Raw genomic sequence first — 41,977 nt, forward strand, 5'->3', positions numbered from 1 at the left:
ACAGCTCTGGCCGCACGGCGCCGGGCCCCGGGCGCATCCTGCGGACGTTCGAGCCGATGTCCGTCCGAGGTGCGCCGTCATGTCTTCGACTCTCTCTCCCATGCCCCTGGTGGCGCCGTCCGCGCCGCCACCCCTGCCGTCCACGCCCTGGCTGCCCCAGGCGCGCGCGCCACGCCGCACGCTGGTGGCCGCCCTGGCGCTGGGGGTGCTGGCGGAGGTGCTGTTGGACCGGCCCCACTGGGGCGTGTCCTTTCCATTGATGGCGCTGTCGCTGGTGGCGGTGCTCGTGGGCCTGGGCGGACGCGAGGGCTGGCAGCGCGCGCGGCCCAACGCGTGGTTGCTGGCGCCGCTGCTCGCCGTGGCGGGCTTCGTGGCGGTGCGTGACAGCCCGTGGCTCGTGGTGCTGAACGTGCTGACGGCGGGGACGCTGCTCTTGCTGCTGATGCACTTCTGGGGCGCGGGCCGGGTGCAGCGGCTGGGGCTGGGAGGCTATCCCGGGGTGGTGCTGGGCACCGCGCTGCGCGGCCTGCTCCATCCGCCCGCGCTGGTGCGCGACTCGGTGGACCTGGGCGCCGCGAAGCGGCAGGCGCCGCGCCTCATGCCCTTCGCGAGGGGCGTGTTGCTCGCCGTGCCGGTGCTGGCGGTGTTCGCCATGCTGCTGTCGTCCGCGGACGCGATGTTCGCCTCGGCCGTGCAGCGGGTGTGGAGCGTGGACGTGGGCGCGCTGCTGGGCGCATCGCTCATCAGGGGGATGGGCGTGTTCCTCTGCGCGGGCCTGGCCGCGAGCGCGCTGGGGCACGCGCTGCGGCGGCGCACGGGGAGCGAGGCGGGAGAGGCGGAGGTGGCGCCCGCGTCGCCACGGTTGGGGCTCACGGAGGCGCTGACGCTCATCCTCGCGGTGGACGCGTTGTTCTTCGCCTTCGCGGGCTTCCAGGTGGCGTACCTCTTCATCGGCGACGCGTCGTCTCCGGCGCCCGGGTACTCGTATGCGGAGTACGCGCGCCGGGGCTTCTTCGAGCTGATGGTCGTGTCCATGCTGACGCTGGGCCTGGTCATGGCGCTGGCGCGGTGGACCCGCCGCGAGTCACCGCTGGCCAGGACGGTCTTCCAGGCGGGGGCCTCCGTCATGGTGGCGTTGACGCTGGTCATCGTCGCCTCGGCGGTGCAGCGCATGACGCTGTATGAGGACGCGTTCGGCTACACGCGCCTGCGCCTGTTCACCCATGTCTTCATGTTCGCGCTGGGGGTGGTGCTGGCGTGGCGCGGCGTGACGCTCTGGTGGCGACCGGAGCGCTTCGCCGTGGGCGCCTTCGTCACGGCGCTGGGCGCGGTGCTGGCCGTGAATGTCATCAACCCCGACGCGCTCATCGTCCGGCTCAACCTCACGCGGGGGGAGCCGGGGGCCTCGGTGGATAGCGAGTATCTGCACTCGCTCTCCGGGGATGCCGTGCCGGAGCTGGTGCGTGGGCTCTCCTCGGGGAAGCTCGAGGGGGTGGCGCATCTGAAACAGCACTACGTGGACGTGTGCGAGGACGTGTCCTGGCCGGAGTGGAGCCTGGCGCGCTGGCGGGCGTGCCGGGCGCTGGAGTCGGCGGAGGAGCGCGTCAGCGCAGGTGGTAGTTGAAGGGCAGCTCCACCGTGACGCGAGGGCCGAGCGCGGCGGGCGGAGGCGGGAAGGGGGCCGCGTCACGCACCGCCGCCTGGGCCGCGTCGCACAGGACGAAGTGGGGGCAGTGGCCCACGACGGACAGCTCGAGCAACTGGCCCCGGGCTCCGACGGTGATGCGCAGCGAGAAGCGGCCTTCGATTCCGGCCATCGCGGCCTGGTGCGGGTAGCGCACGTTCTCGAAGCGGTCGCGGAACATCACCTCGAAGTACTCCTCCTCCCAGGCGTTGCGCTCCTCGCGGGAGGGGGGCGGCTGCGCGACGGGGAGCAGCCCCGCGCTGCTCGCGGCGAGGACGCTGTTCACCACGCCGCCGATGACCCCGCCCGCCACGCCGCCGGAGACGCCGCCGGGCATGGCCGTGGCGCGGGCCTCGTTCGCGGACTTCGCGTCGGCTGTCTCATGCGGGGGTGGCGCCTCGGGAGTCGGGAGCGGTCGAGGCTCCGAGGGACGGGTGAAGGCCTTCGACGGGTGGGGCTTCGACAAGGGGCGTGCGCGTCGCGCGGAGGCCTGACGCGGCGTGGACGGCGTGCTGGCGGCGGGAGCGGGGGGCGGCGGCGGAGGCGCGGCGAGCAGGCGCAGGACGAGCATGTCCTCGTCTTTCGTGACGAGCCGGGGCGCGAATGTGGAGCCGTGCCAGAGAGTGTCCAGGCCCACGAGCGCGAGCACGTGGAAGGCCACCGCGAGCGGCACCACCCAGAAGGTGCGTGAGTTGTCCGCGGCCCGGCGTGAGCGCGCGTGGGCGACGGAGGCGAAAAGCGGCGCCTCGGCGTGGCCGTCCTTCGGACTTTCGTCCGGCATGTCCCAACCCCCTTTCCTCCCGCTTGGAACGACAGTCTAGCGGGAGGCCCCATCCACCTGACACGTGGGTAGTGCCGGTCCTCGTCGCGGTGAAGGGGACCTGCCCCAGGGCGCCAGGCGACAGTGCTGAATTCCTGCCCGATTCATGCGCGTTCCATGAGGAACGTGTCCACCAGACCTCACTTCAGGACCCGTGAGGGTGGCCGCAGCTCCGGCACTGCCTCGCATCACCGGAGGCGGCGACGAACTGACGGCAGTCACAGTTCAGGACGAAGCAACTGTGCTGGTTGTCATAGCGCCCGCCAAAGGGATGCGGGACGAGCGTCTGCACGGAGACCTTGGGGATGCTGAAGGTCGACCCGGAGGTGTTGTTGGAGAAGCCCACGAAGAGAGGCGTGGGGATGGTCGGGGTGCTCCAGCGCCGTCTGGAACTTCACGGTGCTGGCCTTCACCTCGAAGAAGGCCCACCGGGGGCTCGTCGGCGTGCAGGAGAGCCTGGCGGCGAGGTCCACGCCATTGCCCGTGTTGTTCTGCACCGCGCCCCGGACGTCGAAGCCGAGGTGCTTGAGGAAGTCGTGGGCGATGCGCTCCCCGGTGTCACCAATCCAGGCGCTGTCCATGTAGGTGATGCTGTCGCAGCGCTGGAGGATGACGACAGGCTGCCCGCCGCGTCCGCCGGTTTCGCCCCAGGGGTAGCACGTGGCGGTGATGGGGTTGCCCTGCTGGTACTCCAAGGTGCCGTTGCGGGGCATGGACACCCGGATGAGATGGAGCTCGAAGTCCGCGCCCCCTCCCATCGCCTGCTCGATGGTCTGCGCGCCTTGCTGGGCGGGGATGCCGTACTGGCCGTTGAGCGCGTTCTTGAGGCGGTCCTCGACGAACTCCTGGGCATTGCGCTGGGCTTTCGAGCACTGCGCGTCATTCACCTTCACTTCCATGTAGTGGATGACGGTGTCGCGCCTGGTGACGACCTGGGTCCGCGAAGCAAGGCATGTACGAGGGGGCCGAGAGGACGGGTGTCCCCGCCAGGATGCAGGGCCCGCGTTCGCGGAAGACGCTCGTGCGTCACGCCAAGACGCTCGGGCTTCAGTCCTCGGCCACGGCGGGAGGTGCCCACGCCCCGACGTGGCTCTGTCCCGAGTCGTCCCGCGTGACGGTGTGCAGCGTGCGGACCGGCTTGCCGGTGGCCGCGTCCAGTACGTGGTGGACGATGAGCGGCGTGACGGGCACCTCGGGCAGGGCTTCGTGGAGCTTCGCGAGGACGGCCTCGGGGCTCTGTGCTTCGAGGACGAAGGCGGTGGCGTGGCCGGTGAGCGCGGAGTTGATGAGCACCTGGAGGTCCTGCGGGCCGCGAGGCTCGTCCGCCAGAATCACGTCCGGGTCCTGCCGGAGGAACGCGCGGACCACCTGCGCGAGTGGCGCGGTGTCACCCACCTTCACCATCCCGAGCCGCGCATCCACGGCGCGCGGTTGCTCCAGCGCGACGAGGACGTTGGTGAAGTCAGGCAGTGCTTCCATCGCCGCGTGGAGGGACGTGCTTCGCCCGGTGCCGCGCGCGCCGGAGAACACCACCGGCTGTCCCTGGAACAGCGTATCGAGCCGCAGGAAGCGCTCCGTGAGGAACGCGGCCTCCGAGGGCTTCATGCCCAGCGCGGTGAACGGAGGCTGCGCGGCGCGGAGCTGACGGTCCCGGGCGTAGACGGTGACGCTGGGGGCGACAGGGCCCTCCTGGAACGTCACCCAGAAGAGGACGTCCGGGTCCTCGGCGCTGGGCGGATACGCCACGGTGCCACGCGCGGGGCGCGCCTCGTCCTGGCCTCGTTGGGACAGGGTGTGGAGGGCCTCGCTCAGCGACGCATGCAGCGCGGGAGCGAAGGGCTGACGCACGGGCAGCCGGTCTTGTCCGAGCATGCCCTGATGCCCGGGCGCATCGGCGCGGACGGTGAAGAACGAGGCGCCCGCCGTGAGGTCGTCCCCGTCGGCGTCGGCCCACACGGAGAAGACGGGGGTGCGCGTCCGCGCGGCGATGGAGAACAGGGCCGCCGCGGCCTCCTCGGGTGAAGCGGGGAGGGGCGGCGGACTGGGGACGGGGATGCCCTCGGCGGCGAACTGTTCGAGCAGACCGGAAATCAGCGCGGAGAGGGTCGTGGCGAGTGTGCTCAGGCGTGGGCTCCCGTGGGGTGCCGATGATGGCATGCGTCACGAGTCTTTGTGGTGACGATGACGAGGCTCGGGGCTACGAAGAGGGCATGAGCCAGGACTGGAATGCGACGAACGCGCCCACGGCGGACTTCGACCCGGGCGCGGAGCACCGGGTGTTGACCGGAATGGTGGGCGCCTGGGAGGGCCTGACGCGCACGTGGTTCGACCCGTCCGGTGCGCCCGAGGAGTCGCGCACCCACGCGAGCATCGAGCCGTTGCTCGGCGGGCGCTTCGTGCGCATCGACTACCACTCCACGGCGATGGGCAAGCCGCACGCGGGCCAGTTCATCCTCGGCTTCGACCGCACGGAGGAGCACTACACCGCGGCCTGGGTGGACAGCTTCCACATGAGCGCGAACATGATGGTCTCCACCGGCGCGCCTCGGGACGACGGACGCGTGTCGATGCTCGGAAGCTACACGGCGAGCATGTGCGACGAGCAGGGCGTCACGCAGAAGCAGCGCTGGGGCTGGCGCACGGTGATTCACCAGCCGGACGCGGACACCGTGGTTCTGGAGTCCTTCAACATCTGGCCCGAGGGCCGCGAGGACCGCGCGGTGGAGACGCGGCTGACGCGCCGCCGTCAGGGATAGTCACCGCGCTTCAGCGCACGCGGCGGAGCGAGGCCTTCGCGCCGGGCTCCACCGCCACCCGCATGTGCTCGGCCTCCTTGCGTGAGGGGAAGGTGTGCTCGAAGCCGCCCTCGACCGAGAGGAGGAGTCCCCTCGCCCGCGCGGCCAGCTCCACGCCTCGCACGGCGATGGAGCGCACTCTCCGCCGGTCCACTGCCACCCCGCCCTGGACGAGTTCGTCAGCCCGCACGGCAGGGTGTTCCAGGGCTCGGGCAGCGTCGCCGCTTCCTTCACCGCGCCCTGGGGCGTGAGCTGGACGCGTGTCCCGCGCGCCCCGGGAAAAATCCTGGGACGTGGACTCCTCGGCGCGGGCGGAGGTGAGGGCGATGGACAATAGCAGGAAGAGGAGCGCCCGCCGGGCGTTGCGCATGGGATAACCCTGGCGGACGGACGGCGTGCGCGACCGGAGGGACGCGCGGGCAGGGCCCAGGGCCCGGTGAGAGGACGTGCATGAAGCTGGATGACCTGGTGCTGGCGTTGACTGTCTCGTTGCTTCGCGTGGAGCGCGAGCAGTGGCTGGACGTCCTGACGCGGTTGGAGACGAACCTGGGGTCGGGGTGGACGCTGCGGCTCTTGGAGGTGCCAGGGACGTATTCGGTGGGCGCGCGCACGCGAGAGGGTCGGGAGCTGTCGCTGGAGGCGTGGCGCGAGGTGCTGGATGGCGAGGAGCTGGTGAGCGTCCGCGCCATGGACCTGGGGGGCCTGGGACCCGGTGAGCTTCCGGACCACGTGGCCGCGGCCTTCGTCAACTCGGAGGCCCTGGTGCTGGACGTGCGCACGAAGCAGGGCAACACCCTCTACCAGCTGGAGGTTGTCTTCAGCAGCTCCTCGCTCATCACTCCCCGGCAGTTCGTGGACTTCGCCCGGGCCCAGCCGAACGCGGAGCGCGTGCTGGAGGCACTCTCACTTGTCATCACCGACTCCAATACGATGAACCAGCGTCCCGCCGTGTCGGCGTCACAGGTGGCGGACTACCTGTGCTCGCGCGAGGGGGCGGCGCTGTTCGATTTGATTGGCGGGGATCTGCTCAAGGAACTCCAGTCCACGGTGCTCCGCCACGGCGGCGCGATGGTGCTCTCCGAGGACTTCCGCCCCTTCTTCCAGACACTGGACCCGGACGACTTCGAGCGGAGCCTCTTGCCGCCGGAGCGACTGGCGGAGTTCGTCCCGTCGGACGAGCGGGTGTACCTGTCGGGCGATGACTTCGGGCGGGACTTCGTGACGCTGGTGGAGGCGCAGCCCTTCGCGGAGGAGGTCTGGGCGCGCGCGGCGGAGAACCTCAACCGGTTCACCGCGCCGGATGCGACGCCATACACCTCCCAGTCTCTGAAGGAGTTGCTGGCCACGGCGGAGCCAGCGGCGGTGCATGGGATTCCCTCCGGCAATCTCATGGAGGAGCTCCAGATGACCTGCAAGGCGCGCGGCGCGGAGCTCATCATCCCGGAGCCATTGCGCGAGCGTGTGCGGGCGCAGGGGTACACGAAGGAGCAGCAGGCGAAGGACCCTGGGTTGATTCCGGAGCGGGAGCGACTGCGACTGGTGCCCAATGACTCGCGCTACCAGATGTACCTGTTCAACGCGCTGAAGGTGGCGCGCTCGCCGCTCCTGTCACCGCGCGCGACGACGAACACGCGGGCGGAGCTGCTGTCGAGCCTGAAGGACGCGGAGGAGTTCGCCACGCGCAAGGGCTCGCCCTTCGCCGAGGCCTTCGGACTGGCGCGCTTCATCCTGGAGAACACCGGCTTCCAGTTGCGTGACGCCGCGCCGGAGCGGCTGGCCGCGGTGCGCGAGGCGCTGCGGAGCGTGGGGCTGGGAGAGCGGGCGTGCGACGCGTTCGAGCGGCGCTTCTCGCTCGTGACGCTGTTCCAGGTGTTCCCCTCGTCCGAGGAACGGCTGAGGGGCCTGCTGGCGTGCTCGGTGGCGGATGTCTTTGGCGGGATGGGCTCGTGGAACGACGAGTTCTTCGAGTCCGACGAGGACCAGGCCTGGTACGAGCGGGTGACGCAGCGGCTGTTCCGCGCGCTGCGCGAGTTCTTCGTGACGATGGTGAACGCGCGCTGAAGGCGCGTCAGGCGTCGCGGTGGACGGTGCCCGGGGAAAAGGCGGGCAGGCAGATGGCGACGTACTCGGCGCCCTCGGGCTCGGGGGTGCTGTAGCGGACCCACTCGCCCGGCTCGCAGATGACGGCCTGTCCGCCGCGCACGTCGAGGAACCCGCCCTTGTGTTCGACGCGCAGGACGCCGGCGAGGACGAGGGTGATTTCCTTGAACTCGGGCTTCTGGCCCGGCTCCTCCCAGCCGCCCGGGCTGTTCATGTGGGCGACGCTGACGTCGGAGGTCTTGGTGGTGGCCCGGCCGACGAACTCATGGATGAGCTTCGGTTTGTTGCCCACGGCTGTCACGCGCATGGGGGCGGGAATCAGGGTTGGCATCGAGGGCTCGGTGAGACGGCGGGGTGATGTGTCCGGGTGGGGCACGTTACAGCACGCGGCGGCGGACACCCACCCCTTCCGAGTGAACCGAGGCACCCGCCACTGTTCGACGCGACAGGAACAGTCCGTCGCTACCGGATGTCACGCGGGCTACTTCGCGGCGGGCTTCGGCTCGGCCGGGACGGAGAAGCCGCCACCCAGGGCGAGGTGGAGGTTGATGCGCTGAATCAACTGCTCGCTGCGCACGCGCAGCAGGGCGACTCGTGCCGCGTCCGCGAGGAGGGTCTGCTGGAGCAGCGCGAGCAGGTCGACCTTCCCGACGCGGTAGTCGACATTCAGGAGCTCCAACGCGCGCGCGTGCTCGGCGACGGCCCGCTCCAGGATGACGCGACGCTCGTCGAGCACGCGCGCGCTCGTCAGCGCGTTCTCCACCTCGTTCGTGGCGCGCAGGGCCGCGGACGCGTACGCGCCGAGCGCCGCCTCCTGCTCCGCCGTCCGCGCGCGCACCTGCGCCGCCAGGGCCCCGCCGTGGAAGAGGGGCGCGAGCAATCCCGCCGCCACGCCGCCCGTGGGATTGGTGAGCGTCTCCTTCAGCACCACCACGTCGCTGTCGACCAGGCCCACGGCGCCCGTGAGGCGCAGCGAGGGAAGCCGCGCGGCCTTGGCCTCCTGCACGTGGTTGAACGCGGCGGCCACGCGGCGCTCGGCGGCCATCAGGTCGGGCCTCCGCTCGAGCACCGAGGCGGGAATGCCCGCGGGCACCGGGCCGGGCAGCTCGACCAGGGTGCCCCTGGGCTCCAGGGTCCCCGAGGGATAGCGCCCCGCGAGCAGCTCCACCGCGCGCACCGCCTGCACCCGCGTCAGCTCCAGCTGCTTCACGGTGTCGCGGTACGAGTCCAGGTTCGCCTGCGCCAGCACCAGCTCGTGCTCACTGATGACGCCGACCTGCAGCCGCGTGGTGGTGAGCTGGACCAGCTCCTCTCCCATCCTGACCCGCTCGACGGCGATGCATTGCAGGAGGTGGGCTTCGGTGGCCAGCAGCCAGCCCTTGGCCAGGGTCGCCGCGAGGGACTGCCGGGCGAACTCGAATTCGGCCTCTGCCGCGGCCAGCGTCTCCCGGGCCGCGTTGCGGCGATAGCGGAGCTTGCCCCACAGGTCGACCTCCCAGCCGGCGGAGATTTCGATGCCGCGCAGCACACCATCCAGCCCCTGGCCAAACCCGATGGATTCCTTCCCCTCCAGGTCGACTGTGGGAATCAGCCCCGCGCGGGCGACGCCGAGCATCGCCGACGCCTGGTCCACCCGCGCCGAGGCGGAGCGGAGGTCCGGGTTGTGTCCGAGCGCCTCGGCGACCAGCGCCTGGAGCTGTTCGTCCTGGAACGTCGCCAGCCACCCGTCCTGGATGCCGCCCTCCGGTGCGCCCGCCGACGACCACGCGGTGGCGAGCGAGGTGTGAGGGAGTGCCTGTTTGACGACCTCGGGTCCTCGCGGCGGAGCGCGTGTGGGGCAGCCGCAGACGCCCCCGCCCACGACGAGCACCGCCCAGGCCCGGAGCCATCCCCACCGCCGGCGCTCGACCATGCTCCACCCTTCCTCAGTGCAGCTTGAGAATCAGCCAGTCCAGCTTGGTGCCCACCCGGAGAATCACCTTGCGCAGCACGTGCACCGGGTGGAACGACTGGGTGTAGATGGCGGCGTGGCCGCGCGCTCCCGCCGGGAGGACCTCGTCCGCCTCCGACTTCTCGACCTTGAGCGTGACGGCGTAGCGTCCGGGAGGCAGGGCTTCCCCGCCCGTCTCGGGCAACACCCCCGAGGTGGGGAGCTGCCCCTGTCCGGTCGCCCAGACCACGGATTTGACGTGGCACTTGATGACGCGGTTCGGGAACGCCTGGAGCGTGACTTCCGCCTCGTCGCCCGGCTGGACCTGGTGCAGCTCGTTCTGATGGAAGTAGGCGACCACGTTCTGCTCGTCCTCCACGAAGCTCATGACAGGCGAGATGGGCAGCGCCGCCGCGTAGGAGCCCGCGCGAAGCTGGAGGTTCACCACCGTTCCATCCGCGGGCGCGTACGTCACGGTCTCCCGGAGGCGCCACTCCGCATCCGCCAGCGAGGCGAGCGCCTGCTGCTGTCCGGCTTCGGCCTGGGCGAGCTCCACGAGCGTGCCGTCCACCGTCCGCGCCTCGAGCCTCTGGGTGACCTGCCCCACGGCGGCGTTCGCCGCGGCCAGCTCACCCTCCAGGTTGCGGACCTCTGTCTCCACCTGCTGCAAGTCGAACTGAGTGCCGGAGCCATTGGAGGCGAGGACCTTGTGTTGCCGCACGCGCCGCCGGGCCAGGTCCAGCCGGGCCGCGACGGAGGCCCTTCTGCCCTGGGCCGTCTTGCGCTCCAGTGACAGCTGCTTCTCGATGGCGCGAGCACCCGCGACCTTCGCGTCCAGCTCCCGCACCCTGGCCTTCAGCCCATTCACCTCCAATTGCGTGGACTCAGGGTCGATACGGAAGAGCACGTCCCCCTTCTTCACCGCGCTGTTGGGCTGGACGGGCACCTCGATGACGCGTCCGGAGATCCGCGGGACGACCTGCACGACGTAGTTCATCACCCGCGCGTCCGACGAGGACGGCGCGTACACGTTGGCCAGCAGGATGAGCACCGTGATGCCGATGATGGGCAGGGTGATGATGATGACCTGGGAGACGAAGTTCCACGGCAGCAGCTTGAGCTTGAAGAAGATCAGCCAGACGACGCCCGCGTAGACGAGGAGCAGCAGCAGTTCCATCAGTGCGGCTCCCCTCTCTCTTCGGGGGACGGTCCTTCGGAGGGTGTGCCTGGGGGGGCCGGAAGCGCGGCCTCGTCGGCCTCGGGGCCGTGCGGAGGAGGGACCCGGTCATGCCCGTAGGCCAGCTTGTACAGGGACGGCTTGGAGTAGGCCCAGAGCCATGCCAGCGGCCACAGGAGCCCGCCGAAGAACAGCGACAGCAGGCACAGGGTCTTGATGGCATCCAGCTGCGGGTGATGGCGCTTCTCCGCGATTTTTTCCGGGAGGATGTGGAGCAGCCAGAACCCGGAGATGAGAATCACCGGGCCGATGATGATGACAATCCAGCTGAACACCTCCGCCGCGGTGTCCATCGCGTCGCCGCTGAGAAGCGACGCGTGCGCTGGACGCGGAGCCCACGCCGCCAGCCCCCACCATCGCAGCGCGGTGGTGGCCCCCCTTGGCCATCTCATGATGTCCGCCCCCTTGCTCCGACGACAAGCTATGAGGGGTTTCCCTACCGTCAAGGGGACGTTCGAGCGCGCGGCACTCCCGTCTGGCATCACTGTTCAGCGACCGGAGGGCCCCGCGCTTCCCGCCGGATACTCGCGCAGGGGGACTTCCCCTCGCCGCCAGCCCGCGAGCACCGGCTCGACGATTCGCCACGCCTCCTCCACCTCGTCGTCCCGGAGGGTGAGCATGGGCTGTGCTCTCAACATGTCCAGCAGGAGGTTCGAGTACGCGAGCCGTCCGGTGGCATGCGACCGCAGCTCCAGGTCCTGGGTGACCAGCGTCAGCTCCGGCCCGTTGATGTTCACCGCGAGGCGGACGTAGGGCTCCGACAGGCCGATGCGCAGCACGTTCTGGCCACCAGTCTGGCCTCGGTAGGCGTGGTCCGGCTCGAAGCGGAAGTACACCGCCACCTCGGCGTGTGACTGGGCCAGCGCCTTGCCCGTGCGCAGGACGAAGGGCACGCCCGCCCAGCGCCAGCTCGCCAGTTCGAGCGTGAGCTCCGCGAAGGTCTCCGTCTCGCGCGAGGCCTCGACTCCCCGCTCCCGGGAGTAGGCGGGCACCTTGTGTCCATCGATGCCGCCGTCCACGTACCGGGCGCGGACGCTGCGCTGGCGCACCTGCTCCGCGGTCATGGTCGGAATCGTCCGGAGCACGGCGGCGCGGGCGTCCCGGATGGAGCGCTCGTCGGAGCGCGCGGGCTGCTCCATCGCGACCAGCGCCAGCACCTCCAGGAGGTGGTTCTGAATCATGTCGCGGAGCGCGCCTGCGCGGTCGTAGTACGACGCGCGGCCCTCGACGGTGAGCATCTCGTCCCAGGTGATGGTCACCCGCTCGATGTGCTGCTGGCTCCAGATGGACTCGAGCACACGGTTGCCGAACCGCAGGGCGAAGACGCGCTGGACCAGTTCGTCCGACAGGAAGTGGTCGATGCGGAAGACCAGGGTGTCGGGGAAGCGCAGCCGCAGCAGTTCATTGAGGCGTTGGGCCGAGGTGAGGTCGACGCCGAAGGGCTTCTCGACCGCCACCACGCTGCCTTTCGGGAGGCTCGCCTCGGAGAGGGCCGCGAGCACCGGCTCGAACAGATGTGCTGGCAGGGCGAGGTAGGCGAGGACCGACGGGTGGATGCCGCCAAGCGCGCGCCGGAGGTCCTCGCCGCGCGTGGCATCCGCTCGCCGGTAACGCAGGCGGCGGAGGACCTCCGTGCGAGTCCGCGCGGAGGCGCGCGTCGCATGCGCGTCCAGGGCCTCGCGCATGCGCTCGCGGAATTGCTCCTCGGTCCAGTCCATCCGATCGACCCCGGTGAGGGTCAGCCCCTCGGGAGTCTTCTGCTGCTCGACGAGCTCCGCCACGGCGGGGAGGAGCAGCCGCGCCGTCAGGTCTCCCGAGGCGCCGATGATGACGAACGGGTCGATCATTCCCTCACCCTCCGGTCTACGAGTCCAGCGGGGGTTTGTATCCTTCAGCCAGGAGGTAGGCGCAGTTCACGAGCGTCAGGTGGCTGAACGCCTGGGGGAAGTTGCCGAACAGCCTGCGCTCCTTGGGCAGGTACTCCTCGGCGAGCAGGCCCACGTCGTTGCTGAGCGCCAAGAGCTTCTCGAAGAACCGCTGGGCGTCCTCTTGGCGCCCCATGAGGTGGTAGGTGTCCGCGAGCCAGAAGGAGCAGGCGAGGAACGCGCCCTCCTCACCTTCGAGCCCGTCCACGCTGTCCTCCGTCCGGTAGCGCAGCACCAGCCCGTCCGGCATCAGCTCCTGCTCGATGGCGAGCACCGTTCCCGCGACGCGAGGGTCGTCCGCCGGGAGGAACCCGCTGAGCGGGATGAAGAGCAGGCTCGCGTCCACTCCCTTCGAGCCGTAGTACTGGGTGAAGGTGTTGCGTTTGGCGTCGTAGCCCTTGCTGCACACCTCGTCGAAGATGGTCTGCCGCAGCTTCACCCACGGCGCCTTGTCCTCGCTCAAGCCGTACTCCTCAATCACTCGCACCCAGCGGTCCACGGCGGTCCATGCCGACACCTTGGAGGCGGTGAAGTCGTGCTTCGGACCGCGCATCTCCCAGATGCCATGGTCCGGATTTCTCCAGACCTCGGACACGCGCGTCGCGACGCTCTTGAGTGCCTTCCGGGCGCGCTCCGGCAACGTGCCCTTCAGCTTCGCGTGGAGGTAGAGCACCCCGGCGAACTCGCCGAGGATGTCGAGCTGGAACTGCGAGTAGGCCCCGTTGCCGATGCGCACGGGGCGGGCCCCCTCGTAGCCGTTCAGCCAGTCCAGCGAGACTTCGGTGAGGCGTCGCTCGCCCCGGATGCCGTACATGATTTGCAGCTGGGTCGGGGCGCCTCCAATGGCATTCACCATCCAGTTGCCGAAGGCCTCCGCCTCGTCGGTGAGGTTGCCGCGCATGAGCGCGTGCAGCGTCAGGACCGCGTCGCGAATCCAGCAGAAGCGATAGTCCCAGTTGCGCTCTCCGCCTGGAGTCTCCGGGAGTCCGAAGGTGGGCGCGGCGACGAGCGCACCCGTGGGTCGGAAGCTGCATGCCTTGAGGGTGATGAGGGAGCGGACGACCTCGTCCTGGTACTTCGCGGGCAGGCGGATCTTCGAGGCCCAGTCCTCCCAGAAGGCCTGCGTCTCCCGCAGGGCGGCCTCCGCGTCCAGCACGTCGGGGATGTCGCTGTAGGGGCGGCCCCAGGACAGCACGAAGGAAATCCGCTGGCCGGCGCGAACCGTGAACTCCGATTCGAACGGCGGGGGCGCCTCACCGGCTCCGCCTCGCAGGTAGAGGGCATCCGGGCCGGCGACGGCCGCGGAGGCACCGTCTCGCTTGCTGACCAGGGGCACGGTGTAGCCGTTGCCGAAACGGGGACGCAGATCGGAGCGCATCTTCACGGTGCCTCGGACTCCCTCCACCTGGCGCACCAGGTGCGGGCTGCCCTTCCGGATGGGCATGAAGTCCACGAGTCGCACCGCGCCTTCGTCCGTCACGAGCTCCGTTTCGACGATGAGCGTCTTGCCGCGGTAGCGGCGTTTCACCTCGCGCACGGGTGACGTCGGAGCCACCTTCCACCGCCCGTTGTCGGCGGTTCCCAGGAGCGAGGTGAAGCACGCGTCCGAGTCGAAGTCCGGGAGGCAGAGAAAGTCGATGGAGCCGTCCTTGGCCACGAGCGCGGCGGTGTACAGGTCGCCCAGGAGCGCATGGTCCTCGATGAGCAGGCCTGGTTCCGCCTGGGTCTCGCTGCCCCACCCGGTCCTCGGGGCCTCCCTCGTCTGCACGGTCTCTGTCGAAGCCATTTCATCCCCCCTGGGTATGTCTGTGCGTTGTGCGAGAAAGGTAGGCGCCGACACTTCGGATGCAATTCGAGCCCAGGGCTCGTCGTCGCGAAGCCCCAGCACGCGGGCGGCGGAGCGCTAGGGAGTTCGGGTCAGGCGTGCTGCGTGCAGCCCCGGAGCCTCGAAGAAGGACAGTGGCGACGAACGATGCGCGAGGTCTCAGCGCGAGGTCTCAGCGCGAGGTCTCAGCGCGAAGTCTCAGCGCGAAGTCTCAGCGCGAAGTCTCAGCGCGAAGTTCCCGCGTCGAGGACGCCGCCATCCAGCCATCGTGCCGGTGTCGTGTCGGAAGGCGCGCCCCAGGTCGAGCCGACAGGCGCGTCAACCGTCAAAGGTCCCGCGTCTTCGCGTGTGCCCGCGTCCAAGGACTCGAGGTCCATGCCGGAGCCGGGCTCTCCATCGAAGACGCGACGAAGGATGCGACCATCCACATGGACGGCATAGGCGGCGCCCGAGTCCAATGGAAGGACCTTGCCGTCACAGGCCGAGGGGTCCACGTCCATCCGGATGAAGATGATGTCGCCCTCCCGGATGAAGCGAAAGTGGCGAGCATCCTGTCGCTCCCAACAGTGTTTCCCCTGGTTCCCCGAGGGCAGGAAGTCGTTCGCCGCGAGCATCAGGGCCTTGAGCACCACGCCATCCAATTCGAGGGCGCTGCCGGAATCTTCCATCCCTCGCGCTGGCTGGGCGAAGAACTCCGGAAAGCGAAGAGCTGGGTCCACATCGATGGGGCGAGGGGGCATGGCTCGCGGACAACCCGCGACGAGCAGGAGCCATGGAACGAGCAATCGTCTCATCGGGCTTTCTCGAAGCAGGGGCTTCTCGTGGCGCGGAGCGTGAAGTCAGTGGCGTCTTCGTTCCAGGAGACGTGCGCGGTCTGTTCGCAGCTCCAGCGATTTCTTTCTCGAGTCCACTTCATGATGTGACCCGTCACGGGGACGTATTGGTGGAACCCGTCACAGGCGGGCTTCGAGAGGTCGTTCGCGAAGAACGCGACGATGGAGAGCCGAACGACGCCGTCCTTGGTCCGCGCCTCGAAGCCATGGGCGGAGCCTTGCTCCACGATGAAGCGGATGTCACCCCTGGACAGCGAGCTTCCGAACGGATGGTTGTGGAGCGCATAGATGTACTTGATGCTGTTTGGAGGGTAGCGCGAATCCTCGACGGTAGAGGGAAGCAGGCACGTCTTGAGTCGATGGAGTGGGTCCACCGCGGACTGGTTCGTGAGCTTGCTCACCATGTACTGGTCATCCGGCGTGTAATACACCCAGGCGCAGTACTCGCTCGACACGCGCCAGAACGTGCTGGCCTCCTGGTTGTCCGCGCGTCCCGCGCTCGCATGCGGTTTCGTGAGAATCCTTCCGCATGCCGCGAGCAGCGCATCTGAGTAGGACTCGAACGGTCCCAGCATGGGGCCAGGGAGCTTCTCGAGGATGGGTTGTCCTGGAGAGGGGCGGACGATGTCGGGGTCACTCGGACGCGCGGGTGCGCACGCGAGCGCGAGCACAGCCCCGGACTGGAGGGCGACGCGCGCCCTCACGAAGGCAATCCCCACACATCCATCGCGATGTCCGGCGGAGGCCGGTAGTCCTCGAGCCGAGGCATGGGCACGGGCTCGCCCGGTCCACCGGCGATGTCCTCGTACGTCAGCCAGCGTCCATCCGGCGCGGTGACGCGCGAGATGTAGTCCCACTCGCACGAGTCGTTGAAGATGACGAAGCACCACCCGTTGGAGCAGAGAATCGGCGTGTCGCCACCTCCGGAGTCCTCCACGAGCTGGAGCTGCCGCGTCGATATCGTGACCTCACCCCGCTCCAGCGCGTACAGCACCGCGAGCACCTCGTCCTCCGTCAGCTTGTGCTCGCTCGGCTGCTCCTGGAACTCCAGCCGGTTCCCGAACGGGTCCTCACCGTGGAACCGCCGCACCCCCGGCACCGCGAAATCCCACGTCACCGGACGCTTCGCCTCGTACATGCGCGAGGCCAGCGCATCCAGCGTCGCCACGCGGAAGGCCGGGTGCGCCTTCTTCGCCGGAAGAAACGGCTCCTCCACGCCGAGATGAAGCCCCCGCCCGTCCGGCAGCTCGAACCAGAGCCCGCCCCGCTTCGCGAGTTCTGGGGGTTTGGGAATCTCTCGCAGCCCGAGCAGGTCGCCGTAGAAAACACGGCCTCTTGCCTCCTCGCCTCGGGGCATCGCGAGCTGGATGTGATCGAGCCCTTGAATCATGTTCGCCGCTCCCCCTGTCGTGGCGCGTGAGTCTGCCGGGACTCCTGGTGCGGCAGAAGGGCCTCGTGCTGGCCCCAGCCACGTGTCCCCAGGCCCGCGCCTGGTGACACGCGTGGCCGTGATTCCACGGGGTTCCGCCCCTATTGACGATTGGCAGGCGACTTGAAATGGAAGGTGAAGCGGGCGCAGTGTGCCCATCACCGACGCCTTTGTCGGACCCCTTTCCCTTTCAAGGACGCGCGATGCTTCCCGTCATCCTCGCCCTGCTCCTGTCGCAGACTCCGCCCGCAGCCAACCCGCGCCAACAGGGCGTGCCCATCGGCAAGGGCAAGATACTGCCCACCGTGCGCCTCAGCGCGCCTTCCGGCGGTTGGACGGTGGACCGGATGCTGCTCATCGAGGGCACTGTCAGCGACCCCTCCATCGACCCCATCGTCGTGTCCCTCAACGGCGACCGCTACCTCATGCGCACCTTCAACGGGCGCTTCAGCCGCAAGTTCCCCGCGGCCAGCGGGAAGAACGTCGTCACGGTGATGGCCACGAATCAGGCCGGCACCGCGCGCACCCAGGCCACCAGCTACGCGCAGGTGCCGCCCGTCCCGTTCAAGGTCATCCTCACCAGCGACACCGACGGCGTGTACACGGACCTGCACGTCTACGAGCCCACCGACACCAGCGAGAAGGACGGCCAGCTCGCGGTCTCCTCCATGGCCCACGTGTACTGGGCGGACACCTCCAGCCCGTCCGGCGGAACCTTCTTCCTCAACTCGCAGGGCGGTGACTTCGACCAGCCCGCGTATGGCCCGTACCTCTACATCCACCGCGCGCCGCCCAAGGGCGTGTACCTGGTGGCGACCAACTACTGGCCCAGCGGCGACAAGGCCCACACCCTGGCCACGCTCAACCTCGCGCTCTTCGAGGGCACGCCGAACGAGGTCCGCCGCATGGTGCGCATCCCCCTGGCCACGCCCGGCACCACGCGCGTGCTCGCCTGGGTGAATGTCCTCGGCGACGGCCAGGCGGAGGTCTACGTCCCCTCGCAGGACCCGAAGCCCACGCGCAAGGGCTGGCCCACGAACCTGGACGCGGCCCTCAAGGAACTCCAGACGAATGGCGACGGCGGCGGCGAGGGCGACTACTGACGCGCGCTGTCTGACGCGCCCACGTCCACCGCCATGCTCGCCCTGTCCCTGCTCCTGCTGTTGGAGGCCGCCGCGCCCGCGCCCGAGTCGCGCGACGTGCTGCTGCGCCGGCAGGTGGCCCAGGTCGCGCTCGCGCAACTGAAGCAGCAGGACGCCTTGTGGCACCCGGACCAGCGCGACTGCGCGGGCCTCATCCGCTTCGCCTTCCGCACCGCCTACAAGCGCATCGCCCCGGAGCGCCTCGCCACGCCGCTGTGGACGGACGCGCGGGGCAAGCCCTCCGACTTCGCGGACGCGGAGACGTTGCTGCACCACAGCCTGGTGTTCCTGGGCCGGGACGAGGCCACGCGCGACGCGGTGCGCACCGGTGATGTGCTCGCGTTCCGCCAGGAGCAGGACTCAGGTCCCAACTTCCATCTCATGCTGGTGGTGCGCCCGGAGGACCGGGCCCATGCACCCGCGCGAGTCGTCTACCATCCGGGGGAGAAGGGCGCCGCCGTGCGCACCGGGCTCCTCCACAACCTCGCCGACGAGGCGCCACGAGAGTGGCGTCCGGTGCCCACCAACGGCGCCTTCCTCGGCTTCTTTCGTTTCAAGGAGTGGATGCCATGACATCTCCGTCGAGCCCTTCCCCGGGCACGCCGCCTCCGGCGAGCCCACCGCCTGGTCGCGGCGGTCCTCCCAAGGGCCTGTTGATTGGTGTGGGCGTTGTCGTCGTGGGCGCGGCGGTGGCGGGGGCCTTTGTCCTCGGCCGTCGCTCCAGCTCGTCCTCCGGCGGTGACGAGGGCCCCAGCACTCCGCTCATGAGCGGCGCGAGCACGAACCCTGTCGCGGCCGCGCAGGTGGAGGGATTGCCGGAGCCGACCACCGCGGAGCTGGAGGTGCCCGGTACTGTTGCTCCCCAGGCCGTCTGGTTGGACGTGCACCATCCGCCCAAGGTGCGTGACGCGCTGGCGCGCAACGCGTGGCTGCGCTCGCAGCTGTCGCAGCCGCTGGGGCAGGGCTTCGTGGGCGGCTGGGCCGCGTTCTTCGGCTCCACGGGCGAGGACCTGAAGGGCGACTTCAAGGGCGCGGTGCTGGACCTGCTGGTGGGCCGCGTGGGCAACACGCCGTTCCGCGTGGCGTGGTTCGCTGGTGATGCGCGCGCGAGCACGCCCGCGTTCATCGTTCCCAAGGCGACGAAGTCCGCGACGGCGGCCTTCAACGCGCTGGACGCGGTGGCGAGCCGAGGCACCCTCACGGCGAAGACGTGCCCGGGTGGCACGCCCACCGCCGTCGCCGAGGGGCTGGAGCTGAAGCGCTGGCTGGTGGCGGAGCAGACGCTGTGGGCGGGCAAGACGCCGGACCGTCTGGTCATGGCGCGCCACCCCGTCGCGGTGCTCCAGGGCCTGTGCGCCGAGGTGCCGGAGCTGAGCGCCGAGGACAACGTCGACGTGGAGCTGGGTTTCCAGCCCGAGTCGTTCGGCCGCGACGCGCAGCTGTTCGCGCACGTGCTGGGGCTGTCGCCGGACACGCGCCTCCAGTTCGGCGTGGAGGGTGACCGGCTGGTGGGCCGGGGCATCGCCGGCGAGCTGATGGAGGGCACCGTGCGCCTGGACAAGGCGGCGCTGTCCGACGAACTGCTGAAGCTGGTGCCGGAGGAGACGCCGGTGCTGCTGGCCATGCAGCTGAAGCTGCCGGAGACGCTGTCGGCGGAGACGCTGAAGGCGTTCTGGAAGTCGGGCGGCGAGGGGGCGACGCGCACGCGGCAGGTGGCGGTGGTGTGGACGCCGCGCGGGGACTCGGCGCTGCCTCAGGAGGTGGCGGTGCTGTGGGGGCGGCCCGAGGATGGGACCGCGCTGGAGGGCTTCTTCTCCGGAGGGTCGAGCAGGCTGCAGCAGGCCACGCTGTGCAACCACGTGGTGCTGGCGTCGAGCGAGGCGGAGCTGAACGTGCTGCGCATGTCGTGCGCGGGCAGCAAGCCGAGCATGCTCGCCGCGCCGGGGCCGGTGCTGGCGGGGCTGCGTGAGCCGGGCTCGTTGGCCTTCGGGGTGAATCTGGGACGGCTGCTCAGCGGCCTCACCATGGACGGCTTCCTGTCCGAGTCCCGAGTGGGGCGCAACGCGCCGATTCCGAAGGCGGCGCCCCCTGAAATCGAAGCGGCGCGGCGCGACCTGGAGTCGCTGCCGTACCTGGGCCTGCGCGGCACCGTGCAGGGCGATTCGCTGGTTCCTGGAGGTTTCGGGTCATGAGGATGGTAGCTCGACTCGCGGTACTGACGGCGGTGGCGCTGTCCGGCGTGGCGATGGCCAAGCCGCTCTACATCACCGTGCCGCGCTCGTATGGCAGCGGCGAGCCGGTGGCGGTGGACGTGGCCTTCGAGGACAAGGGGCCGGTGGAGCTGCGCGTCCTCAAGCCCGACAACGTGGATGCGTTCATCCGCGCCCAGGGCGACCTGCGGCGCGCGTACCAGACGCCGCCGACGATGAACAACCCGGGCCGCGCGCTCAGCCGCGGCGTCAACGCGGTGGGCCTGCCGGGCCGGTGGTTGCTCGACGGGCTCAACCAGAACTTCCGCGAGGACATGCTGACCGTCCTGCCGCCCGCGCCCAACGTGCCCGGCTCCAACGAGCCGTTGGCCAAGGTGGCCGAGGGCGCCAAGAAGCTGGTGGGCGTGCCGCCGGGCTTCACCGTGACTCGCAGCCAGTGGCTCAACCTGGACCTGGGGGGCGCCGAGCGTGACTTCAACGTGCCCGGCTTCAACTCGAGCGGTGGCTACGGCTTCCAGGAGCGCCGCGTGCTGCTGGCGCCGCTGCCGGCCGGCACCTACGTCCTCCAACTGGTGCAGGGGCTCGTCGAGGGCCAGGTGGTGCTCGTCGTCAGCGACCTGACGGTGCAGTTGAAGCAGACGGATGGCGAGGTGCTGGTGCGCGTGGCCGGCAAGGACCAGAAGCCGGCAGTGGGCGCGCAGGTGCAGGTGTACCTGCCCAAGGGCAAGGGCCCCGCGGGGAAGACGGACGCCAAGGGCGAGGTGCGGCTGGACGTGACGGAGCCGCGCATCATCGCCACCGCGTCGGTGGGTGCCGACACGGCGATTGTCGACACGGACTTCTACTCCACGCTGGCGGTGGCGCCGGACGTGTTCATCTACAGCGACCGGCCCATCTACAAGCCGGGCCACGAGGTGAAGTTCCGCGGCGTGCTGCGCCAGCCGGACACCTTCCTGGCGCGCCTGTTCACGCCGAAGAAGAAGGACGTGACGGTGAAGCTCGTGTCCCAAGAGGGCCGCGCGCTCACCACGCGAGTGTCGGTGGATGAGTTCGGCGCCTTCCACGGCACGCTCAAGGTTCCTGACGATTTGGGCACGGGCGTATTGCGCGTGGAGGCGGAGCTGGACGGTCAGCCGCACCAGGGCGAGGCGCGCGTGCAGGACTACGTGAAGCCGACCTTCTACCTGGAGGCGGAGCCCGAGTCGGAGACGGTGGTGCCCGGCCAGTCGCTGCGCGTGAAGGTTCGCGCGCGTCGCTACGCGGGCGGCGTGCCCGCTGGCGCGAAGTATGAGGTGTTCCTGTACCGCAGCCTGCTGGACGCGCCCGCGTGGGTGGATGACGCCGGCAAGGGTGGCCAGGGCAGCGACGTGACGTACGGCTCGCAGTCCAGCAACGAGGGCAAGCTGAGCGTGCCGGAGCGGCTGTACTCCTCCGTGGCGGAGCGCGGAGTGACCGAGGACCCGTGGGCCAGCGCCACCGGCTTCGACGCGAGCGGCGAGGCGGCGATTGAGGTCGCGGTGCCGGAGCTGAAGGCGGGGGAGGAGCGGCTGCCGTATCGCTACTCGCTCACCGTGCGCGCGCGGGATGACCAGGAGACGTTCGCCAACTCGACGACGTCGTTCTTCCTGTCGAAGGTGGAGGTGCTGGGCACGGCGCGCTACTCGGACGCGGTGGTGGCCAAGGGCGGCGAGGCGCTGCTGTCGGTGCGCGCGACGACGCTGTCGGGCAAGGCCTACGGCGTCACGCAGGGCGAGGTGGAGTTCGTACTGAGGAAGGCGGACGGCGCGGAGAAGAGCCTGGGCAAGCGCTCGTTCACCACGGCGGCGGACGGGACGCACCGCGAGAAGGCGCCCACGTCGGACGTGGGCGCGGTGCTGGCGCGCGTGGTGGTGAAGGACAAGCGCGGCGAGACGTGGCAGGGCGAGGAGTCGCTGCTCGTCATCGGCTCGGCGGACGAGGCGGTGGCCCAGGTGCCCAACCTCACGCTGGCGTCGCTGTCGGGCACGTTGGAGCCGGGGGACTCGGCGCGGATGGTGGCGCTGATGCCGGATGGCTGGGGCGCGGGCGGCCGTGACGCGGGCCCGGTGTGGGTGACGCTGGCGGGCGCCAGCATTCATGACACGCAGGTGGTGGAGCTGACGGGCCGCACGCTGGTGCACAGCTTCAGCGTGGAGAAGCGGTTCGGCGGCGCGGTGTATGCGTCCGTGGCGTACCCCACGGCGACGGGCCGCTGGGAGGAGCGCACGGTGGCGTTCCGCGTGATTCCGCGCGAGCGCACGCTCACCGTGGAGCTGCAGCCGCGTCGCGCCGAGGCCACGCCGCTGACCGAGCAGACCATCGACGTGCGGGTGGTGGACCACCAGGGCAAGGGTGTCGTCGCGCAGCTGTCGCTGGGCGTGGTGGACAAGGCCGTCTACGCAATCCAGTCCGAGTTCCGTCCCAAGGTGCTCGACTTCTTCTACCCGCCGACGCGCAACAACGTGTCCAACTTCTACTCCTCGGAGTTCCAGGGGTACGGGTACGGCGAGGCGCTGGCGCGGAAGATGGCGGGGCTGCCGGACCATGCCTTCGCGTCCATCAAGCCTCCCAGCCGTCAGGCCAAGGACATGGAGAAGGACACGGCGCACTGGGACCCGACGGTGGTGACGGACCGCGATGGCCGCGCCACGGTGCGCTTCACGCTGCCGTCCAACCAGACGTTGTGGGTGGTGACGGCGGTGGCGGCGGACACGTCCGGTCGCTTCGGCGAGGGGACGTCCGAGTTCGCCACGCGCGGAGGGCTCAACCTCTACGCGTCGCTGCCGCAGTTCCTGCGCGAGGGTGACGAGGCGCTGGCCTCCATCCGCCTGTCGGCGGGTGAGAAGTCGCCGGCCAGCCAGTTGCTGGAGGTGAAGCTCGCGTCGCTGGGTGCGCTGAAGGCGGACCAGTCGCAGCACAAGGTGGAGCTGGCGAAGGGCGGCGAGCAGGTGGTGCCGCTGACGCTGCGTGCTTCCTCGACGGGTGACGCGCAGCTCGCGGTGGACGTGTCGGGAGGCAAGGACCCGCTGAAGGACCGCCAGCTGTTCCAGGTGGAGCCGGCGGCGGTGGAAGACGTCGTCAAGGTGAGCGCCTGGGGCGGTGGCGCGCTGGAGGTGCCGGCGGCGAAGGAGGCGACGCTGACGCGCGTGGAGCTGGTGCTCCAGCCGTCCATCGTCGACGCGGCGCTGTCCAACGTGCGCGAGCTCCTGACGTACCCGTACGGGTGCCTGGAGCAGCTCGTGTCGACGACGGTGCCCAACGTGGCGGTGTACCAGGTGCTCCAGCAGGCGGGCGCGCTGGCGAAGCTGGACACGGACACGCAGGCGCTGCTCGCGGAGGCGCGCAGCCGTTCGGTGCAGGGCACCGCGCGCATCCTCAACCTGTCGGTGAAGGGCGGTGGCTTCACGTGGTTCGGTGGCTACAACACGCCGAGCCTGCCGCTGACGCTCATCGCACTGGACGGTCTGGCGTACGCGGCGGAGGCGGGCCTGGTGGACCGCGCGGACCCGCGCCTCGTGGAGAGCGCGCGCTGGCTGGAGGCGCAGGAGGGCCTGCCGCCCGAGTACGAGGCCACGCGGGCCTACGTGCTGGCGCGGCTGGAGGGGCCGAAGCAGGCGGCGCGTGTGCGTGCGCTGGTGGAGGCTTCCGAGTCCGGTGAGCTGTACCCGCTGGCGCTGGCGGTGCTCGCGGCGGAGAAGGCGGGCGTCATCAAGGAGCCGGCGCTCCAGGCTCGCATCAACGCGCTGGTGAAGCGCAGCTCGGAGGGCTTCACCACGCTGGCCGCGTACAAGCCGGGCCAGGAGCTGGAGATGTCGGAGGCGTTCTTCCGCTTCCCGCTGCGGCGCGTGGGCATGACGGCGATTGCCGCGCACGCGGCGTCGTTCGGCACGCTGGATGTCACCCGCGCTCGCAAGCGCATCCTGGAGATGCTGTCGGAGCCGGACCTGTCGACGTTCGACCGGAGCACCGCGCTCCTGCACTCGCTGTGGCTGCTGGAGCGTGACGCGAAGGCGTTCAAGGGCATGACGCCTCCGGAAGTGAAGGGCATCCAGGGCGGGGTGAAGTTCTCGCCGCGCGGCATGGGGCTCGTCGCGACGCTGGCTCCGGGGACGCGCACGGTGGACGTGGGCGGCTTCGACGGCGTGGCGACGTTGCAGGCCACCGCGCTCACGCCGCTGTCCGCGGTGCGTGCGCGGGCGGAGGGCATGTCGATTTCGCGTGCGTACTACGCGCTGCGCGAGGGCGGGAAGGTGAAGCTCGGCGCGGGGGACACGGTGTCCCAGGGCGAAGAGGTCTACGTGGAGCTGACGATGGACGCGCGCGGGAGCAACAAGGTGCGTTCGGCGTACTACGTGGTGGAGGACGCGGTGCCCGCGGGCTTCGTGGCGCTCCAGGAGGACAAGGCGTTCCGCGGTCCTCCGCACTCGTTGCCGTTGGTTCCGGAGGCGCTCAAGCGCCGGGTGCTGAGCCCGGAGCGGGCGACGTTCTTCTTCGAGGAGCCGGCGTGGTGGAGCGACAGCCCGCGCACGGTGGGCTACGTGCTGCGCGCGCAGTTCCCCGGCACGTTCTCCGCGCCTCCCGCGAGCATCGAGGACATGTACGCCGCGAGCATCCACGGCCGCACGGCCGCGGACTCGCTGAAGGTGGTGCCGTCGAAGAAGGGCACGGGAGACCTGTAGTCGATGGGGTGGGCCTCCGTGGTGGCCGTGTTGCTGACGGCCACCCCCACCTTCGTCACGCGAGGTGACGTGACGCCCGAGTCGGACCTTCGTCGCGAGGCGGAGGCCGGCTGGGCGGCGCTGGAGTCGGTGTATGCGGCGGAGGCGGGCGGGGCGCCGGTGCGGGCCCCGGTCTCCATCGTCCTCCAGCGCGGCGTGGCCCTGTCACCCGAGCGCAACGCGCAGGGCCGGCCCGGCCTCGTGGAGCTGCGGCAGAACACGCCGGGCGTGCTGGATGAGCGGCTGCGCGTGGCGCTGCGGCACGAGCTGGCGCACCAGCTCCTGTGGTGGGCATGTCCCCAGTCGAGCGAGGACCGGCTCTTCCACGAAGCCTTCGCGGTGGCGCTGAGCGGCGAGCTGCCGGCGTGGCGCGAGGGGGCCTATCAATCCCTGTCACGCGCGGCGTCGGAGCTGGCGGCGGCGCCCGCGGTGGACTCGTCGAAGGCGCGGCGCGCGCTGGCGCGGCTCCTGAGTGAGACGGTGGGTTTTCCCAAGGCGCTGTCGCGTCGGCTGCGCCAGTGTCACGACGGGGCGCGGTGGGTGGTGCCGCTGTCCATCGACGAGCTGGCGGACGTGCAGGTGCGCGCGGCGGGGCCGGCCACGGTGGTGGTGAGTCGGCACTCGGGGGAGGTGTTGTTGTCGGAGGGCGAGGTGCGGCGCGCGCTGCCGTATGGTTCGGTGCTGAAGCCCTTCGTGTACGCGGCGGGCGCGGAGCATCCGGTGTTGGCGCCGCGCGTGGACGTGCAGGAGTGGGCGTGTGGCCCGGGGTTGCCGGCGAAGGTGGACGCGCGCACGGCGCTCCTGCGCTCATGCAACGGGTACTTCCTGGACTGGGAGACAGCGGGCTCGGCGCCCAAGGGGTTTGGCGCGTGGGAGCCGGTGCTGTCGGCGCTGGGGCTCACGGGGACGCCGGTGGACATGGCGGATGCGGTGGGCCTGCGCTCCACGCTGGCGCTGTCTCCGTGGGGGATGGCGCAGGCGTATCGGCTGCTGGCGGAGGCGCGGCCGGACGTGGTGGCGCTGCTGGCGGACAACGCGGCGCGAGGGACGCTGGCGGAGCTGCCCGCATCGAAGGCGCTGGTGGGCGTGGCGACGAAGACGGGCACGGTGCGGGACGCGGCGAGCCGTCCGCAGTACGGCTGGATTGCGGCGGTGGATGGGGACCTGGTGGTGGTGGCGGTGCGGCCGGGGAAGATGCCTCGCCAGTTCGCGGAGGAGATTCCCGCGGCCCTGGCGAAGGCGCGCAAGCAGGCGGGCGTGGAGGCGGCGCGGGTGCAGGTGTTGGGGCTGGTGCCGGCGCGCGAGGTGGAGGCGCGGTGCGCGGGCGTGGGCTTCACGGTGGACGCGGGGATGCCGAAGGCCGCTCCGGTGGAGTGGGCGCGGCTGGAGGGACTGACGACGCGCGGGGCGGCGGTGTGTCTGGGCGCGCCGTGGCGGGTGCGCTTTCCGAAGGGGCCGGAGGAGGGGAGGGATTACGCGGGAGTTTTTACGTGGTCGCCACCGCCGGCGTATCGGCCGCCCGTGGGAGTGCCCACGTCACCGAGCGCGCTGAAGGCGCGGCGGGGCTCGGACTTCGTGTTCCGCACGACGCGGTTGCAGTACACGTCGGGCGTGGTGGCGGCGGAGGACGTGACGCTGAAGGGCGAGGCGCGGCTGGCGTTGGCGCGCGTGGTGGCGCACAACGAGCGGCACAGTCGTCATCCGGGCCGGGCGGTCTGCGACACGACGCACTGTCAGGCCTTTCGAGGCACGGTGCGGGTGCAGCGAGACGACGCGAAGGCGCTGAGACTTCCGGCGCTCAAGTGGAGCGAGTGGCTGTTGTTCTCGCAGGGAGGACAGGAGCCCTGGACGCAGGAGCGGCCGCGTGTGGACGTGGAGCGGCTCCTGGGCAAGGGCCTGGTGTCGCTGCGTTTCGAGGCGGGCCGCGTTCAATACCTGCTCACGGAGAAGGAGGGCGCGTCGACCTTCGAGAGCGGGCGCTCACTGGCGTGTGAGCTGTTGCGCTCGGGCTTGAAGCTGCCGTCCTGTCCGCGCACGGCGTCGTTCAATGGGGACACGCTCGTGTTCGAGGGACGCGGGCGAGGACACGGTGAAGGCCTGGACGTCGAGGCGGCGAAGGCGAGCAGACTCCGCAGCGACGCGATTCTCGAAGGGGCCTACGGACGCTCTCGCCCCGAGCCCCGGGACGTGGACTAGGTCGTCGTGAGGGGAAGCACGAGCCGGGCGCGGATTCCTCCCTCGGTGACGCCCTGGAGGGACAGGGTTCCTCCGTGGGCCTCGACGATGCGGCGCACCAGCGTCAGCCCCAGGCCCGTGCCCCCTGTCTCCCGCGCGCGGCTGCGGTCGGTGCGGAAGAAGGGCGTGGTGAGCTTGGGCAGGTCCTCGTCGCTGATGCCGATGCCCCGGTCCTCCACGTCCAGGTGCACCGCCTGCGCGTCCACCTGTGCCCGCAGCGTCACCGGACTGCCGGGCTCCGAGTACTTGCGCGCGTTGTCGAGCAGGTTGTGCAGCGCGCGCCGCACCAGCACCGGGTCGGCCTCCAGCGTGGGCAGGTCCTCGGCCACGTCCAGTTGGAGGCGACACTCGGGGGCGCTCTTCTGGAAGCGCTCGGCGGCGTCCTTCAGGAACTCCGTCAGCCGCAGCGTCGCCCGCTGGAGGCGAGGCCCCGGCTGTCCCGCCTGGTTCGCCTCCAGGTCGAGCCGCGCCATCTGCAACACGCCATCCACCAGTTGCTGAAGCTCGCCAATGTCCCGCCGCAGCTCCGGCAATCGCGCCGCCAGCTCCTCCGGTTGTCCGTCCTCGACGAGGTCCAGCGTCACGCCCAGGCGCGCCAGGGGCGTGCGCAGCTCGTGGGACACGTTGGCCAGCAGCTCCTTCTGGCCTCGGATGAGTGACTCCGTTCGCTCGGCCATCGTGTCGAAGGTGTGCCCCAGCACCGCCACTTCGTTCCGGCCCTTCAGCCGCACGCGCGCGGACAGGCGCCCCTGACCGAACTCGCCCACCACCTTCGTCAGCCGCTCCAGCGGGGAAGCCAGCGCCCACGCCAGGGGCACCGAGAGTCCCGCCAGCACGACCAGGACCAGGGCCAGCACGCCGCCCAGCACCGTGTACGTCCGACGATTGTTGGCCTCATGCAGCAGATAGCCCACCACGGTGTTGCCTCGCCACGTGGGGGTGGCCCAATGGTTCTGCCCGTCACGTTTGAACCAGCTCTTGCCGGTGCGAAGCTCGCGCCACTCGGCGTCATCGAGCACCCTCAGGGGAGGTCGCGCTGATGAGGCCTTCACGGTGCCCTGAAGGTCATACAGCGTGGCCCGGAGCTTTCCTTGCGCGGCGAGGGACTCCATCAGGGGGGCGAGCTCGGGAGACTCCGCGGCGGCCAGCTCCACCAGTCGCTCGTATGTCTTTTCCGTGTCCTGTCCTACGATCTGTGACTCCACGAGGCTGGCGATGACCGCGAAGGACACGACGGCGCCCCCCAGCATCAACAGACCATACAGATAGATGCGCCAGAACATCCTTCGGGGACGGAGCCGCTCACCGAGCTTCATGACTCCTCACCTCGCTCCAGCACATACCCCACGCCTCGCACCGTCTTGAGCATCCGGGGGTTGCGCGCGTCGTCCCCCAGCTTCTGGCGCAGCCGGGACACATGCACGTCGATGGCGCGGTCCACCGGGCCGTCCGGGTCGTTGCCCTTCGCCAGCTCCAGCAACTGCTCGCGCGACAGCACCCGTCCCGCCCGCTCCGCGAGTCCGAGGAGCAAGGCGAACTCGTGCCGTGTCAGCGGCAACACCTGTCCATTCAGCGATGCCCGGAAGTCACTCCGGTTCAGCGTGAGCGCGCCCACGCGCACCACCTCGCGCGAGGGACCCAGCAAGCCCCGGCTGCGCCGCACCAGCGCCTGGATTCGCGCCAGCAGCTCCCGAGAGGAGTAGGGCTTGGGCAGGTAGTCGTCCGCGCCCAGCTCCAGTCCCATCACCCGGTCCGCCTCCTCGCCGCGCGCGGTGAGCATGAGGATGGGCACCGCCGAGCGCTCCCGCAGCTCGCGGCAGACGGTGAGCCCATCCTTCCGGGGCAGCATGATGTCGATGAGGATGGCATCGAAGGCGCGGCGCGAGGCCTCGACCAGGCCCTGCTCCCCGTCCCGAGCGAGACAGGTGCGCACGCCTTGTCGCTCCAGGTACTCGGCCGTGAGGCGGGCCAGGTGCGCGTCGTCCTCGATGAGGAGCACCTCGATGCCGGGTGACGGTGTGGCGGGTCCCATCATGTCCCCAGTCTAGTGCGGCGTGGCAGTGTAGGACTCGCAGCTCCCCACGAGCGTGGGCACCGCGAGCAGGCTCTTCCAGTCGCGCAGGGGCACACCCATCACGGAAGTGACGCCGTCATCCGGTGCCATGAGCTGCTTCACCCACTCCTGCGGCATCAGCCGGCGCGTCTGCCACACGCCACCGTCCACCAGGAGTTGTCCCAACTCCAGCAGGTCTCGCGGTCGGCTGGCGGACATGGCATCGAGGCTCGGCGTCATCGCGGCCCTCGACGCGAAGGCGAGCAGCAACAGGGCTTGGATGAGGAGTGGGGCGACTGCGCGGAAACGGCGAGTGGGGTGCGGAGACATCGAACCTCCCAGGGCCAGGACCTCGGGGTCCATTGGATGCTGCGCAGTTCAACGCCTCCATGTCGCGGGAGGATGTGCGGAATGTAAACGATTGTAACGGGCCGCTGATTCGGGCGAGTTCATTGGCACCTCTCCGAGAATCAGCGATGGTCCTGGTCAGAGGGGTTGGTCCATTTGCTTTGGGGAAGATGACATGCACGTCGCATCGCGCCGGTTCGCGCTTTCGTTGCTCTTGAGTGCCTCACTGTTCTCCGGTTGCTCCGAGGACTCGCAAACGCCGCATGAAGGGCCCGACACGGAGTCCAAGTGCCCCGCCGTCACCGGCGCGGTCATCGAGCATCAGGGCATCGTCTCCACCTCGGAGACCTGGGCCGCGGGCAGCCCCCATGTCATCACCAGCAACCTCACCATCCGGGGGCAGGTCACGGTGGAGGCCTGCGCGACGGTGCGTCTCGCGAAGGCCACCTCCATCCAGGTCGACAGCGGGGGCGTGCTTCGCGCGGAGGGGAAGCAGGACCAGGTGGTGCGTTTCGAGCCTCACGCTGACTGGCCGTGGGGGCAGTTGCTCATCGGGACGGGAGGTTCGGCGCGACTGGAGTGGACGGTGCTGTCGGGAGGTGGACTCTCGTCGACGATGGACTCCATCGTGCGTGTGAATGCCGGCGCGGAGCTCCCTGGCCCGAGGCCGCTGTTCGTCAGTCACGTCACCATCGAGGACTCACGGGGGCCTGGCATCATTCTCAATGGAACGGCGGGCTTCGCCGAGGGCTCCTCCGATTTGACCATTCGAGGGACGGGCGGCGAGTTTGGTCGGCAGCCCCTGGTCATCAATCCCAATGCGCTGGGGACGCTGCCGTCGGGCACGTACACGGGGAATCTCGAGGACGCCATTCACATAGGGCCGTCCATCGCAGCGGCCTCGGTGTTCTACCTGGGCTCCAGCGCCACCCTGAAGAACCTGGGCGTACCCTATCAAGTACAGGGGCTCCAGGTGGGGGGACCGGGGGCTTCGGCGACGCTCACCATCGAAGCGGGCACGGAGCTGCGCTTCGAGCCGGGGACGACGCTGCGCGTCTACGACGAGACGAGCGCGCTCATCGTGGCGGGGACGCCCTCCAGTCCCGTCATCTTCACGTCGAACCTGAGGAATCACCGGCCGGGTGACTGGGCGGGCATCCGCTTCGACGGGATGAACGCGGCCAACCGGCTGGAGTCGGCGGTGGTGAGGTACGCGGGTGGGCCGTGCCAGTGCTCCAGCTTTGGGTGCAACTACCTGCCGCCCGGGTTCGACGTCAGCTCGGCCATCCTCGTGTTCGACGAGCCGACGTCGCCGTTCATCGCGAACTCGCGCATCGAGGACAGCGCGGGGCACGGCATCCTGCGCGGGTGGAATGGCTCGGACCTCAGCCTCGCGACGAGCACCACCTTCGCGCGCATCGCCGAGTGTACGGAGACGGTGCCGAAGGACCGTGACGGACGCTGCCCCTCCGAGACGCCCGTCTGTCCGCGCAGTCCCTGAGTCACCGTGACGCCGTGGGACGCCGAGCACCTGGTCGGCGTCCATCACGGCCTGGGGCGCACGGGCATCGCTGAAAACAACGACGCCGGAGCCTCCTCGTGGGAGACCCCGGCGCCGAGCCGACAGTTCGTGCTGTCGAGAGACTTCCTAGCGGTAGGTCGCCGTCAGCTGGTCCGCGCGCTCCGACTGGCCCGCGCTGAACGTGTTCATGCAGTTGTCGTCGGTGTAGTCCATGAAGTTGGTGATGGGGTCCGCACCGCCACCCGCGCAGGTGTCGCGGCCGGAGGGGCAGCCGTACGCCGGAGAGGCCTCGGCCGAGGTGTCGCTGACCGAGTCACCCGCGCCGGTGCAGCCGCCCTGGAACGTGTGGTACAGGCCCAGCCAGTGGCCGACCTCGTGCGTGCCCGTGTCGCCCTCGTTGTAGGGCACCGCGGTGCCACCCGGCACGCTGCTGTAGAGGATGACCACGCCGTCCTGCTGCGGCTGCGCGGTGTAGCTGGAGGGGAACGTCGCCCAACCCAGCAGCCCGCCGCTCAGGTTGGCGGAGTAGATGTTGAGGCTCTCCTTGCCACCCTTGCGCAGGGCCTTCTTCATCGCCCGCTCGTTGGCACTGCCGCTCTTGAGCGCGAACCACTTCGAGTTCGTCGTACGGTCCGTGCCCTGGAGCACGAAGCGGAACGGCGTGTTGGCATAGGCCGCGTTCAGCACGTTCATCTGCGCGGTGATCTGCGAGTCCGGGATGTCGCCGTTCGCGAGGCCCGAGCCCTTGTTGATGACGTGGAAGTACGTGGGCACCGTCACCGAGCCCACCGCGCGCATCGCCGTCTTCTGCTCGGCCAGGAAGGCGTCGATGGCCGCGCGCTCCTCCACCGAGGGCTCCACCGTCGCGCAGCCGCGGTGCAACGACGTCTGCTCCACCGCCGGGTCCGCCGGCGACGGGGCCTCCGCGGCCTCCTCGCCCTTACAGGCGGCAAGGCTCATCAGGGCACCCGCAAGCACGGCCAGACGACCATTCCTCTTCGCGACGCTGCCAATCATTGTCATCTCCAGGGAAGATGGAGATTCAATGAATAGCTGAATGAAACAGCGAGAGTCAATGTCACCTTGAGACAATCCGTGGGCAATCCCCGGGGTGCGCCCGACGCCGCACTCCGGGGCGGATGAGACAGAAATGCTCCACTCGGGAGGGGCGATTGTAAAATGTCTTTCATTGTCTCGGCTCACCCCCGGAGTCGCCTGGGTATGTCTGGGCTTGCTCCAGACGCCGCCTTGTCGGGATGGGTGGGTTCCCAGGGCCCACCTCCGTGACGTGCCGCGTCACCAGATAGGTCCGGAAAAATCCCACCTTTCCTGAGCAACTCTTTCTCTCAGATGGCGAGAATCCATGACTGGATTCCGGAACAGCCCGGATTTCCTCTGCCGCTCTCCTCGGTCCGCCCCGCTTCTGAGAGGTCTCCGCATGTCTCCCCCCGTCAGTAACAACGGCAACAACGCCGCTCAGATCGCCGCCGCTGAGGCCCAACGCCGTCAGGCCGAAGAGGCCCGTCGTCGCGCGGAGGAAGCGCGCAAGGCCGCGGAAAACCAGAAGAAAGCCGCCGCCGAGGCCCAGAAGAAGGCCGCCGAGACGCAAAAGAAGAAGGCCTCCGAGGCCCAGCAGAAGGCACGGACGGACGCCAGCCAGGCCAAGGTCGCGGCGGACAAGGAGAAGTCCGCGAAGGCCGCGAAGGAGACGGCCCAGACGAAGGCCAATGAGGCCCAGGCCAAGGTCGACACGTTGGGCAAGGGCCCGAACCTGAGTGACCAGGCGCGCAAGGACCTGGACGCGGCGACGAAGGTCGCCAAGGACACGAAGGCCGCGGCCACCAAGGCCAACGACACGTTCCTGCAGGCGCAGAAGGACGCCACCGCCGCCCGGCAGCTTTCCGACACATCGCACAACAAGGCGATTGAAGAGGGCAACAAAGCCATCCAGACGCAGAAGTCCGCCAACACCTCGGCGAAGGCGGTGGGCGAGCCGCCCCCGTACGCGGACGCCAACCAGGTGCGTGACGTCTTCGACGCCGGCAGCCTGGACCCCAAGGCCCAGGAGCGGCTGTTCGGAACGAAGTCGGTGGTCTCTCCGGAGGAGGCGGTTCGCGCGGATGCGAAGGCGGTGGGTGACGCCTCCATTCGCAGCCCGGCCGATGGCGCCAAGGAGCTGCGCCGCCAGGTAGAGGCGAACCCGGACCCCGCCTACCGCGAGGCCCTGATGAAGGAGTCCAGGGGCGCCATCAACCTCATGACCTCCAGCCTGGGGCGTCCCGAGGTGACCCAGGACCAGGCGAACCAGATCGTGAGCGACCTGAGCCACGCCGCGGAGCAGACCAGCCCTCAGGCGTCCCGCGACGTGGCGGACAGCTTCCGCCGCGCCGAGACCGAAGCGGGCTACGGCCACAAGGTGGAGGAGAAGCTCACCCCCGCGCTGAAGGCGGGCGCGAAGGACCCGGCGGTGACGAACGTCGCCAAGGGCCTGGTGGACGGCCTCCGCGCGGACGGCAAGTACGACCTGGCGGATGTCATCACCCGCCAGTCCCCGGAGCTGGAGAAGGTCTCCCCGCAGAACGCTGGCCAGACGAAGGCCCGCGCCGAACTGGACGTCCAGAGCGCGAAGGAGGGCAAGGACACCGTCGCCACGCAGCAGAAGCAACTGGATGAGGCCACGCGGGGCCAGGTCGACGAGCTCTTCACGGCCTCCAAGGACCAGAAGCCGCCCGAGGGCTTCGAGGCGGTGGACACGAAGGACCCCCACCGCGTCGAGTTCGTCCAGAAGGACCCGGCGGGAGAGGTCACCGCGCGCATCTCCGCGACGCGCGACGACAAGAACAACGTCACCCTGGACACCAGCACCGTCGACCCCCAGAGCAAGCAGGTCACTCGCGAGGTCGTGACGAGCAACGGGCCGGAGGGCACCACCACCAGCCAGACGGCGACGTGGACGCCCGCCAAGGGCCAGGACATCCGCAACCCTCCGTCCATCGAGGACCTGAAGAAGAGCCGCGACCCGGCCGTGGCCGTGGAGGAGAGCAAGGTCTCCCGCGACAACGGCGACCTGCTCACCACGACCTACAAGCAGGGGGGTGGTGGCGTCGAGGGTTCGGAGACGCGCTTCAGCCAGCAGGAGGGTGAGGGCGGGCTCGACGACAACTTCAAGGACAAGTTCAACGAAGACCAGCCCATCGACCGGACGGAGACGAAGAGCTACTCGATTCCTCCTCCGGGCACGAAGGGGCCTGATGGCAAGGACCTGGAGCCCTCCTACACGCGCACGCAGACGTTCTCGCAGGGCGAGGGCGTGAACGAGGTGCAGGCCACGGCCACCATGAGCAAGGCGCTCACGGCGGAGGATGGCTTCAACGTGGACAAGGGGCCGCGCAACGCGGGCGACCTGTCGAGCCTGTCCGGCAAGCTCAAGTCGGAGGACGGCGAGAAGGGCGAGGCCTTCGACGGCGACAAGGACAACCCCAAGCAGTGGGTGCTCGAGAAGACCGACGGCCGCAAGTACAGCAGCCAGACCTTCATCGAGGGCCACCCGGACATCTCGGTCGTCACCGAGCGCACCGCCAAGGGCAACACCGTCGAGGAGACGGTGAAGGGCAAGGTCTACGGCACCGAGGGTGACAAAAAGGGCGAGCCCGTCGACATCAGCTCCACGTCCAGCCATGCCTATGACGACAAGGGCATCCTCACCAACGCCAAGAGCGAGACGAAGGGCGCTGACGGCGTCACCACGAAGCAGGACTACCAACGGACCGACACGGTCGGCCCGGACGGTCGGCTCCAGGTGGACGAGCGCAGCAGCAGCACGCGCACGCCGCCCGGGGGACAGCCCACGACGGTGACGTCGGAGCGCCAGCGCCGCGAGTCGGACGCGGGCGTGCTCCAGCTCGTCAATGCGTCCAAGAACGTCACGGGGCCGGATGGCTCCTCGCAGGTGCGTGTCACCCCGGAGAAGACGGAGCTGTCCGTCAACGGCAAGCCCGTTCCGGAAGGGGACCTCGGCAAGCTGGACACGAAGGAGCGGGCCCTGCTGGACGTCACGCGGGGCGAGATGGCGAAGGAGCTCTACAACCTCGCCATGACGCCGGAGCCCGGGACCGCCAAGGAAGAAAGCGAAGGCCCCATCAGCAAGCCCGAGTCCACGGGCGACGTGACGACGGCGCTCTCCATCAACAAGGATGTGCTGGGGTTGATTGAGCAGGACGCGCTCAACACCCTCATGCAGGAAACCACCCCTCCGACGGACCCGGCGGACCCGCCCGCTTCGGGGCAGACGGACCCGGCGGCTCCTCCCCCGGGGGACCCGGCGGACCCGCCCGCCTCGGGGCAGACGGACCCCGCGGCCCCGCCCGCCACGGACGACACGACGACTCCGCCCGCCACGGGCGACGCGGACTCCTCTGGCACTCCGGACGGTGACACGGGCACGAATGACTCGGAGACGGCGCGCCTGGCGAAGTTCGCGCGCGGCGTCCAGGTGGGCGCGGAGAGCCTGGGCATCGTCGGCAACACGCTGGGCGCGCTGTCCTCGGGCGCGGACCTGGTGAACAACATCAGCCAGGGCAACTACGTGGCCGCGGCGCAGAACGTGGCGGATATCGGCGGGGGCGTCGGCGGCATCGTCCAGGGCGTCGCCGGCATTCGTGGTGGCTCCGAGCTGGCGACGGGTATCGCTGGCGCGGGCAACGAAGTGGGAGGGCTGGCGGGTCTGCGCGCGGCGTCCACCACGGCCTCGGGGTTCCGTGAAGCGCTCGCGGTGGGCGGCAAGCTCGGAGCCATCGGCACGGGGCTCGGCGTCGTCTCCGGCGGACTGGATATCGTCGGCGGCATCCAGGCAGGGGATGGGTGGCAGATCGCCAAGGGCGGCGTCAGCATCGCGGGAGCGATTGGCGCCGGCGTGGCGGTGGGCGCCATCGGCGGCCCGGTGGGCGCTGGCGTCGGTCTGCTCATCGGCGTGGGCGTCTACGGCGTGGGGAAGCTGTTCGACAAGATGAGTGAGGGTGACAAGGAGCACCAGATCGCCGGCGTGGAGATCTAGGCCCTACGATATGAGCACGAACACCATTCGACACGGCGACCTCACGATGCCCCTGCCCGACGGTTGGGCGGATGCCAGTCAGGTCGTCGCCATGGGCCCGGTGGAGGAAGGTTTCCGGGCCAGCGTCGTGGTCTCCGCCGAGCCCAGGCAGGGACAGGAGACGGCGAAGGACCTGGCGGCACGCGCGCTGCCGCAGCTGCAGCGGTCCGCCCAGGGCTTCGCGCTCGTGAGTGAGAAGCCCGCGACGTTCGGCGGGCGGCAGGGCCTCACGCGCGAGTACACCTGCCAGGCGGGCGCGCTGAAAATCGCGCAGCTCCAGTTCTATTGCGTGAAGGACAAGCAGGCCTACACCTTCACGTACACTCAGCGCGCGGACCGCATCGCCTACACCCGGGCGGTGGCGGAGCTGTTCTTCGGCTCGGTGCGCATCGGCGCCTGAGTCGAAGGGCGTCTCAACGGAGCGCGGCGTCCGGCACGAAGGTGTGTCGGGCGTCCGCGTCCCGGGCGAGGCCGTCGTGTCCACTCCGGTACGAAGCCAGACCCCGACTTCGGGCAGCGCACGGAGGCGTGCTGCTCCGGGGAGGGGCGTGCTTGCGAGCGGCGATTGCCGAGGCAGGGGGGCTGACCCAGCTTCCGGCATTCCCTGTCCAGGAGGACGGCATGGCTCGAAGGATTCGTGGTGGTGGTGTGGCGGCCCTGGCGGCGGCGCTGGTGTTCGGCTCGATGACGGGCACCGCGCTCGCGGAAGACGAGGCCAAGAAGGCCCACAAGGAAGACAAGCGCGTTGGTGAGGCGGCGGCCGAGAAGGAGCTGTACGTCGGCAAGCTGGCCCTCTTCGACGCCAAGCAAATCGCGCTGGGCAACATGGCGCTGGAGAAGACGCAGGACCCGCAGGTGCGTCAGTTCGCGCAGAAGCTGGTGACGGACCACAAGCAGCACCTGTCCGACCTCAAGGCGTGGGCCGACAGCAAGTCCATCGAGGTGGCGACGGTCGACCTGGCCGGGCCTCCCGGCACCGGCGGCTCCGGTGTCACCCCCGGCATGCAGGAGGGCTACGACAAGAAGATGGAGGGCGTCGACGAGCGCCTGAACAAGGCCATCACCGAGGCGGAGAAGGAGCTGGACAAGCTCCGCGAGAAGAATGGCAAGGAGTTCGACAAGGGCTTCCTCACGCGCGTCGCCGATGACGGCAAGAAGGGACAGGACCTGGCCAAGGACGGGATGGACAAATACAAGACCGACGCCGCCTTCAGCGCCCTCTTGAGCAAGACGCGCCAGGGCATCGCGAGCAACGAGACGATGGCCAAGGAGCTCGAGAAGACCCTGCGCCGCTGACAGCCGCACGGGCTCTCGAAAACCATGGGCGCGGTGACTCGGGGGGCCCGGTGTCACCGCGCCGGTGTTTCAGCTCGGGCGGCGGATGTGCTCGGACGTGTGTGCGACGCCGGGCGCCGGGAACTCTCCTGGGTTGACGCAGCGGTCGGCGGGTGCCTATCCCGACGCATGGCGAATGCCTGGAAGTGGATGATGGTCTCGGGGTTCATGGTGCTGGGCGCGTGCACGACACCCGCGCCGCATGTGCCGCCCGTGTCGCCCGAAGGAGCCACTCCCGCGGGCCCCTTCCTGCCGGATGCCCGCGCGCTCTTCGCGGGGTGCACGCCCGTCCCCGACAGCGCCAGCTCACGCATCTATCCGTGTGGTGACGCGACGGTGTGGCTCGTCGAGCGCAAGGACGTGCCCGCCGCGCGAGTGCTCACGCTCGCCAGGGCGCGTCTGGTGGAGCGACTGGGGGAGGGCGTGGTGGTGGCGGAAGGGGCGCTGCCGCTCGCGGAGCGCTCGTGGCCGGCGGCCCGCTTCGCCCTGTGTGACGTGGGGGACGCGGGCCTGGAGGGGCCGGCCTCGTGTCGCGCGGGGGGCTACCTCGTCTCGGTGGCGGGGTCGCTGGGCCGTCAGCGCGAGCTGGGGTGTGTCGCGAAGAACAACGCCCAGCCGGCGCTGACGCGGTGTCTGGAGCTCTTGGAGTATCTCGCGGCGCACGGCAATCCGGAGGGTGAGTCGCTGGATGAGGCGGCGCTGCTGCTTCCGCCCCGGCTGCCGTGGCGCACGCTCGCGGTGCCCGAAGGCTGCCAGCCCTCCCTGTCCACCAGTCGCGCGGGCCGCATCCGCTGTGACGACGCGTCGCTCGTGTGGAGTGTGTACCGGCCCGCGCGAGACGAGGTGACGGCGCGCTGGAGGGACCAGAGCGTGGCGGAGCTGAGGGCGGCGCTGCCCGGCTCGAGCCCCGTGGAGGAGGTGGCGTGTCTCCTGGAGGAGCGGCCCTCGCGGTGCATGCGCTTCACGGCGCCTTCTTCCCGTGGGCCGGTCGTCGTCTGGACGGGCGCCATGCAGTGGGATGACCGGGCGCTGTTCGCCGCGTGCAGCTTCCTGGCGTCCGCCGAGCCCGCGTTTCCGCCGGTCTGCAATGGTGCCTTCTCCGTACCCTGACTCCACCGTCTCGCGCGAAGGGGCCGTCTCGTGTACGCCTTGCAGGATGTCTCCAAGCGCTTTGGCACCACGCAGGCGCTGCACTCGCTGAACCTCACGCTGCCCACGGGGCGGACCACGGTGCTGCTGGGGCCGAGCGGCTGCGGGAAGTCCACGCTGGTCCGCCTGCTCAACGGGCTGCTGCACGCGGACACAGGCCAGGTGCTCTACGCGGGCAAGCCCCTGCCCACGGATGCGAAGGCGTTGCTGTCGCTGCGTCATCGGGTGGGCTACGCGCTTCAAGGGGGCGGGCTCTTTCCGCACCTGACGGGGGAGGAGAACGTCACGCTCATGGCCCAGCACCTGCGCTGGTCCGCCGCGCGGACTCGCGAGCGGAGGGACGTGCTGGTGGAGTTGACGCGGTTTCCCGCCGAGGCGCTCGCGCGTTATCCGGCGCAGCTTTCGGGGGGACAGCGTCAGCGGGTGGCGTTGATGCGCGCGCTCATGCTGGACCCGGAGGTGTTGCTGCTCGACGAGCCGCTGGGGGCGCTGGACCCGCTGGTGCGGCACGAGCTGCAAGCGGACCTGCGCGCCATCTTCGCGCGGCTGCGCAAGACGGTGGTCCTGGTGACGCATGACCTCGCGGAGGCGGGGTTCCTGGGCGACGACATCGTGCTCATGCGTGAAGGGCGCGTGGTGCAACAGGGGAGCCTCGTGGACCTGGAGACCCGTCCCACGGACCCGTTCGTCACGCGGTTCATCCAGGCCCAGCGGCTGGCTCCGGGGAACGGGGCCTCGGCATGAGCGCGCACGGGCGCACGCGGAAGGGGGGCGGTCGCGCTGGGGGCGCTCCGCATGCTCCTGCATCAACGGACATCGGCATGAGTGCGCGAGGTTGCCTCGGCGATGGATGCGGTCTCGCTGCGGGCGCTCCGCATGCTCCAGTGGCACGAGGCCCCCGTGGGTTCGAATGGGGAGCACACGCCACGTTGTGGAGCGCACCGATGGGGCTCGTGCTGCTGCTCATGTTCTCGCTGGTGCTGGTCTCCTGCGAGCGCGCGAGCACGACCCACGGCGAGCCCAACGTGCGCGTGGGCTCCAAGAAGTTCACCGAGTCCGTCATCCTCGGAGAGATGGTGACGCAGCTCGCGCGGAGCACCGGCGCGAGCGTGCGGCACCGGCGCGAACTCGGAGGCACCGCCGTCCTCTGGGAGGCGCTGCGCCGAGGCGAGCTGGACGTGTATCCCGAGTACACCGGCACGCTGCGACAGGAGTTGCTCTCCGGGCGCAAGCTGCCCGACGACGCGGCCCTCCGTGTCGCGCTGGCCGAAGAGGGCCTGCGCATGAGCGCGCCGCTCGGCTTCAACAACACCTATGCGCTGGGCATGAAGGAGGCCGAGGCCGAACGCCTGGGCATCCGCACCATCTCCGACCTGCGCGCCCACCCCGAGCTGCGCTTCGGTTTCAGCAACGAGTTCATGGAGCGCGGTGACGGCTGGCCCGCGCTGCGAGACAGCTACCGCCTCCCGCAGCGCGACGTGCGCGGCCTGGACCATGACCTCGCCTATCGCGGCCTGGATGCGGGCTCCGTCCAGGTGACGGACCTGTACTCCACGGACGCTGAAATCGCCGCCTATGGCCTGCGCGTCCTCGTGGACGACGTGCACCACTTCCCCGCGTACGACGCCGTGCTCCTCTACCGCGCGGACTTCGAGTCGCGCGCTCCGGAGGCCCTGGCGGCCATCCTGCGACTCTCGGGCACGCTGTCGGAAGAGAAGATGGTGAAGCTCAATGCCCGCGCGCGACTGGAGCGTGTGCCCGAGGCGCAGGTGGCCTCCGACTTCCTCTCGCGAACACTGGGCGTCTCCACCGTGGTTCGCGGCGAGGGGCTCGCCTCCCGCGTCTGGCTTCGAACCCGGGAGCACCTGTTCCTCGTCGGCGTCTCGCTGCTCGCGGCCCTGGCCCTCGCGGTGCCGCTGGGCGTGCTGGCCGCGCGCAGTCCGCGGCTCGGGCAGGGAGTGCTCGGGCTCGCCGGCGTCATCCAGACCATCCCCTCGCTGGCGCTGCTCGTGGTGATGATTCCGCTCCTGGGCATCGGCTCACGGCCGGCCATCGCCGCGCTGTTCCTCTACAGCCTGCTGCCCATCGTCCGGAACACGGCCTCGGGGCTCACGGGCATTCCCCTGGAGGTGCGCGAGTCCGCGGAGGCCCTGGGTCTGCCTCCGCTCGCGCGGCTGTGGCGCATCGACCTGCCCATGGCCTCGCCCTCCATCCTCGCGGGCATCCAGACGGCCGCCGTCATCAACGTGGGCACCGCCACGCTCGGCGCGCTCGTGGGCGCGGGCGGCTATGGCCAGCCCATCCTCACCGGCATCCGCCTGGACGACACGCGCCTCATCCTCGAAGGCGCCATCCCCGCCGCCGTGCTCGCCCTGCTCGTCAGCGGCGCGTTCGAGGCCGTGGGCCGCGTCCTCGTTCCCAAGGGACTGCGGCTGCGCGCGGAGTCGGAGTCGCGCTGAGCCGCTACACGGGCGACGCGTGCGTCGACACCGTCTCCACCACCGGCTCCGCCCTCGGCGCATCGGCCGCGAGCCCCGCCGCGCACAGGCTCACCACGGCCATCCACACGAAGTCCGCCAGCAGCAGGTGCACCAACTGCAGCCACACCGGCGCCAGCAACACCACGTTGACCAGGCCCGCCATGAGCTGCACCGAGTAGAGGATGCTGATGGCCAGCGCGGCCCGCTTCACCTCGGCCGACGGCCGCAGCCGCGCCATCCACCGTCCGATGAGCACCAGCAGCGCGCCCATGGACACCGCGAGCACCGGGTGCAGGATTCGCCGGCGGATGAAGACATGCGCCGTGTCGGACACGTCCTGGCGCAGCCCCTCCATCAGTGTCTCCGAGGGGAACAGCGTGTCGCCCAGCGCCGCCACCGCGCCGCTCACGCCGAGCAGCAACATGCCCGCCACGCTCGTGCCCACCAGCACGCCCACCCACCCCTGGCCCCGGAACGTCAGCGGCGCGCGCCCCCGGGCGAACCAGATGACCAGCGTCTGCGCGCCCACCAGCAGGAACGTGTTCACCAGGTGCACGCCCATCCACACCGCGCGGCCCAGGGACGCGTTGTCCGCCACGTACTTGAGCAACACGATGCCGGCGCCCACGAGGGCCTCCGTCAGCATGAAGAACAGCGCCCAGCTCGCCGCCTTGCGCACCGGGTGCCCCTTCGCATGTGCTCGAAGGGCCCACACGCACAGGGCCACCGCGAGCAGCATGACGAGGCCGCTCGTCACCCGGTGGGTGTACTCGATGAGCGTCTGCACCGTGGGCTCGCGGGGCACCACCTCGCCGTTGCAGTGCGGCCAGTGGTCACCGCAGCCCGCGCCGGAGCCCGTCGCCCGGACGAAGGCCCCCCACAGAATCACCCCCAACGTGAAGAGCAGCACTCCGACGCTGAAGGCCTGGAACCGACGTGACGAGGCGGCGTGAGTCATCGCGGTCCCCTTAACCCACCTCGACCCGACCCGCTGCCCGTGCCCCCCAATCCAGTTTCAACCGGGCCATCAGCAGGCCTGCTCGCCTCCCCGCTCGCAGGGCGTCAGGCCATATCCGGATAGGGCCGGACGGATGTCC

General features: G+C 69.8%; 33 protein-coding genes. 15 read left to right on the forward strand and 18 right to left on the reverse strand.

Going from position 1 to position 41,977, the window contains the following annotated elements; translation table 11 throughout:
- The first annotated feature begins 79 nt into the window (after positions 1 to 79).
- Complete coding sequence (locus tag HR086_RS11535; RefSeq protein WP_174456914.1) at positions 80 to 1,624, forward strand: DUF4153 domain-containing protein; 1,545 nt, start codon at positions 80 to 82, stop codon at positions 1,622 to 1,624.
- Here the strand turns inward: HR086_RS11535 and HR086_RS11540 are convergent.
- The 3 genes from HR086_RS11540 to HR086_RS11550 form a co-directional block, all read right to left on the reverse strand.
- Positions 1,605 to 2,465 carry a TonB family protein gene (locus HR086_RS11540; protein WP_174465625.1) on the reverse strand — a complete coding sequence of 287 codons (861 nt, stop codon included), beginning with the start codon at positions 2,463 to 2,465 and terminating at the stop codon, positions 1,605 to 1,607. The genes HR086_RS11535 and HR086_RS11540 overlap by 20 nt on opposite strands.
- A gap of 290 nt (positions 2,466 to 2,755) precedes the next feature.
- Entirely contained in the window at positions 2,756 to 3,391 is a 636-nt protein-coding gene (locus HR086_RS11545; protein ID WP_174465626.1) for a hypothetical protein, read from the reverse strand.
- Between the two features lie 160 nt (positions 3,392 to 3,551).
- Positions 3,552 to 4,661, reverse strand: coding sequence for an ATPase, T2SS/T4P/T4SS family (locus HR086_RS11550; RefSeq protein ID WP_174465627.1), 1,110 nt, complete (start codon positions 4,659 to 4,661; stop codon positions 3,552 to 3,554).
- On the opposite strand from HR086_RS11550, the gene HR086_RS11555 reads away from it, so the two are divergent.
- Complete coding sequence (locus tag HR086_RS11555) at positions 4,652 to 5,260, forward strand: DUF1579 domain-containing protein (protein WP_174456910.1); 609 nt, start codon at positions 4,652 to 4,654, stop codon at positions 5,258 to 5,260. The two genes, HR086_RS11550 and HR086_RS11555, sit on opposite strands and share 10 nt — an antisense overlap.
- Positions 5,261 to 5,270: 10 nt before the next feature.
- Here the strand turns inward: HR086_RS11555 and HR086_RS11560 are convergent, their stop codons facing one another.
- Positions 5,271 to 5,489: a hypothetical protein gene (locus HR086_RS11560; RefSeq protein WP_174456909.1), complete on the reverse strand. Its 219-nt coding sequence runs from the start codon at positions 5,487 to 5,489 to the stop codon at positions 5,271 to 5,273.
- A gap of 260 nt (positions 5,490 to 5,749) precedes the next feature.
- Between HR086_RS11560 and HR086_RS11565 the strand changes: the two genes are divergently transcribed.
- Positions 5,750 to 7,360, forward strand: a complete 1,611-nt coding sequence (locus tag HR086_RS11565; RefSeq protein WP_174456908.1) for a hypothetical protein — start codon at positions 5,750 to 5,752, stop codon at positions 7,358 to 7,360.
- A gap of 7 nt (positions 7,361 to 7,367) precedes the next feature.
- Here HR086_RS11565 and HR086_RS11570 read toward each other — a convergent pair whose 3' ends face one another.
- The 9 genes from HR086_RS11570 to HR086_RS47955 form a co-directional block, all read right to left on the reverse strand.
- Positions 7,368 to 7,730, reverse strand: coding sequence for a cupin (locus tag HR086_RS11570; RefSeq protein ID WP_141643088.1), 363 nt, complete (start codon positions 7,728 to 7,730; stop codon positions 7,368 to 7,370).
- Positions 7,731 to 7,880: 150 nt separating this feature from the next.
- The gene (locus tag HR086_RS11575) at positions 7,881 to 9,311 is read right to left on the reverse strand and encodes an efflux transporter outer membrane subunit (RefSeq protein ID WP_174465628.1); all 1,431 of its coding nucleotides are present in this window, start codon (positions 9,309 to 9,311) and stop codon (positions 7,881 to 7,883) included.
- Between the two features lie 13 nt (positions 9,312 to 9,324).
- On the reverse strand, positions 9,325 to 10,506 hold the full coding sequence (locus HR086_RS11580) for an HlyD family secretion protein (RefSeq protein WP_174456906.1): 1,182 nt from the start codon (positions 10,504 to 10,506) through the stop codon (positions 9,325 to 9,327).
- A complete protein-coding gene (locus HR086_RS11585) occupies positions 10,506 to 10,958 on the reverse strand; it encodes a DUF3302 domain-containing protein (RefSeq protein ID WP_174465629.1) in 453 nt (150 codons plus the stop codon). Before HR086_RS11585 ends, HR086_RS11580 begins: the two co-directional genes overlap by 1 nt.
- A gap of 96 nt (positions 10,959 to 11,054) precedes the next feature.
- Positions 11,055 to 12,413 (reverse strand): glucose-6-phosphate dehydrogenase, encoded by a 1,359-nt coding sequence (locus tag HR086_RS11590; protein WP_174465630.1) that lies wholly within the window; start codon positions 12,411 to 12,413, stop codon positions 11,055 to 11,057.
- 16 nt (positions 12,414 to 12,429) lie between these two features.
- Entirely contained in the window at positions 12,430 to 14,277 is a 1,848-nt protein-coding gene (locus tag HR086_RS11595) for a glycoside hydrolase family 15 protein (RefSeq protein ID WP_174456903.1), read from the reverse strand.
- A gap of 263 nt (positions 14,278 to 14,540) precedes the next feature.
- Positions 14,541 to 15,110 (reverse strand): hypothetical protein, encoded by a 570-nt coding sequence (locus tag HR086_RS11600; protein ID WP_174465631.1) that lies wholly within the window; start codon positions 15,108 to 15,110, stop codon positions 14,541 to 14,543.
- Positions 15,107 to 15,724, reverse strand: a complete 618-nt coding sequence (locus tag HR086_RS11605) for a hypothetical protein (protein ID WP_217439215.1) — start codon at positions 15,722 to 15,724, stop codon at positions 15,107 to 15,109. The genes HR086_RS11600 and HR086_RS11605 overlap by 4 nt, the downstream gene beginning before the upstream one ends.
- A 125-nt stretch (positions 15,725 to 15,849) precedes the next feature.
- The gene (locus HR086_RS47955; RefSeq protein WP_217439214.1) at positions 15,850 to 16,539 is read right to left on the reverse strand and encodes a hypothetical protein; all 690 of its coding nucleotides are present in this window, start codon (positions 16,537 to 16,539) and stop codon (positions 15,850 to 15,852) included.
- A 242-nt stretch (positions 16,540 to 16,781) separates the two neighbouring features.
- On the opposite strand from HR086_RS47955, the gene HR086_RS11615 reads away from it, so the two are divergent.
- Genes HR086_RS11615 through HR086_RS11635 form a run of 5 tightly spaced genes read left to right on the forward strand, consistent with a single transcriptional unit; the run spans position 16,782 to position 26,862 of the window.
- On the forward strand, positions 16,782 to 17,681 hold the full coding sequence (locus tag HR086_RS11615) for a DUF2135 domain-containing protein (RefSeq protein WP_174456902.1): 900 nt from the start codon (positions 16,782 to 16,784) through the stop codon (positions 17,679 to 17,681).
- A gap of 33 nt (positions 17,682 to 17,714) precedes the next feature.
- Entirely contained in the window at positions 17,715 to 18,293 is a 579-nt protein-coding gene (locus HR086_RS11620; RefSeq protein ID WP_141643096.1) for a DUF1175 family protein, read from the forward strand.
- Positions 18,290 to 19,912: a hypothetical protein gene (locus HR086_RS11625; protein ID WP_217441765.1), complete on the forward strand. Its 1,623-nt coding sequence runs from the start codon at positions 18,290 to 18,292 to the stop codon at positions 19,910 to 19,912. Before HR086_RS11620 ends, HR086_RS11625 begins: the two co-directional genes overlap by 4 nt.
- Entirely contained in the window at positions 19,909 to 24,627 is a 4,719-nt protein-coding gene (locus HR086_RS11630) for an alpha-2-macroglobulin (protein ID WP_174465633.1), read from the forward strand. Before HR086_RS11625 ends, HR086_RS11630 begins: the two co-directional genes overlap by 4 nt.
- A gap of 3 nt (positions 24,628 to 24,630) precedes the next feature.
- Positions 24,631 to 26,862 (forward strand): hypothetical protein, encoded by a 2,232-nt coding sequence (locus tag HR086_RS11635; protein WP_174465634.1) that lies wholly within the window; start codon positions 24,631 to 24,633, stop codon positions 26,860 to 26,862.
- Here HR086_RS11635 and HR086_RS11640 read toward each other — a convergent pair.
- The 3 genes from HR086_RS11640 to HR086_RS11650 are packed head-to-tail and all read right to left on the reverse strand — an operon-like array spanning position 26,859 to position 29,194.
- Positions 26,859 to 28,217: a HAMP domain-containing sensor histidine kinase gene (locus HR086_RS11640; RefSeq protein WP_174460020.1), complete on the reverse strand. Its 1,359-nt coding sequence runs from the start codon at positions 28,215 to 28,217 to the stop codon at positions 26,859 to 26,861. The genes HR086_RS11635 and HR086_RS11640 overlap by 4 nt on opposite strands.
- A complete protein-coding gene (locus HR086_RS11645) occupies positions 28,214 to 28,933 on the reverse strand; it encodes a response regulator transcription factor (protein ID WP_174457107.1) in 720 nt (239 codons plus the stop codon). Before HR086_RS11645 ends, HR086_RS11640 begins: the two co-directional genes overlap by 4 nt.
- Before the next feature lie 12 nt (positions 28,934 to 28,945).
- The gene (locus tag HR086_RS11650; protein WP_174456897.1) at positions 28,946 to 29,194 is read right to left on the reverse strand and encodes a hypothetical protein; all 249 of its coding nucleotides are present in this window, start codon (positions 29,192 to 29,194) and stop codon (positions 28,946 to 28,948) included.
- Between the two features lie 283 nt (positions 29,195 to 29,477).
- Between HR086_RS11650 and HR086_RS11655 the strand changes: the two genes are divergently transcribed.
- Complete coding sequence (locus tag HR086_RS11655) at positions 29,478 to 30,803, forward strand: hypothetical protein (protein ID WP_174456896.1); 1,326 nt, start codon at positions 29,478 to 29,480, stop codon at positions 30,801 to 30,803.
- A 147-nt stretch (positions 30,804 to 30,950) separates the two neighbouring features.
- On the opposite strand, the gene HR086_RS11660 is transcribed toward HR086_RS11655, so the two are convergent.
- The gene (locus tag HR086_RS11660) at positions 30,951 to 31,841 is read right to left on the reverse strand and encodes a zinc metalloprotease (RefSeq protein WP_174456895.1); all 891 of its coding nucleotides are present in this window, start codon (positions 31,839 to 31,841) and stop codon (positions 30,951 to 30,953) included.
- Positions 31,842 to 32,262: 421 nt separating this feature from the next.
- Here HR086_RS11660 and HR086_RS11665 point away from each other — a divergent pair, with 421 nt between their 5' ends.
- The 6 genes from HR086_RS11665 to HR086_RS11690 all read left to right on the forward strand — a co-directional run bounded on the left by HR086_RS11665 (position 32,263) and on the right by HR086_RS11690 (position 40,859).
- Complete coding sequence (locus tag HR086_RS11665; protein ID WP_174465635.1) at positions 32,263 to 35,877, forward strand: DUF456 domain-containing protein; 3,615 nt, start codon at positions 32,263 to 32,265, stop codon at positions 35,875 to 35,877.
- Between the two features lie 10 nt (positions 35,878 to 35,887).
- Positions 35,888 to 36,316 carry a DcrB-related protein gene (locus tag HR086_RS11670; protein WP_141643105.1) on the forward strand — a complete coding sequence of 143 codons (429 nt, stop codon included), beginning with the start codon at positions 35,888 to 35,890 and terminating at the stop codon, positions 36,314 to 36,316.
- 221 nt (positions 36,317 to 36,537) lie between these two features.
- Positions 36,538 to 37,212 (forward strand): DUF4142 domain-containing protein, encoded by a 675-nt coding sequence (locus HR086_RS11675; RefSeq protein ID WP_254613976.1) that lies wholly within the window; start codon positions 36,538 to 36,540, stop codon positions 37,210 to 37,212.
- A 168-nt stretch (positions 37,213 to 37,380) separates the two neighbouring features.
- The gene (locus HR086_RS11680; RefSeq protein ID WP_174465636.1) at positions 37,381 to 38,361 is read left to right on the forward strand and encodes a hypothetical protein; all 981 of its coding nucleotides are present in this window, start codon (positions 37,381 to 37,383) and stop codon (positions 38,359 to 38,361) included.
- A gap of 30 nt (positions 38,362 to 38,391) precedes the next feature.
- Complete coding sequence (locus tag HR086_RS11685) at positions 38,392 to 39,144, forward strand: ATP-binding cassette domain-containing protein (protein WP_174456892.1); 753 nt, start codon at positions 38,392 to 38,394, stop codon at positions 39,142 to 39,144.
- 221 nt (positions 39,145 to 39,365) lie between these two features.
- Positions 39,366 to 40,859, forward strand: a complete 1,494-nt coding sequence (locus HR086_RS11690; protein WP_254623694.1) for a glycine betaine ABC transporter substrate-binding protein — start codon at positions 39,366 to 39,368, stop codon at positions 40,857 to 40,859.
- A 4-nt stretch (positions 40,860 to 40,863) separates the two neighbouring features.
- On the opposite strand, the gene HR086_RS11695 is transcribed toward HR086_RS11690, so the two are convergent.
- The gene (locus HR086_RS11695; protein WP_174465638.1) at positions 40,864 to 41,838 is read right to left on the reverse strand and encodes a heme A synthase; all 975 of its coding nucleotides are present in this window, start codon (positions 41,836 to 41,838) and stop codon (positions 40,864 to 40,866) included.
- Positions 41,839 to 41,977 lie beyond the last annotated feature (139 nt).

The organism is Myxococcus sp. CA039A (genome assembly GCF_013336645.1).
Classification (GTDB): domain Bacteria; phylum Myxococcota; class Myxococcia; order Myxococcales; family Myxococcaceae; genus Myxococcus; species Myxococcus llanfairpwllgwyngyllgogerychwyrndrobwllllantysiliogogogochensis.

What these genes read in the sequence shown, in the direction of transcription:
- HR086_RS11535 (WP_174456914.1), top strand. Translation starts at nt 80, where the DNA reads ATGTCTTCGACTCTCTCTCCCATGCCCCTGGTGGCGCCGTCCGCGCCG.
- HR086_RS11540 (WP_174465625.1), bottom strand. Translation starts at nt 2,465, where the DNA reads ATGCCGGACGAAAGTCCGAAGGACGGCCACGCCGAGGCGCCGCTTTTC.
- HR086_RS11555 (WP_174456910.1), top strand. Translation starts at nt 4,652, where the DNA reads ATGATGGCATGCGTCACGAGTCTTTGTGGTGACGATGACGAGGCTCGG.
- HR086_RS11550 (WP_174465627.1), bottom strand. Translation starts at nt 4,661, where the DNA reads ATGCCATCATCGGCACCCCACGGGAGCCCACGCCTGAGCACACTCGCC.
- HR086_RS11565 (WP_174456908.1), top strand. Translation starts at nt 5,750, where the DNA reads ATGAAGCTGGATGACCTGGTGCTGGCGTTGACTGTCTCGTTGCTTCGC.
- HR086_RS11570 (WP_141643088.1), bottom strand. Translation starts at nt 7,730, where the DNA reads ATGCCAACCCTGATTCCCGCCCCCATGCGCGTGACAGCCGTGGGCAAC.
- HR086_RS11575 (WP_174465628.1), bottom strand. Translation starts at nt 9,311, where the DNA reads ATGGTCGAGCGCCGGCGGTGGGGATGGCTCCGGGCCTGGGCGGTGCTC.
- HR086_RS11580 (WP_174456906.1), bottom strand. Translation starts at nt 10,506, where the DNA reads ATGGAACTGCTGCTGCTCCTCGTCTACGCGGGCGTCGTCTGGCTGATC.
- HR086_RS11585 (WP_174465629.1), bottom strand. Translation starts at nt 10,958, where the DNA reads ATGAGATGGCCAAGGGGGGCCACCACCGCGCTGCGATGGTGGGGGCTG.
- HR086_RS11590 (WP_174465630.1), bottom strand. Translation starts at nt 12,413, where the DNA reads ATGATCGACCCGTTCGTCATCATCGGCGCCTCGGGAGACCTGACGGCG.
- HR086_RS11595 (WP_174456903.1), bottom strand. Translation starts at nt 14,277, where the DNA reads ATGGCTTCGACAGAGACCGTGCAGACGAGGGAGGCCCCGAGGACCGGG.
- HR086_RS11600 (WP_174465631.1), bottom strand. Translation starts at nt 15,110, where the DNA reads ATGAGACGATTGCTCGTTCCATGGCTCCTGCTCGTCGCGGGTTGTCCG.
- HR086_RS11605 (WP_217439215.1), bottom strand. Translation starts at nt 15,724, where the DNA reads ATGCTGGGACCGTTCGAGTCCTACTCAGATGCGCTGCTCGCGGCATGC.
- HR086_RS47955 (WP_217439214.1), bottom strand. Translation starts at nt 16,539, where the DNA reads ATGATTCAAGGGCTCGATCACATCCAGCTCGCGATGCCCCGAGGCGAG.
- HR086_RS11615 (WP_174456902.1), top strand. Translation starts at nt 16,782, where the DNA reads ATGCTTCCCGTCATCCTCGCCCTGCTCCTGTCGCAGACTCCGCCCGCA.
- HR086_RS11620 (WP_141643096.1), top strand. Translation starts at nt 17,715, where the DNA reads ATGCTCGCCCTGTCCCTGCTCCTGCTGTTGGAGGCCGCCGCGCCCGCG.
- HR086_RS11625 (WP_217441765.1), top strand. Translation starts at nt 18,290, where the DNA reads ATGACATCTCCGTCGAGCCCTTCCCCGGGCACGCCGCCTCCGGCGAGC.
- HR086_RS11630 (WP_174465633.1), top strand. Translation starts at nt 19,909, where the DNA reads ATGAGGATGGTAGCTCGACTCGCGGTACTGACGGCGGTGGCGCTGTCC.
- HR086_RS11635 (WP_174465634.1), top strand. Translation starts at nt 24,631, where the DNA reads ATGGGGTGGGCCTCCGTGGTGGCCGTGTTGCTGACGGCCACCCCCACC.
- HR086_RS11640 (WP_174460020.1), bottom strand. Translation starts at nt 28,217, where the DNA reads ATGAAGCTCGGTGAGCGGCTCCGTCCCCGAAGGATGTTCTGGCGCATC.
- HR086_RS11645 (WP_174457107.1), bottom strand. Translation starts at nt 28,933, where the DNA reads ATGGGACCCGCCACACCGTCACCCGGCATCGAGGTGCTCCTCATCGAG.
- HR086_RS11650 (WP_174456897.1), bottom strand. Translation starts at nt 29,194, where the DNA reads ATGACGCCGAGCCTCGATGCCATGTCCGCCAGCCGACCGCGAGACCTG.
- HR086_RS11655 (WP_174456896.1), top strand. Translation starts at nt 29,478, where the DNA reads ATGCACGTCGCATCGCGCCGGTTCGCGCTTTCGTTGCTCTTGAGTGCC.
- HR086_RS11660 (WP_174456895.1), bottom strand. Translation starts at nt 31,841, where the DNA reads ATGATTGGCAGCGTCGCGAAGAGGAATGGTCGTCTGGCCGTGCTTGCG.
- HR086_RS11665 (WP_174465635.1), top strand. Translation starts at nt 32,263, where the DNA reads ATGTCTCCCCCCGTCAGTAACAACGGCAACAACGCCGCTCAGATCGCC.
- HR086_RS11670 (WP_141643105.1), top strand. Translation starts at nt 35,888, where the DNA reads ATGAGCACGAACACCATTCGACACGGCGACCTCACGATGCCCCTGCCC.
- HR086_RS11675 (WP_254613976.1), top strand. Translation starts at nt 36,538, where the DNA reads ATGGCTCGAAGGATTCGTGGTGGTGGTGTGGCGGCCCTGGCGGCGGCG.
- HR086_RS11680 (WP_174465636.1), top strand. Translation starts at nt 37,381, where the DNA reads ATGGCGAATGCCTGGAAGTGGATGATGGTCTCGGGGTTCATGGTGCTG.
- HR086_RS11690 (WP_254623694.1), top strand. Translation starts at nt 39,366, where the DNA reads ATGTTCTCGCTGGTGCTGGTCTCCTGCGAGCGCGCGAGCACGACCCAC.
- HR086_RS11695 (WP_174465638.1), bottom strand. Translation starts at nt 41,838, where the DNA reads ATGACTCACGCCGCCTCGTCACGTCGGTTCCAGGCCTTCAGCGTCGGA.